The following is a 56,990-nucleotide window of genomic DNA, read 5'->3' as shown; positions in this document are numbered from 1 at the left end:
GCGGGGGAGATGACCGAGCGCACCGAGCTCGAGATGGTGCGCAGGCGCCCGCTGCCGTTCCCGCCCGAACCGGCCGCGGCGATCGGGATCAATGCGACGCGCTGGGCGCTGAACCGCGCCGATCACGATCGCGGGCGCCGCAACCTCCTGCTGCGCTCCCTCGACGCCCTCGGGCTCGGCTTCGACTCCTGACCTGATCTCTCCGCCATCCGATAAGGACCCTTCATGAATCTGATCCGTCATCACATCGCCGCGCAGCAGACCGCGATCGCGGAGCGAACCGGCACCGTCTTCGACCCGGCCACGGGCACGGCGCAGCACGAGGTGGCGTTCGCCACTCCCGCCGAGGTCGACGCCGCGGTCGCCGCGGCGAAGGCCACGCTGCCCGGCTGGCGCGCGACCGGACTCGTCCGCCGCGCGGACGTGTTCTTCCGGCTGCGCCAGCTGCTCGTGGAGCGCCAGGACGAGCTCGCCGCGATCATCACGAGCGAGCACGGCAAGGTGCTCTCTGACGCCAGGGGCGAGATCAGTCGCGGCATCGAGAACGTCGAGTTCGCGGCGGGGCTGCTGCACCTGCTGAAGGGCGAGCGCGCCGAGCAGGTCGCGCGCGGGGTGGACGTCCACTCCACGAAGCAGCCCGTCGGCGTCGTCGCGGCCATCACCCCCTTCAACTTCCCCGTCATGGTGCCGCTGTGGATGACGGCCTCGGCCATCGCATGCGGGAACACGGTGGTGCTCAAGCCGAGTGAGAAGGATCCGAGTGCGGCGCTGTTCCTCGCGGGCCTGTACGAGGAGGCGGGCCTCCCCGCGGGCGTGCTGAACGTCGTGCAGGGCGACCGCGTGGCCGTCGACGCCCTTCTCGACGCCCCCGATGTGCGGGCGATCAGCTTCGTCGGCTCGACGCCCATCGCGCGCTCGATCTACGAACGCGCCAGCGCCGCCGGCAAGCGCGTGCAGGCGCTGGGCGGTGCGAAGAACCACATGGTGGTGATGCCCGATGCCGACCTCGATGGCGCCGCCGACGCGGCCGTCTCCGCGGCCTACGGATCCGCAGGAGAGCGCTGCATGGCCGTGTCGGTGCTCGTCGCCGTAGGGGATCAGGTCGCGGACGCTCTCGTGTCGAGGATCGCGGCGCGCACGACCCGGCTGGTGATCGGTCCCGGCACTGATCCCGCCTCGGAGATGGGGCCGCTCATCTCCGCAGCGCACCGCGACAAGGTCGCCGCCTACGTCGCCGGCGCCGCGGCCGAAGGCGCGACGGTGGTCGTCGACGGCACGGCGCGCCGTTTCGATGGCGAGGGCTTCTTCACCGGCGTCAGCCTGATCGACCACGTTCACCCGGGGATGAAGGTCTACGACGAAGAGATCTTCGGGCCGGTGCTGGCCGTCGTCCGCGTTCAGAGCTATGACGAGGCCGTCGACCTGATCAACCGGAATCCGTTCGGAAACGGGACCGCCATCTTCACGCGCGACGGCGGGACGGCGCGATCGTTCGAGTACGACATCGAAATCGGCATGGTCGGCGTGAACGTGCCCATCCCGGTCCCGGTCGGGGCGTTTTCGTTCGGTGGATGGCGCGACTCCCTGTTCGGCGATGCGCACATCTACGGTCCGGAGTCCGTCCATTTCTATACGCGCTCGAAGGTGACCACGACGCGATGGCCTGACCACACCTCGAGCCAGGTCGATCTCGGGTTCCCGAGCAATCACTGATCCCGGAAGGACGACTCCCATGGCAGACACGACATCACGGCCGGGCACCGATCTCGACGCGGATACGAGGGTGCGCGCGGACGACCGCGCACACGTGTTTCACTCCTGGAGCGCGCAGGCGCTCATCGATCCGCTTCCGGTCGCGGGCGGCGAGGGAGCGACATTCTGGGACCACCGCGGCAATCGCTACCTCGACTTCTCCTCCCAGCTGGTGAACCTCAATCTCGGCCACCAGCATCCGGACCTCGTCGCCGCGATTCAGCGGCAGGCCGGGCAGCTTGCGACGATCCAGCCGTCGATGGCGAACGACGTCCGAGGTGAGCTCGCACGCCGCATCGCGGGCGTCGCGGGCTCCGGATTCTCGAAGGTGTTCTTCACCAACGGCGGTGCCGACGCGAACGAGAACGCCGTGAGGCTGGCACGGCTCGTCACGGGCAGGCGAAAGGTCCTGTCGATGTACCGCAGCTATCACGGCAGCACGTCGACGGCGATCTCCCTCACAGGGGATCCGCGGCGCTGGCCGAATGAGCCCGCAGACGGCTCCGTCGTGCACTTCTTCGGACCGTACCCGTACCGGTCGCCGTTTCACGCGTCGTCTCCCGATGAGGAGACGCGCCGCGCGCTCGAGCACCTGGAGCAGACGATCATCCTCGAGGGCGCGTCCACGATCGGCGCGATCATCATCGAGACGATCGTGGGGACCAACGGTGTGCTCGTGCCGCCGCCGGGATACCTCGCCGGCGTGCGCGCCCTCTGCGACACCCACGGCATCGTCTTCATCGCCGACGAGGTCATGGTCGGCTTCGGGCGCGTCGGCGAGTGGTTCGCCTTCCACGCCTTCGACGTCGAGCCCGACCTCATCACGTTCGCTAAGGGCGTGAACTCCGGCTACGTGCCGCTCGGCGGCGTCGTGATCTCCGAGCGCATCGCGGCGCATTTCGACACGATCCCGTTCCCCGGCGGTCTGACCTACTCGGGCCATCCGCTCGCGTGCGCCGCTGGTGTGGCGACCTTCGACGTGGTCGAACGAGACGGGATCCTCGCGCGCGTCCGCGACCTCGGGGAGCGGGTGGTCGAGCCGCGCCTGCACCGCATCGCGGATCGACACCCCAGCGTCGGTGACATCCGCGGGCGGGGCCTGTTCTGGGCCATCGAACTGGTGCGTGACCGTGAGACCCGCGATCCGCTGGTCCCGTTCGACGCGTCGGGCGACGCGGCAGCACCGGTCGCCGCCGTCGCGGCGGCCTGCCGAGAAGCCGGCCTCTGGCCGTTCACGCACGTCAACCGCATCCACGTGGCACCGCCCCTCGTCATCTCCGAGCAGGATCTCGACCGTGGTCTGGACATCATCGACGATGCGCTGTTCGCGGCCGATGCGCATCTCCCCGGGGTGCGATGAGCATGGATCCGAGCCGACCGCAGAACATCATCGGGGGACGTCCGGTCCACTCGGCGGGCGACACCATCGATCTCGTCGACCCGGTCACCGAGGAGGTGTACGGCCAGTCGCCGGTCTCGCCGGCGAGCGAGGTCGATGCCGCGTATCGGGCCGCCTCCGATGCATTCCGCGGATGGCGCACGTCCACGCCGGCGGCGCGCCAGCTCGCTCTGCTCCGCTTGGCGGACGCGCTCGAGGCGCACGCCGACGAGTTCGCCGATCTGGAGTCGCAGGACACGGGGAAGCCGCGAGCGACGCTCGTGACCGACGAGATCGCGCAGTCCGTCGATCAGCTGCGCTTCTTCGCGGGCGCCGCGCGTGAGCTCGACGGTCGAGCGGCAGCCGAGTACGCCGAAGGATTCACGTCGTTCGTGCGCCGGGAGCCGATCGGCGTCGTCGGGCAGATCACCCCGTGGAACTACCCGCTGAACATGGCGATCTGGAAGATCGCGCCCGCGATCGCGGCGGGCAACACGGTCGTGCTCAAGCCTGCGGAATCCACGCCGCTGACGACGGCGCGCCTCGGAGAGCTGGCCGCCGATCACCTGCCCGCAGGCGTGCTCAACATCGTCCTCGGGGACCGCTCGACGGGCGCCGCGTTGGTCGACCACGTCGCCCCGCAGCTCGTGGCGATCACCGGGTCCGTACGCGCCGGGATGGAGGTCGCAGGATCCGCCGCCGCTCAGCTCAAGCGGGTGCACCTCGAGCTCGGCGGCAAGGCGCCCGCTGTCGTGTTCAGCGACGCGGACCTGGACGCGGCCGCTGAGGGGATCGCCGCCGCTGCCTTCTTCAACGCCGGTCAGGACTGCACCGCCGCCACGCGCGTCATCGTGCACGACTCCGTGCACGACAACCTCCTCACTCGCCTCGTTGCCAGGGCGCGCGATCATGCCACGACGGGTCCCGGGCCCGACGCGTTCTACGGCCCGCTCAACAGCGCAGAGCAGCTCGCGCGCGTGCAGGGCTTCGTCGACCGCCTGCCCGCCCATGCGCGCGTCGAGACGGGCGGTTCGCGGGTCGGACAGCGTGGGTGGTACTACGCGCCGACGATCGTCTCGGGGGTGAGGCAAGAGGACGAGATCGTGCAGCAGGAGATCTTCGGCCCTGTGCTCACCGTGCAGCGGTTCTCTGCCGGGGAGGAGGCGCTCGCGCTCGCGAACGGCGTGCCATATGCGCTCGCTGCCTCGGTGTGGACGCGGGACCATCCTCGCGCCATGCGCTGGTCGCGCGACCTGGACTTCGGCTGCGTCTGGATCAACGCGCACCTCCCGTTCGTCTCGGATATGCCGCACGGCGGATTCAAGCACTCCGGGTACGGCAAGGACCTCTCGATCTACGGGTTCGAGGACTACACCCGCGTGAAGCACGTCATGACGTCGCTCGCGTGAGCCCCTCACCCGCGCCGCTGCGTGGATCCGCGCTCGACGAGCTCCGTCGGCATCACGATCGCCTCGCCGCCCGGATCGTTGCCGGCCGCGGCGCGCGCGAGGGTGCGCACGGCGGATGAGGCCATCTCGCGGATCGGCTGCCGGATCGTCGTGAGCGGCGGGTGCAGCCACCGCGCCCCGCGCACATCGTCGAAGCCGACGACGAGCACGTCGTGCGGGATCCGCAGACCGGCGTCCTGGATCGCGCGATACGCCCCGGCCGCCATCTCGTCGGAGCACGCGAACACGCCGACGGGCCCGTCCCCGCCGAGCTCCGCGAGCGCCCTGGCGCAGGCGCGGCGCGCGTCCCAGGCGTTCCACTCCGCGCGGGTGATCGCGCGCGGCGCGTCGGGCGCGGCCTCCTCGAGGGCCCGCGTGAAGCCCTCGACGCGCGCCCGCCCGTATCGATACGACGGCCAGCCGCCGATCACGACGAACCGGCCCGCCCCGCGCGCGATGAGGTGCCGCGCCGCGGCCGCACCGCCGTCGCTGTCGGTCGTCCGCACGCTCGGAAGCGGGACGATGCTCTCCGACGGCGGCTCCATGAGCACGATCGGGATCCCCGCCCGCTCCATCCGCGCGATCTGCGGGCTCGTCGGCATGATGAGGCCGAGCACGATGCCCGCCGAGCCGCGCGAGCGGATCCGCTCCGGCCAGTCGTCGGCCGGATCGTCGCGCTCCGACGTGAGCGTCACGTCGTAGCCGAGTTCCGACGCCGTCGTGCGCGCGCCGGCCACGATCTCGTCCGCGTAGGGGCCGTGGAAATGGCCGAGGACCAGATCGAAGATACGCGAGGTGCCGCCGCGCGGCCGACCCGGGTGCGCGCCCGTGGCCCGGTAGCCGAGCTCGGCGGCCGACCGCAGCACCCGTGCGCGGGTCTCGGCCCGCATCTCCCCGCGCGCACGCAGGGCGCGCGAGGCCGTCGCGACGCTCACGCCTGCGTGCGCGGCGACGGCTGTGAGGGTGATGCGCGGCGTCGACGTCATGGATCCATTTTGCGCAAAGTGTGCACCGAACGCGAGCGAGCGGTGGGAGGCTTCTGCGCGGTGGCCATGCCCGACGACGCGAAGGAGCAGGTCGATGACGACGGATCCGATGACCGAGCACGCAGGAGACCGAACATGAGTGCGCGCCGCGCCCTCGTCGTCCGGGGCGGCTGGGACGGCCACCACCCCGTCGAGGCCACCGAGCTGTTCCTCCCGTTCCTCGCCGCGCAGGGCTTCGAGGTGCGCGTCGAGGAGTCGAACGAGATCTACGCCGACGCCGGCGAGATGGCGCGCACCGATCTCATCCTGCAGAGCGTGACGATGTCCGAGATCTCGCGCGAGGCCGTGACCGGGCTGCGTGCCGCCGTCGAGGCGGGGACGGGGCTCGCGGGCTGGCACGGCGGCATCGCCGACTCGTACCGCGCGAACTCCGACTACCTGCAGCTCGTGGGCGGCCAGTTCGCGACGCACCCGTCGAAGCACCCCGACGAGCGCGCCGGCGGCGAGGCCGACAACTTCCTCCCGCACACGATCGACATCACCGAGCTCGGGCGCGGCCACGAGATCACCGCGGACATCGACGACTTCGCCCTCGACACCGAGCAGTACTGGGTGCTGACCGACGACCTCAACGACGTGCTCGCGACGACGACGCACCCCGTCCGGCCGTACCACCCGTGGCACCGGCCGATCACGTCCCCCGCCGTGTGGACCAGGAGCTGGGGCCGCGGTCGCGTGTTCGTCGCGACGCCGGGCCACGAGCCGGCCGTGCTGCGCGACGACAGCGTCCGCACGATCATCGAGAGGGGACTGCTGTGGGCGAGCCGCACGGAATCGGCATAGTCGGCCTCGGGGTCATCTCCGAGCAGTACCTCGGCACGCTCCAGACGCATCCGGCGGTGCGCATCGTCGCGGCCGCCGACCTCGATCACGCGCGCGCCGAGGCCGTCGCGGAGCGGATCCCCGGATGCCGGGCGCTGTCCGTCGACGAGCTCGTCGCGGATCCCGCCGTCGAGACCGTGATCAACCTCACGATCCCCGCGGCGCACGCCGAGATCGCTCTCGCGGCGCTCGCCGCGGGCCGCGACGTCTTCGGTGAGAAGCCGCTCGCGGCGACGATGCCGGACGCGCGGCGCGTGCTCGCGAAGGCCGGCGGACGCTGGGTCGGATCCGCCCCCGACACGGTCCTCGGGACGGGGGTGCAGACGGCGCGCGCCGTCGTCGAAGGCGGCGGGATCGGCCGCCCCGTCTCGGCCGTCGCCACGTGGGTCGCGCCGGGTCACGAGGCCTGGCACCCGCACCCCGACTTCTACTATCGCGAGGGCGGCGGGCCGCTGCTCGACATGGGGCCGTACTACCTGACGACCCTCGTGCACCTGCTCGGGCCCGTCGCGCGCGTGAGCGGCGCCTCGTCCAGGCCGCGCGCGACCCGCACCATCGGATCCGGCCCGCGTGCGGGCGAGACGATCCCGGTCGAGATCGACACGCACGTCACGGGAGTGCTCGAGCACGTCGGCGGCGCCGTGTCGACCGTCACCTTCAGCTTCGACGCGGCCGGCACGCAGGCGGCGCCGCTCGAGATCCACGGTGAGACGGGCACGCTGTCGGTGCCGGATCCCAACCGCTTCGACGGCGAGGTGCGCGTGCGCCCCCCCGGCGACCGCGAGTGGTCGCCCGTCGAGGAGCGCGCCGGCTACGAGGGCGCCGGCCGCGGCATCGGCGTGATCGACCACCTCCGCACGGGGTCCGGCCGCGCGAGCGGCGAGATCGCCCTGCACGTCCTCGAGATCATGACCGCTCTCGCCGAGTCCGCCCGCGGCGGCCGCCGCATCGACCTCACGACGGCGCCCGACCGGCCGTCCGTCGTCCCGTTCACTCCCCTCGGATCCTGGAGGACCGCATGACCGCCACGGCCCACGCCGTCGTCGACCTCGACATCACCGGCCACCGCATCAGCCGGCACATCTACGGGCACTTCGCCGAGCACCTCGGCCGGTGCATCTACGACGGGTTCTGGGTGGGGGAGGACTCGGAGATCCCGAACGTCCGCGGCATCCGCAGCGACATCGTCGAGGCCCTGCGCGCCCTGAACGTCCCGAACCTGCGCTGGCCCGGTGGATGCTTCGCCGACACCTACCACTGGCGCGACGGCGTCGGCCCGCGCGAGGAGCGCCCCCGCATCGCGAACACCAACTGGGGCGACGTCGTCGAGAACAACCACTTCGGCACGCACGAGTTCATGGACCTGTGCGAGATGCTCGGCGCCGATGCGTACGTCAACGGGAACGCCGGCAGCGGCACTGTGCGGGAGATGGCGGAGTGGGTCGAGTACCTCACGCGCGGCGACGACAGCCCGATGGCGCGCCTGCGTCGCGCGAACGGGCGCGACGAGCCCTGGGATGTGCCCTTCTGGGGCATCGGCAACGAGCCGTGGGGCTGCGGCGGCAACATGACGGCCGAGTACTATGCGAACGAGGCACGCCGCTACGGGCACTTCTCGCGCGGGCACGGCGAGAACAGGGTGACGCGGATCGCGGCCGGCGCCGCCGACGACGACCTCGATTGGACCCGCGCGCTCATGAGCGCCGCGGCCGACTGCGCGGGGTGCATGGCGGGCGGCGACCTGCCGTATGAGGCCGTGACGTTCCACTACTACACGCACTCCGGATCCGGCATCAACTCCGAAGACGCGACGCGGTTCACCGACGAGCAGCACTACGCGACGATGGCGCACGCGGCGGCGATCGACCGCGTCATCCGCGGCCACGTCGCGGTCATGGACTCCTACGATCCGCACGACCGCATGGGCCTCATCTGCGACGAGTGGGGCACCTGGTGGAACGTGGAGGAGGGGACGAACCCCGGCTTCCTCTTCCAGCAGAACACGGTGCGCGACGCGCTCGTTGCGGGGATCCACTTCGACATCTTCCACCGCCACGCGCGCCGCATCTCGATGGCGAACATCGCCCAGACGGTGAACGTGCTGCAGGCGATGGTGCTCACCGACGGCGAGAAGCTCGTGCTGACCCCGACGTATCACGTGTTCGAGATGAACAAGGGGCACCAGGACGCACTCCAGCTGACGACGCATCTCACCGAGACGCCGACGCGCACCGTCGGCAAGAAGGACCTCGACCTCGTGTCGATGTCGGCATCGGCCAAGGACGACACGGCCCTGGTCTCCCTGACGAACGTCGCCACCGACGAGGAGTGCACCGTCACGGTCGACCTGCGGGGCCGCGAGGCGCGGGTCGCCCGGGCGCGCGTGCTCACGGGCGACGGCGCCGACGCGTTCAACGACGCCGATGCGCCGGACCGCGTCGCCCCGCGCCCCCTCGACGCCGAGATCCGCGACGGGATCCTCATCGTGACGCTCCCGCCCCACGCCTTCGCGACGGTGGAGCTGGCGCTGGCCTGACCCGCGCGCGGCGCAACGACGCACCCCCGGGCAGGAGGTGAGGGAGGAGGTTCCGAATGCTGTCGACGAGACCACCGGCGCGGCGTCAGCGGCGTCGGTACTGCTGCCCCTGACTGCGGTCTCGGACCACGATGCCGAGTTCGCGCAGCGCGTCGCCCGCATCGGCGGCTGCTCCCGCGCGACCGTCGCTGAGCGCGCGATGGCGTGCGCGCATCAGGTCGTGTTCCCGCGCGGACAGATCGTCGCTGTGGTCCACCCACGGGGCGAAGTCAGCGTCATGCGGATCTGCTGCGCCGAGCCAGGGCCAGTCGCGGCCGGTGAAGGCCTCGCGGAGTCGGGAGTGCATCGTCTCGTCGGCCTTCACGCGCAGCAGCTCCTCGGTGTTCTCGCCCGTCAGGACGAGCTCCCCGCGATCCGTGTAGATCGCCGCGACCTCGTCGCGAGCGAGTCGGACGCTGGTCTTGCGGTGTGTCACGGTGGTCGTCTCGCGGTCGACGCGTACGCGGGCGCTGTCCTCGCGCCATGCCTCGGCGAGAAGGAACCCTGCAACGGCGCCCACCACCGTGAGGATCGGGATCGCGGCCCACAGCGGAAGCTCCGCGGCGAGACGCAGCACGCCCGGCGCGCTGTCGATCCGGCCGATGAGCCAGTCGACCAGCGGGCCGACGGCGAAGGCCGATCCGAAGCCGACCACCGTGAGGATCGCGACGAGGCCTCCACGCCATCGCGCGGGGACGGTGACGGTCACGGCTTCGTCATGCATCAGCGTTCCTGTTCCGTCGACGAGGGGCGAAGGTATGCCGACACCGTGCGGCGCACCTGTGCGCTCAGCAGCGGCTCAGGGATCGCGTGCAGGAACGCGGCGTCGACGATGGCCTGCATCCAACCCGCGGTGGCGGCAGGGTCCAGATCAGGTTCGATCGTTCCGTGCGCGATGCCACGTCGGATCAGGTCGGACAGGCCCTCTCGAACGACGGCATCCGTAGCGGCCACCGTCGAGGCGAGGGCCGGATCCTGATCGATGCGCCGGAGCAGCTCGACCATGATGCCGTGCGCCCCGGGAAGCGTCGACTCCGCCGCCATCGACGTGATGATGCCGAGGATCCCGTCGACGGGGTCGGTCGCGCCACGATGCTCGGCGATCAGGCGCTCCACGGCGGGGAGATCCGTCTCGAAGACGGCACGGAACACCGATGCCTTGTCAGGGAAGTAGTAGAAGACCGTCGCCGAGCTCACGCCGGCGCTCGCGGCGATCTGAGCCACGGTCGTGGCCTCGTATCCCCGCAGACCGATGAGCTCGCCGGCCGCTCGCGCGATGTCGGCGCGTCGCCGCGCCGACATCTCCGGATCGCGTCTTCGTGCCACGTCGCCCCATTCATTAACTGACTGATCAGTCAAAGTATACATCGGCGGCCGCGGCGGAGGGAGGGCGGGGCCCCGCACTTCGTCTGATAGGCGATACCCGGAAGGCTCCACGCAACGCGAAATCCCCGGTCAGAACCTCTGAAAAGAAGTTCTGACCGGGGATTCTCTGGCGGTGACGGCGGGATTTGAACCCGCGGTAGGGGGTTACCCTACACAACATTTCGAGTGTTGCACCTTCGGCCGCTCGGACACGTCACCGGGATCAAGTTTACGGATGGGCGACGCACCGGCCAAATCCGGGCGCTGGGGATCCGCTGGCAGGGTGCGACGGGTGCCGTGGTAGCCGCCGTTCTCCCGCTCGGCAGGAGAGACGATGCGGCCGCGGCGGCGCCCTCGCTAGCCTCCGGGCATGAGCACCGTCGCCGACCCTCCTATCCCGCAGCTCGAGCGCGCCTTCGAGGTCGACGCCGAGCTGGGCCCCCTCGAGGACCACGGCCGGACGGGTGTCGGGCATCGCCGCATCATCCCGGTCGTCGGCGGAACGATCACGGGGGAGTTCGAGGGCGAGCTGCTCGCGGGCGGCGCCGACTGGCAGGTCGTGCGCGCCGACGGATCCATCGCGCTCGACGCCCGGTACAGCGCCCGGAGCGCCGACGGCGAGCTGATCTGCATCACCGCGCGGGGTGTGCGCAGCGGGGACCCCGAGGTGCTCGAGGCGCTCCTGCGCGGCGAGGATGTGGATCCGTCGCTCTACTACTTCCGCACGGCGATCGCGATCGAGTCGTCGACGCGCCCCGAGCTCGAGCACGCGATCTTCGTCGGATCCTGCATCCGCGAGGCGAACCGCGTGCGCTACGTCGCCTTCCGCGTGACGTGAGCGCTCGTATGACGCGCACCGACCAGTTCTTCGCGCACAGTGGTCGGTGCGCGTCATGCGAATGAGGGTGTCAGCCCGCGTAGGTCTCGAACTCCGCGAGCTTCGGCGTGCCGCTCGATCCGGTGATCTCGAAGTCGATCTTGCTCAGCGTCGTCGTCGGGAGGTCGATGTCACCCGCTCCGCTTCCCGTCGCGAGGACCTCGCCCGTGTCATGATTCACGACGCGCCACGACGTGATGGCACCGACCGCGTCCGCGGCCTCGCGGATCGCGATCGCCGTCACCGTCCTGTCGGATCCCCACTTGACCGAGACACGGCCCGTCGAGCCGCTCGGCGACCATGACGTCGACATGTCGCCGTCGATGACGTTCCCGTAGCTCGAGCCGCTCGCCTTGCTCGATCCATCGGCCCCGGCGCCGAGAGACAGGTTGTCGCCCGTGGGCGGGTCGGTCGGATCCGTCGGCTCCGGATCCGGGGCCTCGACAGCGCAGGATCCGTCGGAGACCTGCAGGCCCGTGTTCGCGCCGGCCGCCGAGGCGAGCAGTGCGGGAACGCAATCGGCCGCGTCGAGCGCGTACGCGTACGGCACCGACATCGAGGTCGTCGACACGGGGTTCGGACCCGCCGGGTGGTTGCCGGATGCCTCCGCGCTCCAGGTGACGTCGTCCCAGATGTTCCCCGAGACCTCCCACGAGCCCATGTCGTCGGTGTAGAAGGTGCCGAGCGGGTCGCGCGAGCTCTCGAAGTAGTTGTTCTCGACGAGCACCTCGGCGCCGAGGCGCGAGTTGATGCCCGACTTGGCGAGCCCCGTGAAGTGGTTGTTGTACGTGTGCGCCGTGCCCGCCCGCAGGAGCGGCGTGCGCGAATCGATGTTCTCGTACACGTTGTGGTGGTACGTCACGGGGCCGTTGCCGGTGTCACCGTCGCTGGATCCGACGAGTCCTCCGCGCCCCGAGTTGCGCAGCACGCTGTACGACAGCGTCACGTACCGCGTGTCGCCCTTCATGTCGAAGAGCGCGTCGTAGCCCGCGGATTCGCCGCCGGACGCCTCGAGCGTCGCGTGGTCGACCCACACATTGCTCACATCGCGCTCCATGCCGATCGCGTCGCCGCCGTTCGAGGTCGGCGAGCCCGACTTCTTGACGTTCCGCACGTGCACGTTCTGGACGATGATGTTGCGGGACGAACGGATGTGGATCCCGAGTTCGTCGAAGAGCGCCCCGGATCCGACGCCGACGAGCGTGACGTTCGAGATCTCCTTCAGCTCGATCTTGTCCTCGGCCGTGTTGCAGCTCGCCCCCGACACCTTGGTCGTGTTGCCGTGGTGGATCCGCCCCTCCACCTCGATGACGATCGGGGTGTCGCTGCTCGCACGGGAGCAGAGGGCCTCATGGATCTGGGTGCCCGTCGTGGCGCGCACGGTCTGGCCGCCCGCGCCTCCCGTCGTGCCGCCGTTGACGGTGGCGAACCCCTCGGGCCCGCCCGACGCCGCGGACGCGGCCTGCGTGCCGAGGGCGGCGGCGCCCATCGTCGCGATGAGGGCCATCGCGGCCCCTGCTGCGGTGAATCGTGCTGCGGCTCTTCTCATCCTTGCCTCACTTCTTCGTTGAAAGGGCAGTGCGGTGCATCCACGGAACGACGAATCGGGTAACCGTTTTCCAACGCTAGAGACCGGTTTCTCATCGCGCAAGAGGCAATGTCCCGTTCGAGTCTGCTCGGGCATGATCGATCCTGTTCGATCTGATTGATCGCGATGTGCGTTCGCACGTTGACTGAGTGTCGCAACGACGCGAGAGCGTGCGGCTCTGCGGCGACGACGCCGCCGACACGAGAAGGATCCGACATGCCATCACCCGGCTACGCCCATTCGCCTTCGAGCGGCATCCGACGCGGGAGGGCGATCGCCACGACCGCCGCCGCGGCGATCGCCTGCTCCCTCCTGACGCCGGCCGCGGCCAGCGCCGCCCCGGCGGATCCCGTCTCGATCGTCGTCAGCGGGTCCGACGTCGCCGCGGCCGCCGAGAATCGCAACGGCCTCCCCTTCAAGGGCTTCGGAATGCTGTCGGCGAACTCGACGAGCGCGCTGCTCATGGACTACAAGGCCGCGCAGCCGGAGAGGTACTGGGAGCTGATCGAGACCCTGTACGGCGGTGAGCACCCCCTCATGAACACCGTCAAGATCGAGATGGGCAACGACCGCAACACCTCGACGGGGCCCAACGCGGCCACGATGCGCAGCCGCGACGAGTATCCGAACGTGCAGCGCGAGCCGGGCTTCCAGTTCGCGGCCGACGCGCAGAAGGTCGCGCAGGGTGACATCCACCTGAGCCTCCTGCGCTGGACCACGCCGACGTGGGTCGCCGACAAGGCCGACGAGTACGTCTGGTTCAAGAACACCGCCCTCGCCGCCTACCGCGAGTACGGCATCATGGTCGACTCCATCAACCCCGACTTCAACGAGACCCATGACCCCGACGAGGCCGTGATCATCGACTTCGCCGAGAAGCTCGCGGTGGACGACGCGGGCTACGAGGGCGCGACGGCGGACGATCCCAACAGCGGCTACGCGACGCCCGAGGAGAAGGAGCTGTTTCAGGCGATCCGCACGATCGCGGGCGACACCGTCGGCACCCCGCCGACGAGCTTCGGCGACCAGCTCACGGATCCGGACGACAGCTCGCTGCGAGACGCCACAGACATCGTCGGCTTCCACTACAGCAGCGCCGACGACGCGAACGGCAACATGACGAAGGCGGCGGAGGAGCTCGACCTCGAGGTCTGGAACTCCGAGGGCCAGGCGACCTTCTCGAACTCGGCCGACCGCCCGAACAACACGAACGACGACGGCGTGGGCGGAACGGGAACCGGAATCGGCGGCGCGAACGGGCCGCTCGAGATGGCGAACTGGATCACGACGGGCTTCGACGCCTCGCGGCGCACGATGACGATCTACCAGCCCGCGATCGGATCCTTCTATGACGGGTTCCAATACGCGTCGAAGGAGCTCGTCAGCGCGCGCGACCCCTGGTCGGGCTGGCTGCACTACGACGCGGGGCTCGCGATGCTGCAGCACTTCACGCAGTTCGCCACGCTCGGGTGGGAGAACCCCACGGGCGACGCCGACGCGAACGGCATCTGGCGCGCGATCCCGCAGGCGTCGGGGAGCACGCTCGGCCGGGGCAATCCGCCGAGCGGCGCCCGTGAGGGAGGCGACTCGTACACCACGCTCGCCGCGCCCGACGCCTCCGACTTCTCGACCGTCATCGTCAACGACAGCTCCTTCACCCGCACATACGAGGTCACGGCGAGCGAGCTGAACCTCGGCGACGATGCGGCGCTGGAGGTGTGGGAGACGCGCGCGGCCGACGACGGCGAGGCGTATGACGCGAACCACCTCTCGCCCGTCGAGGAGCTCCAGCCGAACGCCGACGGCACCTACACCGTGACGGTTCGCCCGTGGTCCGCGGTCACCGCGACGACGCTCGACCAGGCGACCGCGGCCGCCGACGGATCCCTGACCCCGCGCGAGGGCGCGGGCAGCAGGCTCCCGTCCTCACCCGAGTACACCGCCGACGACGATGGGCGCGACGTGCTCGACACGGACGAGGGCGGATCCGTCAACGGGGTGACCGACGACGGTGTGATGTACGCCGACGACTTCGACTACGCCGAGCAGGGCGGGATCCTCACCTACGACCCCGATACCGGGGAGCTCGCCGACTCCGGCGAGACCTACCTCGACTCGCGCGGCGCGAAGGTGGCGCCCGAGGGGACTCCGAACGTGCAGTCAGAGGATCGCGGCGCCACACCGCGATACACGAACGACACCAACGGGGCCTTCGAGTCCGTCGCGACAGACGACCCGGAGCGCGGCAGGGTGCTGCGCCAGCAGATCGGGCCGGACATGGCCGGAGGCGTCTGGAACGCCGGCGACCCGAAGACGACGATCGGCGACTTCCGCTGGGCGAACTACACGGTCTCGGTCGATGTGCTCTTCGAGCCGGGATCCGGCCGCTATGCCTCGGTCGGCGCCCGCGAGCAGGGCGGCACGTCGAACGGCCAGAATGTCTCGGCGGCTGAGCTGCGCATCGACCCGGACGGCGCCTGGTCGCTCGCGCGATACGGGGAGCAGGTCGCGAGCGGGCTCGCCTCGGACATCCCCGAGACGGCCTTCCAGACGGGGTCGGATGTGTGGAACACTCTCGCGGTGCGGGTCGCCGGCGACACCTCCACGGCCCTCATCAACGGCGTCGAGGTCGCCGAGTACGTCGACCCGTCGCCGCAGGCGGCCGGCCGGATCCAGCTCGGCTCGGCGTTCGCCTTCACGCAGTTCGACAACCTGCGGATCACCCCGGTGGACGGGTACACCCCGTACTACACCGACGTGATCGACGGGATGCACCAGACGAGCTGGGACGACGCGTCCCAGCCCGTGCTCTCCTTCGACGAGGGCTGGCGCCACCTCAACGGCCAGGGCATGTACGAGTGGGGCCGCACGCGCAGCCTCAGCACCGGCGCCGGCGCGACGATGAGCTACTCCTTCGCCGGCACGGGCCTCGACCTCATCGGCAGCAACAGCGGCGAGACGCTCCTGGACGTCACCGTCGACGGCGAACGCGTGCTCTCGGACGCGCCGACGATGCAGGCCGGATCCGAGAAGACGGCCCTCCAGCTGCGCGGCCTCTCGGACGGTGAGCACACGGTCGAGTTCCGGACGGCGAACGACGCCGAGTTCAACCTCGACGCCCTGGGCGTGGTGAAGAAGGCGGCCGACGCGTCCGCCGTCGACCTGACGGCTCTGAACGACGCGATCGCCGAGGGCGAGGCGCAGGGCCCCGAGGGGCACGACCCCGCCGAGTGGCAGCTCGTGCAGACGACGCTCGCCCACGCGAAGGCGGCCGCCGAGGACCCCACCGCGTACGGCCTCGACGCCGAGGGGGCGGTGGGCCTCGCCCAGCGCCTGGAGCGCGCCGTCGAGCAGCTCACGGCGGTCGACGTCGAGGACATCGGTCTCGCGGGCGCTGTCGCGATCGGGCAGGCGCTGCCCGAGACGGTCGTCGTCGACGGCACCGAGCGCGCCGTGACGTGGGATGACGAGTCGGAAGGCGCCGAGCGCACGCCGTACGAGACCCTCGCGGTGCGCGGCACGCTCGACGAGCAGACCGCCGTCGAGGCGGAGTACGAGGTCGTCCCGGACGGGATCCGATACTTCATCGACGCCGGCACCGGCGGGCAGGACTCACCGCAGTACCTGGCCGTCGACGGATCGTTCCCCGGGCTCCGCAACGACGCCGTGGATCGGGCCTCGACCGGCGCCGACGAGTGGGGTCACCTGCCCGACGGCATGAACCTCAAGGGCGGCACCGACCTCGCCGACAAGTACTCGACCGGGCTGTGGCAGGCCACGACGGATCTGCGCTACCGGTTGCCGCTCGAGGCGGGCACATACACCCTCACTGCCGGCTTCGCCGAGTGGTGGGGCGTCACCCGCCCGATGATCCAGTCGGCGTCGGTCGGCGGTGTCGAGCTCGCCTCCGGCGCGGTCGACCTCTCGGGGACGAACGACCGGGTCTCCGCCGACCTGACCTTCACCCTCGACGAGCCGGCGACGGTCGACTACCTCGTCACGAGCGAGGGGGCCGGCAGTGCGGACCCCGTCATCTCCTGGCTCGCGGTCGCGGGCGAGGAGGCGGACGGGCTGAGCCTCGACGCGAGCGTGACCACGCGCACGGCCGGGCAGAACGCGCTCCTGATGACGAAGGTCACCAACGCCGACGACACGGCCGCCGACATCACGGTGGAGACCGACTACGGGTCGAAGACGTTCCGCGACGTCGCCCCGGGCGACGCCGTGTCGGCCGTGTTCAACTCTCGGCAGGATCAGATCCCCGCGGGCGAGATCACGGTGACCGGCGCGGGAGCCGACGGCACGTCGCACTCGTCGACGGCACCGTACGACGCGGTGGAGTAGGGGTCGCCGCCATTCGCATGCCGCGAATCGACCGTCCCGAGCGGATATGGGTCGATTCGCGGCATGTGGCGGGGCCATCGCTGCTTGCGCAGACATGACCGGCCGGATCACGGCGATCCGGCCATCACGAAGGAGTGACGCATGAGAAGGATGACGACAGCGGTGGCCGGAGGGATCCTCGCCGCGGCGCTGGGGGCATCGGCCCTCGCGCCGGCGGCCGCGGACGTGCCGACGGGCGTGCCCGTCACATATGACGCGTTCCCCGCGATCCAGGATCCCGGCAGCGGGGCGAGCGACTACTTCCAGCCGCTCTGGCTCGACGACGCCGGGTCCCACATCCAGGCCCACGGCGGCCAGATCGTCGAGGCGGAGGAGGACGGGCAGACCGTCTACTACTGGTACGGCGAGGACCGCTCGAACGACTACTACGGCAGCCCTGGCGTGCACGTGTACCGGTCGACCGACGCGATGAACTGGACGGACGAGGGCGTCGCGCTGCGCTCCGTGCAGGACCCGGGCGAGCTCGAGTCGGAGTACTTCGACGCCCTCTACGACACCGTCGACGACGCGGGGCAGCCGCGCGCCGAGCGGATCGACGAGCTCAGCTACCACCTGAACACCAACCAGGACGCCGAGTACACGACGATCTTCGAGCGCCCCAAGGTGCTGTTCAACGAGCAGACCGGGAAATGGGTCATGTGGTGGCACTCCGACGGCCAGATCACGCCGGGCGGCAGCATGTACGCCCGGTCGATGGCGGGCGTCGCGGTCTCCGACAGCCCCACCGGTCCGTTCGAGATGACCGGCGTGTACCGCATGCCGAACCGCGCCGACTATCGCGCGTGCACGTCGTCGGCCGTGCCCGGCCAGGCGCGCGACATGACGGTGCACCAGGACGACGACGGATCCGCCTACATCGTCTACTCGTCGGAGGAGAACTACACCCTCTACATCGCCGCGCTCGACGAGACCTATACGAACGTCACGCACACGACCGACGTCGACATGGCCGACGCCGGCCAGTACTCGGCCGACGGCCGCTATCCCTACCTCTTCGCCGACGGCACCGCTGAGGCGCCCGTGCGCGGTGAGGACTTCCAGATCGTCAAGGAGTGCGGGCACCTCGAGGCGCCCGCCCTCTTCGAGCACGGCGGTCGCTACTACGCCCTCGCATCCGGGGCGACCGGATGGGCGCCGAACCCGCAGACGTACTACACCTCCGACGACCTGCTCGGATCCTGGATCCGCGGCGTCGAGGCCGGCGACGCATACGAGAACGTGCGGTACGACACGATCCCCGAGGGCGGCGACGGGCTGACCTCGATCGGCGACGCACGCCGCTCGACGTTCGGCTCGCAGTCGACGAACGTGCTCGATCTCGGCGGCGGCCGCTTCGTCTATATGGGCGATCGCTGGAACTCGGGCGCCGCCGACTCGACCTATGTCTGGCTGCCGATCACGATCGGCGAGAACGGCGCCGCGCAGCTGCGCAATCCGGCGGCCGAGGATCCGGACCGCTGGGGCGATGGCTGGGACGCGAGCTACTGGGACGGCACGGGCCTGGGCGACGGCATCTGGAGCGTCGTCGACGACCGGCTGCCGGATCAGGTCGCGACCGGCGAGGACTTCGGCGACCGCCTGCCCGCCACCGTCCCGGTGGACGTGAACGGCGAGGTGAGCGAGGTGGCCGTCGCGTGGAGCACGACGCGCCTCGACGCGATCGGGCCCCAGACGATCACGGGGACCCTCGCGGCAGACGACACCTTCAGCGAGGGGCGCATCTTCCTCCGCGAGATCGACGTGCAGCTCGCCGGCGGGGACCTGTGCCGCGCGGAGGGCACCACCGTCTCGGCATCGTTCCACCAGACCGACTGGGAGACGATGCCCGCGGAGTTCGCCTGCGACGGCGATGGATCGACCGCCTGGTCGACATGGGACGGCGATCAGGCGCAGGATCGGGCGACGTTCACGATCGAGCCCGCCGAGGCGCACACAGTCGACCGCGTGGCCTTCACGAACATCGAGGGCACGATCGAGTCCGTGAGCGTCGATTATCGCGACGCGTCCGGCGACTGGCACGCGACGACGGCGCAGGGTGTCGTTGCGAGTGAGAACGGTCAGCTCACGATGATCCCGTTCGACGCGGCCCCGGCGTCGGCCGTGCGGCTCACGTTCGAGACGCCGGGCTCGTATCTCAAGATCCCCGTGCTGGCGCTCGGCGGCGGCGGATCCGAGGGCTCGGTGACGGCGACGGCGGAGTCGCGATGCGTCGGCTCCCGCGCGCACGTCGTCGTGACCGCCGCGAACGCCGGAGACCAGGCGGTGGATCTCCTCGTCGAGACGGCCTACGGCTCGCGCACCCTGCGCGATGTCGCGCCGGGCGGCGCGTCCTCCGTGTCGTTCAATACCCGCGAGGCGCAGATCCCCGCGGGCGAGACGACCGTGAGCTCGTCGGACGAGTCGGCGAGCGCGGGCTACTCGGCGGCGAGCTGCGGCTGACGGGCTCGTCCCGCCCCGGCGACTCCGCACGCGCGAGCAGCGGAGCCGCCGGGGCAGGGGACGCCGCCGCGCGAGCGCTCACGCGAGCGCCGCGGCGGGGCGGCCGAGAAGGCGGATCTCAGACACGGCTGGGCGGGCGGACCTCACGCGCGGGGCGCGGCCCGGCGTCGTCGGCGCCGAACGCGCGCAGGAGCGTGCGGAACTTCGCGCCGGTCTCGGCGACCTCGCGGTCCGGATCCGAATCCGCGACGACGCCCGCGCCGGCGAACAGCCGCAGCGTGCGCCCCGCGAGCTCGGCGCTGCGGATCCCGAGAGCCCACTCGCCGTCACCCGATCGGTCGGTCCAGCCGACGGGCCCGGCGAACAGCCGGCGCGGACGCGGCTCGAGATCCCGGATCGCGTCGAGCGCGTCGGCCGTCGGCGCGCCGCCGACCGCGGGCGTCGGATGGATCGCGAGCACGAGGTCGGCCGCCGTCGTCCGCCGATCGGCGAGCGTGCCCTCGATCGTCGTGCCGAGGTGCCACATGGTCGGCGTCGCGACGACCTCGGGGTGGTCCGGAACGCGCAGCTCCGAGCAGAACGGGCGCAGCGCCCGCGCGATGCCGTCGACGACGAAACGGTGCTCGCCGAGATCCTTCGCCGACTCCGCGAGCGCGATCGCCCTCCGCCGGTCGACGTCGCGATCGGCGCTGCGGGGAAGCGAGCCCGCCAGCGGCACGCTGCGGATCGCGAGCCCCGTGCGCCGGATGAGCATCTCGGGGCTCGCCCCGAAGAACGCGTGCGGCGCGGCCTGGGATCCGAAATCGAACGCGAACGCGAACGCCGACGGGTTCGCGTCGAAGACCGGTCGCACGAGGTCGCGCAGGGAGGTGCCGCTCGGGACCTCCGCGACGAGCGAGCGCGACAGCACGACCTTCTCGAGGGATCCCGCCTCGATGCGGTCCACCGCGCGCGAGACGGCCTCCGCGAACGCCTCGGGAGACGGATCGGGGCGGAAGGCGAGCCCGAGGTCGCGCCGAGACCGGGCGGCGACCTCGGCGCGCTGTTCGACGCCGCGCCGCGCGGTGACGGCGCTGACGACGCGGTCCGGCACGACGAGCCGCGCATCGCGCGCCGGGTCGAAGCCGAGCGCGCCGAGCACGACGCCGGGGCCCTCGTCGAGGGCGTGGGCGAGCCGCTCCCCGATGTGCGCGCGCTGGTCGCGCTCCGGACGAAGCCCGTGCGCGACGACCGTGCGCCGCGAGCCATGGAACACGGCCGTCGCGCCGTCGGGCATCGTGTGCGCGGTGCTCATGCGCCGAGCCCCGCTCCGCCGTCGACCGTCACGGTCTGCATGGTGACGTGGCGCGCATCGTCCGAGACGAGGAACCGCACCGAGCGCGCGATGTCGGCGGGCTCCGCGATCCGGCCGAGCGGCACGCCGACACGGAACAGCTCCGGTTGGCCCGCCAGCACGGCCTCGTGGCCGCGGTCCGTCCCGATCCGGCCGGGCCCGTTCTCCCAGAAGTCGTGCTGCATCGGAGTGTCCGTCGAACCGGGGGCGACGACGTTGCAGCGCACGCCGGCACCCGCGACCTCGAGGCCGAGCGAGTGGACGAGGGCGTTCGCGGCGGCCTTCGACGCCGCGTAGGCGGCCATCCCGCTGCGGGGGATCGACGCGGCGTTCGACGTCACGGCGACGAACGCGCCGCCACCCGCGTCGATGAGGTGCGGCACGGCCGTGCGCGCGAGCGCGAGCACGCCGCCCGCGTTGACCCGCACGAGCTCGGCGAGGTCGTCGATGCTCGTCTCGAACACGGGTGCGGCGCGGAAGATGCCGGCGACGCTGACCGCGGCCGAGAGGGGGCCGAGCTCCTGGCGGGCGCGGTCCACCGCGCCCTCCAGGGCGTTCTCGTCCGACACATCGGCGACGAGCGGGAGCACCCCACCTGCCGCGTCGGGAAGGATCCGGTCGATCGCGGCGACCACGAGGCCCGCGGCCGCGAGCTCGGCGACGACGGCGCGGCCGATCCCTCCCGCGGCGCCCGTGACGACGACGGCGCTCATGAGGCCACCTCGTCGACGAGGAGCCGCTCGAAGGCGGCGGCCGAGCGGGTCGAGACGGCGTGCGCGATCTCGCCCGCCCGCGTCGCGCCCGCCGAGAGCAGCGAGGACGTCAGGCCGTGGGAGTGCTCGGTGCCGCCCTGCAGGTGGATCGCCGGGGCGAAGTCGTCGTCGGTGCGGATCGCGTAGTCGCGGTCGACGACGAGCACGCCGCGGTCGTCGCGCTGGAAGCGGTGCGCGAGGCCCGGGAGCAGCTCTTCGATCGGCTCGGGCTCGTAGCCCGTCGCGAACACGACGATGTCGACGTCGAGCTTCCGCGCGGATCCGCGGGTCTCGCTGCGCACCGTCAGGGTCACCCCGCGTGGCGATTCGACGGCGCGCTCCACGGCGCTGACGTTCTCGACGAACAGGCGGCGATCGCCGCGCACGCTCTCGTCGTACTCGCGGCGATACAGCTCCTCGATGAGGTCGAGGTCGACGACCGAGTAGTTGGTGCTCGCGTGCACCCGCAGCAGCCGCTCCCGGACGGCGGCGGGAGCGCCGTGGAACTCGTCGACCGTCGCGGGATCGAAGATCCGATTCGCATACGGGCTGTCGTCGGCGGGCGTGTAGCCGAAGCGCCCGAAGATCGCGTGCACCTCGGCGTCGGGGAACTCGCGATGCAGGAAGGCGGTCGCCTCGGCGGCGCTCTGCCCCGCGCCGACGACCGCGAAGCGGCGGTGGAAGCGGTAGGGCATGTCCTCGATCGAGCTGAGCAGCGTGTCGGAGTGCCAGACGCGCTGCGACGGCACGATGCCGCGCGGGAGCCGGGGGCGCAGCCCCGCGGCGACGACGAGGTGCGAGGTCTCGACCGTGCGCAGCTCGCCGCCCTGCTCGACGTCGACTTCGAGTGCGTCGATCCGGCCCTCCGCGCCGACGCCGCGGACGCCGACCACGCGGGATCCGTAGGAGCAGACATCGCCGAAGTCGGCGGCCGCCCACTCGAGGTAGTCGTGGTACTCGGCCCGCGTGGGGGTCTGCGTCTTCAGGTTGATGAAGTCGACGAGGCGCCCGCGCTCCTGCAGATAGTTCACGAAGGTGTAGCGACTGCGGGGGTTCCGCAGGGTCGCGAGGTCCTTGAGGTGGTTCACCTGCAGAGTCGCGCCGGGCAGCAGCATGTCGCGGTGCCATCCGAAGCCGTCCTGCGCCTCGAAGAAGCGCGCCCGGCAGGCGGGGGCCGTCTCGCGGAGGGCGATCGCGAGTGCGAGGTTCGACGGGCCGAAGCCGACACCCACGACATCGCAGCGCTCCGTCATCGGACGGCGCCTTCGTGCGCGGACGCGATCTCCGAGGAGACGGTCTCCGCTGCGACGACGACGCCGCAGCGCCGGGAGACATATCGCACGGCCATCTCGTGGTCCTCGCGCGAGAAGTCGGCGATCGCGTCGGCGACGAGGAACGCCTGCCTGCCGGACATGAACGCGCTCGCCGCGGTCATGAGGCAGCCGATGTGGCCGTACACGCCCGTGATGATGATCTGGTCGCGGCCGAGCTCGCGCAGCAGCTCGTCGAGGCCCGAGCGGACGAACGCGTCGTAGCGCCATTTCGTCAGCACGCGGTCGCGGAGCTGCGGGCAGAGCGCGTCGATGATCCGCTCACCCTCGCCCGCGGGGACGCCGGCTCCCCAGAGGTCGAGCTGCAGGCCGCGCTCCTCGTCGCTCTGCCCGCCCGGCTGCGCCGTGTAGACGACGGGCACACCCGCGGCGCGCGCCTCGTCGGCGAGCGCCGCGATCCGCGTGACGGCCGGGGCGAACGGCGCGGCGTTCCGGTCGAACGCCGAGGCGAAGTGCTCCTGCATGTCGTGCACGAGCAGCACGCTGCGGGCGGGATCGATGCGCCAGCCGAGCGGCTGCTCGGGGATGTCGGCCGGAACCTCGTAGGAGCGGATCTGCGGAAGCGCCATGGAAGCCTCTCTCGAATCGCGGACGTCGCCGGGCACGGCGAACCCCTGCAAGTAAAGTGAGGCTAACCTAACTTGTCAAGACGCGGGCCGCGGGCCGTCACACGTGGCCCTGGCGCGAGAACGCGCCGGGAGCGGCGCCCTGCGGCGCTGCTCCCGGCGCGTTCTCACCGGCGCGGGATCCGGGGGATCCGTGCTGTTCAGACGTCCTCGCCCTCGGCCTGCGAGGGGTGCTTCTCGAACCAGAGGGGGCGCCCGATGAACAGGTCGGCGTCGCTGTCGTAGATGAATTCGTTCATGATCTTCTCCTTCATTGGACGGTGTGGATCAGTACGCCTGGGCGCGCTGCTCCACGATCAGGTGGATGAGGGCGAAGCGGCCCCCGCGCGTGGCCTCGAGCGCGTCGGCGACGGCTCGCGGGATCTGGGCGTCGTCCTCGACGCGCACGCCGAAGCCGCCGAATGCGGCGGCCATGGCGGCGAAGTCGGGGTTGACGAGCTGCGTGCCCGAGACGCGCTCGGGGTGGTGCCGCTCCTGGTGCGTGCGGATCGTGCCGTATTCGGCGTTGTCCATGACGATCACGAGGGGCGTCGCACCGTACTGACGGGCGGTCGCGAGCTCCTGGCCGTTCATGAGGAACTCGCCGTCGCCGGCGATCGTCACGACCTGCCGCTCGGGGAAGTCGAGCGAGGCGGCCACGGCGGACGGGATCGAATAGCCCATGGATCCGTTGCCCGCGCTCACCATGGCGGGGTGCTGCCGGACGGGCATGTAGCGGTGCGCCCAGTTCGTGTGCTCGCCGGCGCCGAGGGTGACGATGGCGTCGCGATCGAGCAGCGGCACGAGGTGCGCCATGAGCGAGTCCATGCGCGCGGGGCCCGAGGTCCCCGGCGTCGGGAGCGCCGCGAAATCCTCCTGCTGGCGCCGCATCTTCGCCGTCCATACGCGCCAGGCGGGATCCGGCTCGATGTCGAGGGCGACGAGGTCGCGCACGAATGCGGGCGGCTTCGCGACGATCTGGTGCGATACCGCGCCCGAGCGGCCGCGCAGGAGGGCGTCCATCGAGACGATGAAGTTCCTGCTGTCCCATCCCTGGCGGGCGATGTAGCTCGTGAGCACGTCTCCCGGCAGGGTGCCGATGAAGACGACGAGGTCGGTCTCCGCGAAGAGGTCGTATGTCGGCTTCGGGCGACCGTAGCCGATCGGGCCGACGTAGGACGGCGAGTCGCTGCCGACCACGCCCTCCGTGCGCCACTCCGCGGCCGCGGCGATGCCGGTGTGCTCGAGCCACGCCGTCAGCTGGCGCGATGACTCGGCGGTCCAGTCGCTTCCGCCGGTCACGACGAGCGGCTTGCGCGCCGACGCGAGGGCGTCCGACAGGGCGACCTGGTCGCCGCGCGAGATGCCGCCCGTCGCGACGGGGATCGGCGGGTGCGGCGTGACGGGCACCTGCTCGCGGATGATGTCCTCCGGCAGCCCGACGACGACGGGGCCCGGGCGGCCGGACCGCGCGGCGAAGATCGCCTCGGCGGTGACCTCGCTCGCCCGCTCGGCCGAGTCGAGAACGAACACGCGCTTCGCGCCGCGCTCGAACCAGCCGTGGATGTCGAACTCCTGGAACGCCTCGCGCTGGCGGTGGTCTTTGGGGATGAGGCCGATGAACAGCACGAGGGGGGTCGAGTCCTGCCAGGCGGTGTGGATGCCGACGAGTGCGTTCGCGGCACCGGGGCCGCGCGTGACCATGACGACGCCGGGCAGGTCGGTGAGCTTGCCCTCCGCGTCTGCCATATAGGCCGCGCCGCCCTCCTGGCGGGTGATGATCGTCTCGATCGACGAGTCGTGCAGCCCGTCGAGCACCTCGAGGAAGCTCTCGCCGGGGACGACGTAGGCGCGCGGGATCCCATGCTCCTCGAGCGTGCGGACGATCGCGTGCCCCGCCGTCTCGGTCGCGCGGGCGGCCTCGGTGGCGGGAGGGGCGTCGAGCAGATCGGTCACGGTGACTCCGTCGTCCAGAAGCGGTGTTTCTCCGATCATGGCGCTCGGATTCCCGAACTTGTGGACGAATGGCGCGTTAAGTTTCCGAGTTCTTGAGCTTCTGTAAGGCCCGTGGTTCCGTCGTCGAACGTTCACCGCGCGTTCCTTCTTGATTCATAGATCACGGTCTATGCTTTATGGAAAGGAGGCCACCATGACCGACAAGCCCACAGTTCTCTTCGTCTGCGTGCACAACGCGGGCCGCTCCCAGATGGCCGCAGGATGGCTGCAGCACCTCGCGGGCGACCGCGTCGAGGTGCTCTCGGCCGGCAGTGCGCCGAAGGATCAGATCAACCCCATCGCCGTCGAGGCCATGGCCGAGGTCGGCGTCGACATCGCGGGGCGCACGCCCAAGGTCCTCACGACCGAGGCCGTCAAGGAGTCCGACGTCGTCATCACCATGGGCTGCGGCGACGCCTGCCCCATCTTCCCCGGCAAGCGCTACGAGGACTGGGAGCTGCAGGATCCGGCGGGCCAGGGCATCGACACCGTGCGCCCGATCCGCGACGAGATCCGCAAGCGGATCGAGCGGCTCGTCGACGAGATCGCGCCGGCGGCGTAGCGGAGGCGGACCCATGTCGACGTTCGAGCACGGCCTCGCCGATGTCACGCCCATCCTCACGCGGGCGTCGGAGCGCCTCGCGTCACGATTCGACGGCATCGTCAGCGCCGAGACGGTCGAGCGCGTCGTGTTCGAGTCGTACGCGACGCTGGCGCGCTCGGCGCGGATCACCGAGCACCTGCCCGCCCTCGCCGAGCACTTCGCGGGCGATCGCCTGACAGCGCTCGGCCAGTCGCGCGGCATGATCCCCAAGCCTCACCCGGAGATCCTCTTCGTCTGTGTGCAGAACTCGGGCCGCTCGCAGATGGCGGCGGCGATCACGACGCTCGTCGCCGGGGATCGTGTGAATGTGCGCTCCGCCGGATCGCAGCCCGGCGAGTTCATCCTTCCCGCCGTGCGCGAGGTGCTCTCCGAGCTGGATGTCGACCTCGCGCATCAGTACCCCAAGCCGCTCACGGACGACATCGTGCGCGCCGCCGACGTCGTCATCACGATGGGCTGCGGCGACGCGTGCCCGCTGTATCCGGGCAAGCGCTACGAGGACTGGGACCTCGAGGATCCCGCCGAACTCGATGTCGACGGGGTGCGCCGCGTGCGCGACGAGATCCGCGCGCGCGTCGAGCGGCTCACGGAGGAGCTCGCGCCCCGCAGCTGACGCGCGTTGCATAGAGTGAGATCTATGGATCGGGATCAGGCGCGCGCGGCGCTCGCGGATCCCACGCGCGCGCGGATCGTGCGCCTGATCCGCATCTCGGACGACGGGCGCGAGAGCGTCACGCCGCTCGCTGCCGCGCTCGGGCTGCGCCAGCCCACCGTGAGCCATCACCTGCGGGAGCTGCTCGAGGCGGGGATCGTCGAGAGGGCGAAGGACGGCCGCCGAGCCTGGTTCTCGGTCTCCGACGACGCCGTGCCTCTCGTCGACCGAACACTGGGGCACCGGACCCCGCACGAGCCCGACCTCGCACGGGTGCGGCGCGATCTCACGGAGCGCTATCGCGGGGCGCACGCGCCGGGCACCGTGGCGCACGTCGTCGACGAGAGCGCCGAGCTGCTGCGGGCCACCTCGGGGGAGGAGTCGCTGCTCGCCTCACGAGTGTCGGCCTTCGCGGCGCAGCGCCTCGACGCGCTGCGCGACGCCGGCGCCGCGATCCGGGTGCCGTCGGTGCTCTTCGTGTGCGTGAAGAACGCGGGGCGCTCGCAGATGGCGGCGGCGATCCTCCGCCACCTCGCCGGAGACGCCGTGGCGGTGCGCACGGCGGGGTCGGCGCCCGCGAGCGGCATCGCGCCGGCGATCGGGGAGGCGCTGGATGAGATCGGCGTGCCCCTCGGTGCGGAGTTCCCGAAGCCGCTGACGGACGAGTCGGTGCGCGCGTCCGACGTCGTCATCACGATGGGCTGCGGCGACGCGTGCCCCGTGTATCCGGGGATCCGCTACGAGGAGTGGGAGCTCGAGGATCCGGCGATGCTGCCGCTCGCGCGGGTGCGCGCGGTGCGCGACGACATCGACGCCCGCGTGCGCGCTCTCCTCGCCGACCTCCGCGGCTGACGTCAGCGGACCGGGCGACCGGGTGTGCTCCTGCACAACGACGCCGATTCTCGTCGCCGGCGGCCGGAACTCCGGCGTGTCGCGTGCTTCGGCGCAGAATCGGCGTCGTTGTGCATCGGCGGCCGGCGAACGGGGAGGATCAGACGCCCACGGGAACCGGATCCGAGGCCGGGCGCGGTGACCGGCGCCGTACGACGGGGATCAGCAGGCCCGAGCTCGCGAGCGTGCCGACGCCGAGGATGATGAACGCGACGCCGTAGCTCCCCGTCCACTCGGCGGTGAGCGCGCCGATCCAGGGTGCGACGGCGCCCGCGATCGCGACGGGCGTCGACAGATAGCCGGCCAGGACGGCGTAGTGGCGCGGCCCCCACAGCTCGCTGATGCCGCTCGCCATGATGAGCGTCGTGATGCCGCGCGCGGCGCCGATCAGCCCCGCGAGCAGCAGGAGGAGCCACGCGGGGCTCGGCAGCAGCGCGAGCCCCAGCACGGCGAGCCCCGAGAACAGCAGCGAGGCGAGCAGGCGGGGCATGACGGGGATCCGGGCGGCGATGATCGGGTACCCGATGCGCCCGAGGATCTGGCCGGCACCGCACACGCCGATGGCGAGGGCGCCGAGGGCGTGCGCGAGCCCGCGCTCCTGCGCGAACGGGATGAGGTTGAGGTTCGCGGCGGCGACGCCGAGCATCCCGAGCGAGACGGCGACAGTGAGGGCGATGAACGGCAGCGAGCGCAGCGTGCCGCGCACCTCGGCGCGATCCGCCGCTCGGGTGTCGGCCGTGCCTCCACGGGGCCGCGCGCGATGGGGGAGCAGCGCGAACACGTGCAGCGGCAGGACCGTGGCGGCCAGGACGCCGGCCAGCACCAGGTACATCGCGCGCCAGCCGAGCGGATCCGCCAGCGCGCTCACGATGGGCGCGAACACCGTGCTCGCGAGCGCGCCGAAGATCGTCACGGTCGTCAGCGCGCCGACGGGCTTCGGGGCGAACCACTCGGTCGCCGCCGTGAACGCGGCCTGGTAGAGCGTCATCGACATGGCGGCGCCGGCGACGAGCCACGACGCGAAGAACAGCGCGAACGTGGGCGATCCGGCCGCCGCGAGCAGTGCCGCGGCGGCGATCGCGGTGCCGGTCGACATCACGCGGCGCGCGCCCCAGCGGGACATCGCGTGGCCGACGGGCACGGCGACCGCCGCCTGCACGAGCATCGACGCCGTGAGGGTGCCCATGATGGCCGACGCGCTCCAGCCCTCCTCGCGCGTGATCGCCTCGGCGGCGACCGGGAGCGAGTAGTAGAGGATCCCCCAGCTGATCAGCTGCGACGCGCAGAGGGCACCGAGCGCGACGGCCCGTCTCACGTCAGCAGCACCCGCCAGCGGCGCTGCTGCCGCCGCCGCACGCGCCGGTTGCGGGGAGCACGAGCTCGACGCGGCTTGCCGCTTCGGCGTCGCCCGCGATCCACGCGACGACCGAGCGCACCTGCTCGTATCCCGTGCGCAGCAGGAATGTCGGGGCGCGGCCGTAGCTCTTCATCCCGACGATGAAGAACCCGGCCTCGGGGTGCGTCAGCTCGCGGTATCCGTGCGGCTCGACGGTGCCGCACGAGTGCACGTTCGGGTCGATCATCGGGGCGAGCCGCCGCGGGGCCTCGACGATGTCGTCCAGCTCGATCCGCAGCTCGCGCAGCATGTCGAGGTCGGGGCGGAAGCCCGTGCTCGCCACGACGATGTCGGTCTCGTGGGTGCGGCCGTCGGCCGCGCGCAGGACCACGCCGTCGCCCGCGGGCGCCAGCGCCGCGATCTCGAAGCGATCGACGACGTCGACGCGCTCCGAGGCGACGAGCCGCTCGACGCGTGAGCCGAGCGCCCCGCGCTCCGGCAGCTCATCGTCGGACGTCGTGACCCGCTTCGCGGACGGGTTGCGGATCAGCCAGGTCACACGCGTGCCCGGCGCGAGCTTCGCGAGGGTGGCGAGCGAGATGAGCGTGTTGGCGGCCGAGTGTCCGGCACCGACGACCGTCACGTGCCGGCCGGCGAACCGCTCCCGATCGCGCCCGAGCACATCGGGCAGGGCAGAGACCACACGGTCCGCCACGGCGTCGAGGCCCAGCGGGGCGATGCCGCTCGACCCGAGAGGGCTGGGCGTCGACCACGTGCCCGATGCGTCGATCACGGCGCGCGCCGCGACGTCCTGGGAGGATCCGTCTGCCAGGGTGACGCGCAGCGCGAACGGCACCTGGTTGCGGCCGGTCGTGCGCGTGCGGTCCATGCCCTCGCGCGAGACGGCGGCGACCCGGGTGTCGAGGCGGATGTGCGGCGCGATCGCGGGGTGCGCGGCGAGCGGCTCGAGGTATTCGTCGACGAGGGCGGTGCCCGTCGGGGCGACGGTCGCGGACGGCTCCTCCCAGTCGGTGTCGGCGAGGAGCTCCCGTGCGGCGTCGTCGATGAGGAACTCCCACCGCGAGAACAGACGCGTGTGGCCCCAGGCGCGCACGGCGTCGCCGACGACGGATCCCTTCTCGTAGATCATGAACGCGATGCCGCGCTTCACGAGCTGGGCGGCGGCGGCGAGGCCGACGGGGCCGGCGCCGACGATCGCGACGGGCAGGGTGTCGAGGCGGGACGATGCCTGCACGCGCGGAGTGAGGTCGAGCAGTGTCATGAGATCTCCTTCATCGAAGTCTGTCGATGCATCATCCTGCGCCGTCTATCGACGTTTGTCAATATCGACTATCATCGATGCATGCCCACCGATCTGACCGTGCTCAATCAACAGGCCGCCGCCTGCTGCGCGCCCCTTGTGCGCGAGCCGCTCGGCGCCGACGACGCCGCGAGCCTCGCGATCCGCATGAAGGCGCTCGCGGATCCGACGCGCCTGCGCCTGCTGTCGATCGTGTCGGCCTCGGACGGGCACGAGGCCTGCGTCTGCGACCTGACGGATCCTGTCGGCCTCAGCCAGCCGACCGTGTCGCACCACCTCAAGATCCTCACGGACGCGGGCTTCCTGTCGCGCACGAAGCGCGGCACGTGGGCCTACTACGCGCTCGTGCCGGGCGCGCTCGAGGCCGTCGCCGACGTGCTCGCGCCGTGACCCCGACCCGCCCGACCCCAGGAGACCCCGCGTGACCGACACGATTCCCGCCTCCGCGCCCGCGCCCGCGACCCTGCCCGACCGGATGAGCCTCCCGCGCGAACTGACCGCCGAGTTCGTCGGATCCGCCCTGCTCGCCCTGGTCGTCATCGGGTCCGGCATCATGGCGCAGCGGCTGTCGGAGGATGTCGGGCTGCAGCTGCTCGAGAACGCGATCGCGACCGCCTTCGGGCTCGGCGTGCTCATCGCGATGTTCGCCCCCATCTCGGGCGCGCACTTCAACCCCGTCGTGACGCTCGCCGACACGATCACGGGCGGGAAGACCTGGCGCCAGGCGCTCGCCTATATGCCGACGCAGGTCGTCGGCTGCATCGCCGGCGCCCTGCTCGCGAACCTCGTGTTCGGGGAGGCGGCCGTGAGCTGGTCGACGAACGAGCGCGCCGTCCCGTCCAACCTGCTCAGCGAGGTCGTCGCGACGGCCGGGCTCGTCGCCGTCATCTTCCTCCTCGTCCGCACGGGCCGGGGATCCCTCGCGGCGCCCGCCGTCGGCGCCTACATCGGCGGCGCCTACTGGTTCACGGCGTCGACCAGCTTCGCGAACCCCGCCATCACGGTCGGCCGCATGTTCAGCGACAGCTTCGCGGGCATCGCCCCGACCTCGGCGCTGCCGTTCATCGGCGCACAGCTCGTCGGCGGCGCGCTCGGCCTCGCGCTCGCAGTATGGCTGACGCCGCGGCGGGTGAGCTGACGCGTCGTCGGCGGCCACGTCGTCGGCAGACTCTCCAACACGACGCAGTCGATCCGTCGCCGGACGGGCCGGAACGCCCCGATGCGGCCGGAAGAGCGCGGGATCGACTGCGTTGTGTTGGGGGTGGGGCGGAGAAAGGGCCGCCCCGCGCGATGCGGGGCGGCCCTCTCGGTGCGCGGAGACTCAGCTCAGGTCGAAGCGATCGTTCTCCATGACCTGCACCCAGGCGGCGACGAAGTCGTTCACGAACTTCTCCTTCGCGTCGGCCGAGGCGTAGACCTCGGCGATCGCGCGCAGCTCGCTGTTCGAGCCGAACACGAGGTCGACGCGGGATCCCGTGAGGCCGGAATCGCTCGTGAACGTCTTCTCGTCGGCGTCGGGCGTCCAGGAGACTCCGTTGACGAGCAGGTTCACGAAGAAGTCGTTCGTGAGCGCGCCCGGCGTCTCGGTGAACACGCCGAGGTCCGATCCGTCCCAGTTGTTCCCGAGCACGCGCAGGCCGCCGACGAGCGCCGTCATCTGCGGGGCGCTGACCCCGAGGTGGTTGGCGCGGTCGATCAGCAGGTACTCGCTGGGCAGGTCGATGAAGCCGCTGTCGTAGTTGCGGAATCCATCGGCGACCGGCTCGAGCCAGCCGAACTGCTCCAGCTCGGTCTGCTCCTGCGTCGCGTCGACGCGACCCGGCGTGAACGGCATCTGCACGTCGAATCCGGCCGCCTGGGCGCCCTGCTCGACGCCCACACCGCCCGCGAGGACGACGACGTCGGCGAAGGACACGCCCGACGCCTCCGCGATCTCCTCGAGCTTCGCGATGACGGGCTTCAGCTGCTCGGGCTGGTTGACCTTCCAGCTGATCTGCGGCTCGAGGCGGATGCGGCCGCCGTTGGGGCCGCCGCGCTTGTCCGAGCTGCGGAACGTCGCCGCGGCCTTCCACGCCGTCGACACGAGCTGCGACACCGTGAGCCCCGACTCGGCGATGAGCTGCTTCGCGTGGGCGATCGCCGCGTCGTCGGTCGCCGCTGTCTGGGCGGGCAGCGGATCCTGCCAGGCGAGGTCCTCGGCGGGCACCTCGGGGCCGAGGTAGCGCGCCTTCGGTCCCATGTCGCGGTGCGTCAGCTTGAACCAGGCGCGGGCGAACGCGTCGGTGAACGCCTTCTGGTCCTCGCGGAAACGGCGCGAGATCTCGTCGAAGCCGGGATCCATGCGCAGCGAGAGGTCGGTCGTGAGCATGCGCGGCTCGCGGTGGCCCTCGCCGTGCGCCATGGGCGTCAGGTCGGCGCCGCCGCCGTCCTTCGGGCGCCACTGCTTCGCGCCGGCGGGCGACTCGAAGAGCTCCCACTCGTACGCGTAGAGGATGTGGAAGAACTCGTTGTCCCAGCGGGCCGGGTGGTAGGTCCACGTGACCTCGAGGCCGGATCCGACGGTGTCGTTCCCGCCGCGGCCGTCGCCGTAGCCCTGCTTCCAGCCGAGGCCCTGCTGCTCGAGCGGGGCGGCCTCCGGGTCGGGGCCCTGCTTGTCGTCGGGGTGCGCGCCGTGCGTCTTGCCGAAGGTGTGGCCGCCCGCGATCAGCGCGACGGTCTCCTCGTCGTCCATGCCCATGCGGCCGAACGTGTCGCGGATGTCCTTTGCCGCGAGAAGCGGATCCGGGTTGCCCTCGGGGCCCTCCGGGTTGACGTAGATGAGGCCCATCTGCGTCGCCGCGAACGGCGCGTCGAGCTCGCGGTCGCCCTTGTAGCGCTCGGCGTCGAGCCACACCTTCTCGGGGCCCCAGTACACGTCGTCGTCGGCCTCCCACACATCGGGGCGGCCGCCGGCGAATCCGAAGGTCGGGAAGCCCATGGTCTCGAGCGCGACGTTGCCGGCGAGGATCATGAGGTCGGCCCAGGAGATCGACTGGCCGTACTTCTGCTTGACGGGCCACAGCAGGCGGCGCGCGCGATCGAGCAGCACATTGTCGGGCCACGAGTTCAGCGGGGCGAAGCGCTGCATGCCGGATCCGCCGCCGCCGCGACCGTCGTGCGAGCGGTACGTTCCGGCCGAGTGCCACGCCATGCGGATCATGAACGGGCCGTAGTGGCCGAAGTCGGCGGGCCACCAGTCCTGCGAGGTCGTGATCGCCTCGGCGAGGTCGGCCTTGACGGCCGCGAGGTCGAGGGCCTCGAAGGCCTTCTTGTAGTCGAAGTCGGCGCCGAGCGGGTTCGAGATCGCCGGGTTCTTCGCGAGGATCCGCAGGTTGAGCTGGTTGGGCCACCACTGACGGTTCGCGCTGCCCTGCGTCGGGTGCACTCGGCGGGCCTCGTCGGTGGGGGCCGCGTCACCGTCGTGCGTGTGGTCGCCCGCGACAGTGGGGCTCTCCTGGGCGTCGGGGTCGCCGGATCCGTATCCGAACGGACAGGTGCCGTTGCTCTCGGTCATGATCGCCTTTCGAAGGGGTCGGAAGCGGTGTGCTGAATCGTTCGACGCGACGGATCGTCCCGCGAAGATCTGAATGACTCAAATGTAGCGTAGGAGGAAGTCGATTGCGACAGTCCGAGCGTCCCCATCAGGTTTCCGCGCGTGTCGCACAGGAGCGGCCGGCGCGCGCGTCGCGGATAACGTGTACCCCATGAGTGTGAACCCTCCGTATCGCGCCGACATCGTCGGATCCTTCCTCCGTCCCGCCGAGCTCAAGGCCGCCCGTGCGCAGGCCGCGGAGGGCGGCATCGACGCCGCCGAGCTGCGCGCCGTCGAGGACGAGCAGATCGCCGCTCTCGTGACGAGCCAGGCCAGCGCCGGCCTGCCGGTCGCGACCGACGGCGAGTTTCGCCGCGCGTGGTGGCACTTCGACTTCTTCGGCGGCCTCGACGGCGTGGACATCGTCGAGACCGACCACGGGCTGCCGTTCCAGGGCGCCCAGACGAAGCAGCTCGCCGTGCAGGTGAACGGACGCATCGGCTTCGGCGATCACCCGATGCTCGAGCACTGGCGCGCCCTCAAGCCGCTCGCCGAGGCCGCGGGTGTCACGCCCAAGCAGTCGATCCCCGCCCCGACGGTGCTCGACTTCCGCGTCGAGCCCGCCAACCTCGTCGCCGCCGAGTACGCCTCGCGCGACGACTACATCGACGACCTCGTGCAGGCGTACCGCGACGCCATCGCCGCCTTCTACGCCGAGGGGTGCCGGTACCTCCAGTTCGACGACACCGCCTGGGCCTACCTCTGCAGCGAGACCGAGCTGCAGCGCGCACGGACCGAGCGCGGCATCGAGACCGATGGGCTGGGGGAGCGCTACCGCGACATGCTCAACCGGGTGCTCGCGGACAAGCCGGACGATCTCGTCGTCACGACCCACATCTGCCGCGGCAACTTCCGCTCGACGTGGATCTCGTCGGGCGGCTACGAGCCGATCGCCGAGCACCTGTTCGCGACGGACTACGACGGCTTCTTCCTCGAGTACGACAGCGACCGCGCCGGCGGCTTCGAGCCGCTGCGCTTCCTGAAGCCCGGCGAGCAGACGGTCGTGCTGGGGCTCGTCACGACGAAGTCGGGCGAGCTCGAGGAGGCGGCGGAGATCGAGAAGCGGATCCGGGAGGCGGCCGAGCACGCGCCCCTCGCGCAGCTCGCGCTGTCGCCGCAGTGCGGCTTCGCCTCGACCGAGGAGGGCAACGTCCTCACGGAGGACGAGCAGTGGGCGAAGATCCGTCACGTCACAGACATCGCGGACCGCGTCTGGGGCTGAGGCGCGCCCGGCACCTCCTTCAGGCCGGCTTCGGCAGCACAACGCAGTCGATGCGAGCCGAATCGACGCCCGTGCCGGCGTGTCGGCGCGGACGGCGGTGGATCTGACTGCGTCGTGTTGAGGCTCCGTACGCTGGAGGCATGGACGACCCGGCCGCGCTGTTCGACGACGCCCGTGCTCGGCTCGTCGGCGTGCCGCGCGTGCGCCTCGGCGCCGTGCGTGAGGCGCGGGGGATCCTGCGCCTGTTCGGCGGTGGGCCCGCGATCGCGCCGGTCGCCGAGGCCTGGCACCTCGGGGTGCTGCTGGTGGGCGACGATGCGGTCTGGGCGACAGGTGACGTGCTGCGCGCGGCCGCCGAGGTGCGGCGCGGATTCACCGCGGAGGCCCAGCGGATCCGTGCGGCGCGCGCCGCGATGGCGTTCCGCGGCGGCTTCGCCGAGGGCGAGACATGTCACGTGGGGTGGGATCCGGTCGACGTCGCGGCCGCCGCATCGGGCCCGCTCGTGCGACAGGGCGACCGCGCGATGGTGCGCTGGTCGCCCGCGGGCTTCCTCGCACCGCTCGACGAGTACCTGGAGGAGCGGATCCGCCTCGCGCGCGACGGGGCTGGTTGAGCACACTGCGCACGTGGGGCCGCGACGCGCGCGATCGGCCGGGCATCTGTTGGGATGTCGGAGGTTCGTCGTACCCTTTCTGACACGGCGCCGGCGACGGGGTCACCCCTGACGCCGCCAGGAATCCCAAGGAGCGCAATGTCGCGATCACAGCAAACGAACAGCACAGCCGTCCCCGAACGCGAGCAATGGACAGGCCAGGTCGGCTTCATCCTGTCCGCCATCGGATCCGCCGTCGGGCTCGGCAACATCTGGCGCTTCCCCGGAGTCGCGTACGAATCGGGTGGCGGCGCCTTCCTCATCCCGTATCTCGTGGCCCTCATCACGGCGGGCATCCCGATCCTCTTCCTCGACTACGCGATCGGCCACCGGTTCCGCGGATCCGCGCCGCTCGCCCTCCGACGCCTCGGCGGGAAGCTCGGCGAGAGCGTCGGCTGGTTCCAGGTCGCGATCGCCGCGCTCATCGCGATCTACTACACCGGCGTGCTCGCGTGGGCGGCGAGCTACTTCGTGTTCGCCTTCGACGAGCGCTGGGGCTCCGACACGACGACCTTCTTCGTCGCCGACTACCTGCAGGTGTCGGGCGAGCCCGCGACGTTCGACTTCGTGCCGGGCGTGCTCATCCCGCTCGTGCTCATGTGGATCATCACGCTCGTCATCCTCGGCGCGGGCGTCGTCAAGGGCGTGCAGCGGGCGAACGTCATCATCATCCCGCTGCTCGTCGTCACCTTCCTCGTGCTCGTGATCCGCGCCCTGTTCCTGCCGGGCGCGCTCGAGGGCCTCAACGAGTTCTTCACGCCCGACTTCGCCGCCCTCGCGAACCCGGGTGTGTGGATCGCGGCATACGGACAGGTGTTCTTCTCGCTGTCGATCGCGTTCGGCATCATGATCACCTACGCCTCGTACCGCCGGCGCCGGTCGAATATGACCAGCGCGGGCCTCGTGGTCGCGTTCGGAAACTCGTCCTTCGAGATCCTCGCCGGCATCGGCGTGTTCTCGACGCTCGGCTTCTTCGCCTTCCAGCAGGGCGTCGAGGTGGGAGACCTCGAGGGGCTCGCGGGCGTCGGGCTCGCGTTCATGACGTTCCCCGCGATCGTCAGCGAGATCCCGGGCGGCGCATGGGTCGGCGTGCTGTTCTTCGGCACGCTCACCCTTGCGGGGCTCACCTCCCTGATCTCGATCCTCGAGGTCGTCATCGCGGCGATCCGAGACAAGTTCGGCCTCACCCGTGGCCAGGCGGTCGGCGGCATCGCGATCCTCGCGATCATCTCGATCGTCCTGCTCGGCACGACCTCGGGCCTCACGGCGCTCGACACGATCGACCAATGGACCAACAACATCGGCATCGTGGCGTCGGCCATCGTCATGACGATCATCGTGATCTGGGTCAAGGGGCGCGGCGGCGAGCTGTCGGGGCACCTCAACGCGGTGTCGACGTTCCGCGTCGGCAAACTGTGGATCTTCTTCACGGGGCTCCTCGCCCCTGCAGTGCTGGCCTACATCCTGGTCGCGAAGATCGTCGACCTCGTGGCGAACGGCTACGAGGGGTACGCCACCTGGTACCTCGGCGTCGCCGGCTGGGGCAGCATCGTCGTCGCCGTGGCGGCCGCCATCATCCTGCCGCTCGTGACATGGCGCCATGACCCCGACAAGTTCGAGGTCTGGCCCACGAACGAGCAGCTCCGCGTGAAGGGAGGCGCCCGATGAGCGCCATCGCCATCCTGTTCCTCGTCATCGCGGCCGTGCTCGTGTGGGGCGGCCTGATCGGGAGCATCGGCTTCCTCTCGGCCCGTCCCGAAGTGCCCTCGTACCCCGACGGCGGCGAGGACGGCCCGGCCTGATCCGCGGCGCGCTCGTCGGGCTCAGCGCGACGAGCGCGCCGTGCGGCCGCGCGTGATCCCCGCGAGCGCCTGGACGTCCTCGCCATCGCGATCGCGGAGCCACGCGAGCACGACGGCGGATCCCGGCGCCCCGACGAGCGGGCGGAAGGTCGCGTCGCGCCGGTGGTGCAGACGGGCGAGCGACATCGGCACGACGACGACGCCGACTCCCGTGGCCGCGGTCGCGATCGCGTCCTCCGTCGTCTCGAGAGGCGCGAACGCGGGCGGCACCGTCGGCAGGTCGAGACCGCCGAGCACGTCGTCGCGGGGCGTCAGCAGCACCTCGCCCTCGAGATCCTGCGGTTCGAGCTCATCCGCTGCCGTGAGGTGCGAGTCGGCGGCCATCACGACGACCGTGGTCTCGTCGTACAGGGCGACGACGTGCAGGTCATCGCCGTCGAGCGGGCGGCGGCAGATCGCGGCGTCGACGAGGCCGTCGCGGAGCGCGCGCGCCTGATCCGCGAATTCGACGGGCACGAGCTCGATCCGCTGGTGCGGGCGCTGAGTGCGCCAGCGCGCGATCCACTTGCCGGGCGTCGTGCCCGGCAAGGCCCCGAGGCGGAACGTCGGCAGCGGCGCGGGGCGCTCGGCGGATGCGGTGGGGGCCTTCGCGCGCGGCGCGGCGATCTTCGCGCGGCTGGCGGGCGACTTCCCGCGCGGCGCGGATCCCTTCGCGCCTCCCGCGCGCGGCCGTCCGCCGCGGGGTGCTCTCTTCTGCGCCATGCGCACAGCCTATTCGGCGCACCCCGCGCGTTCGCGTGACGTGCACGGGAACGCAGGGTCATCCGCGCGCCGCCGGCTCCGCGCACCCGCTACGCTCACCGTGACGAGAGGATCTCCATGCCGCATTTCGACCTCCCGCTCGCCGACCTGCGCGAGCGCCGCTCCGATGTCACGGTGCCCGACGACTTCGACGAGTTCTGGGCGAGCACCCTCGAGGGCAGCCGCGCCGCGCACGGCGAGACCTATGCGCGCGATGTCGACAACGGGCTCGCGCTCGTCGCGACGAGCGATGTGACGTTCTCGGGCTTCGCGGGCGACCCGATCGCGGCCTGGTATCACCGGCCGGCGAACGCCGAGCCGACCACGATCGTCGTCGAGTTCATCGGATACTCGGGAGGCCGCGGCTTCGCGCACCAGCAGTCCGAATGGGCGCTCGCCGGGTGCGGGCATCTCAAGGTCGACACGCGCGGCCAGGGATACGGCCAGTGGTCGCCCGGCGACACGGCAGATCCGCACGGATCCGAGCCCGCAGCGCCCGGCAGCATGACGCGCGGCATCCGCGCGCCCGAGACGTACTTCTACCGGCGCGTGTTCACCGACGCGGCGCTCGCCGTCGACGTCGCGCGCGAGCTCGCCCCCGGCGCGCGCGTGTTCGTCGCGGGCGGCAGCCAGGGCGGCGGCATCGCGATCGCGGCTGCGGCGCTCGGCACCGATGTCGCGGGCGCGCTCATCGATGTGCCGTTCCTGTGCGACTTCCCTCGTGCGACGTCGATCACCGACCGGGCGCCGTTCTCCGAGATCGTCGCCTACCTCACGGCGCACCGGGATCGGGTGGACGAGACGTTCCGCACGCTGCGCTACTTCGACGGCGTGAACCTCGCGACGCGCGCGACGGCGCCCGCCATCTTCTCGGTCGCCCTGATGGATCCGATCTGCCCGCCGTCGACCGTGTTCGGCGCCTTCAACGCGTGGGGATCCGACGACCGCCGGATCGAGGTGTACCCGTACAACGGGCACGAGGGCGGCGGCGGCATGCACCGGCGGATCCAGCTCGACTGGCTGCGCGAGCGCGTCTGACGCGCCGCGCCCTCTCCCACCCACACAACGCAGTCGATTCGTGGCCGCGGGGCGTGCGGTGCCGGTGCCCCGGAGCGTTCCCGCCGGAATCGACTGCGTTGTGTTCGGCGCACACGCGACAGGGCCGCTCTTTCCGATGGAATGAGCGGCCCTGTTCTCACGGGGATCGCGGCATCACGCCGCGAGGTGGAAACCCCGGCGGTCTGTGGCGACCTTCGCGCCGTCGCCGATCGTCTCGTCGTCGCCGATGAGCGCTCCGCTGGCGACCTGCGCGCCCCGGCCGATCTGGCTGCGCACGCCGATCTTCGCCTTCGCGCCGACCGCGGCTTCTGGGCCGATGTGCGCGTTCGCGTCGATCACGGCTCCCGGGCCGATCACGGCTCCCGGTTCGATCCATGCGCCCGCTGCGATCTGCGCCCCTTCGAGGACGCGAGCGCGCGGTTCGACGTACGCGCCGGCCTCGATTCGGGCCGTCGCGGCGACCTTCGCGCCGTGCGCGACGAGCCCACGGCCATTGGCGTGCTTGCGGTAGCGCAGGACGCCACCCTGGTCGTCTTCGATGTCTACGTAGTTCTTGCCCACAGTGTCCTTCCGCTGGTTGACGGTACTGGTCGGACAATCGGGATAACGACCGTCGTGGGGGCGTTATTCCCGCGTTGGATAGGGCCATCGTGCGCCTCGCCGTCATGCGGGCGCTGGAGGCCTCCTATGCGTCGCCTGTGAGTCGAGGATCCGCGTCTTTTCGGCGCCGTACGTCCGCGGACCCGAATGTCACACGTCCCCGATAGCCTCGTGCGCATGGCGAGGACGACACTTTCGCAGGCGGAGGCGCGGCGCACGGCGCTCGCGGCACAGGGGCTCGGCGGGGCGCGGTCCGGGGCGACGGGCGGGCGGTCGCTGTCGGCGGCGATCGCCCGCATGGGGGTGCTGCAGATCGACTCCGTGAACGTGTTCGCGAGATCCCACTACATGCCGTTGTTCTCGCGCGTCGGCTCGTATGATCCGGCCCGTCTCGATCGCCTCGTCTTCCGAAAGGGGCGGGCATCGCGCCCCGCGCCCTATGTGGAATACATCGCGCACGAGGCGGCATTCATGCCTGTTGAGGACTGGCCGCTGTGGGCATTCCGGCGCGCGGATGTCACGGCGCGATCCGGGCGGTGGGGAGCATGGGCGGCGGCGCCCGACAACGCCGACGTCATCGCGCGCGTGCGGGCCGAGCTCGCCGACCGCGGTCCGCTGCGCCCCGCCGACATCGAATCGGTGGTGCGCACGGCACGTGGCGGCCCCTGGTGGGACTGGGATCATGCGAAGCGCGCGCTCGAGTATCTGTGGGCGGGCGGCGAGGTCGCGATCGCGGGGCGCGAGGGCTTCGAGCGCGTGTACGGGCTCGCGGAGCACATCGTGCCGCCGCACCTGCTCGGCGTCGACGTCGCGCGGCCCGACGCCGTGCGCGAGCTCGTGCGCCGCGCCGCGAAGGCGTACGGCGTCGCGACGCTGTCGGATCTGAACGACTACTATCGCCTGCGCGATCAGCGCGCCGTGCAGGCGGCGGTCGACGACCTCGTCGATGCGGGCGAGCTCTCGCCTGTCCGCGTCGAGGGGTGGACGAACGCCGCCGGCCGGCCGCTTCCCGCGTGGATCCACCGCGATGCCCGCGTGCCGCGCCGCATCGAGCAGGCGACGCTGCTCACGCCCTTCGATCCCGTCGTGTGGTTCCGAGATCGGGCCGAGCGGCTCTTCGACTTCCACTACCGCATCGAGATCTACGTGCCCCAGCCGAAGCGGCGCTACGGCTACTATTCGCTGCCCGTGCTCGTCGACGATCGGGTCGCGGGGCGCATCGACCTCAAGGCCGAGAGGAAGGCGTCCGCCCTGCGAGTGCAGTCGGCCTGGTGGGAGGAGCACGCATCGGCCGGGCATGCGGCCGAGCGCATCGCGGCCGAGGTTGCCCGCGCCGCGGCGTGGCAGGGGCTCGAGCGCGTCACCGTCTCGCGGTGGGGCGACGCGAGCGACCACCTCGCGGCGGCGCTCGACGCCGAGCGCCACGAGCACGCGAACGCGAAGGGGATGTGATGGACGTGCGGATTCTGCCGCTCGCCGAGGTTCGTGAGCGAGCGCGGGACATCTGGGATGTCTACGATGAGGTGTTCGGCGATCAGCCGTCGTACGATGTCTGGCTTGATCAGATGCTGCTACGACACGCAGCGCGCGACCGATTCCGGCTGGCCGCCGCGTTCGACAGCGACCAGATGATCGGCTTCGCCTACGGATACGTCGGTGCGTCGGGGCAGTACTACACGGACAGCGTGCGCGAGTCCCTCGGCGCAGTGCTGGCGGCGCGATGGCTCCCCGCGTTCGAGTTCGTCGAGTTCGGAGTGCTCGCCTCGCACAGGCGCGGCGGTGTCGGGCGGCGTCTGTACGAACTCGTGATAGACGGAATCGACGGGCCTGCCCTGCTCAGTACCGGGGATGATGACGACGACCCGGCGGTGCGCTTCTATCGTGGGGAGGGGTGGTCTCGTCTCGGCGAGCACCCGAGCGCAGACGGGGCGCGAACGATGCAGATCATGGGGCTGCGACGATGACCGGCGCGGTGCGGATCCCGAGCGATCTCGCGCACGTGCCGACGAGCGTCGAGACGCCCGCGCTCGTGGCGGCGCTGCCGGGCGGCGACCGCGCCGAGGCCGTGTGGCGCAACGGCGACGGCGGCGTCACGTTCCGACTGCCCGCGAGCGGCACGGATCCCGCGCGAATCGCGTTCTCCCGCGCGCTGTGGAACGTGGGGTGATCAGCGCACGACGCCCGTGAGGGGGTCGATGGGGCCACGCGTCTCGCCGTCGTCGGTCACCACGGGGTAGCCCTCGCGCGCCCAGTACTCGAAGCCGCCGAGCATGAGCTTCACCTGGTAGCCGCGCTCCGCGAAGGCGAGCGCGGCCTTGTCGCCGCCATTGCAGCCGGGGCTCCAGCAGTAGACGACCACATGCGTGCCGGCCGGGATCTCGTCGGCGGCGCGATCCGCGATCTCGCGCGTGGGGATGTGGACCGCGCCCTTCGCGCGTCCCTGCGCCCACGCCTCGGAGGAGCGCGTGTCGACGAGCACGAACTCCTCGCCCGCCTTCTGGGCCGTATAGACGTCGGAGGGGTCTGTCTCGAGCTCGAGCTTGGCGCGGAAGTGGGCGATGGCATCGGTCATGGTGCCGAGGGTACGGCCGTCGGGCCACTGCCTCCGGCGGCGACGGCGACGTCGGCAGGATCCGTGCGGAGGCTGGCAGGGAAGCGACGGACGTTCGAATGTCTGTGGTCCGGAGCAGGCTGAGCTGGAACAGGAGGGCGGTGCCCTCGAACTTCGCGGGGCGCTCCAACGTGCCGAGCAGCGGCGGGCGTTCCCCGAGGAGCAGAAGCTCATCGACGCGTTCGCGTCCGGCCTCATCGACGAGACGGAAGGATCAGGCGGCACTAGTCGACAAGTCGCCTATCAAGCGTGGCGGTGGTCGCGTGATCCTCGCACGCATCATCCTCGGCTTCCTCGCCGACCGCCTCATGACGGGGTGCGACCTCATGCGCGCGTTCTCGGGATCCGCCGCCCACTTCTGGAGCGCGGACAAGGCGCAGATCTAACGCACGTTCGCGCGCCTGGCCGCCGACGGGTACGCGCGCGCCGAGACCGTCGCGGGACCGGGCGCGCCGGATCGCGTCGTCCATCACCTCACGGAAGAGGGGCGGGCCGCGCTCGACGCCTGGCTCGCATCGGATCCTGATCGGCAGCCCTCCGTCAGCGGCGGCGCGCGGCCGTCTCGGGGCGCAGGTCGAGCCGGCGGAGCGTCTGGGCGTTGAGCGCGACGACGATGGTGGAGAGTGACATGAGGATCGCGCCCACCGACATGGGCAGGACGAATCCGATCGGCGCGAGCACGCCCGCCGCCAGAGGGACCGACACGACGTTGTAGCCGGCGGCCCACCAGAGGTTCTGCCGCATCTTCCGATAGCTCGCGCGCGACAGGTCGATGATCGAGAGCACCGAGCGGGGATCGTCGCTCGCGAGCACCACGCCCGCCGACGCGATCGCCACATCCGTCCCCGCGCCGATCGCGACGCCGACATCGGCCTGGGCGAGCGCGGGCGCGTCGTTGACGCCGTCGCCGACCATCGCGACCCGTCGCCCCTCGGCCTGCAGCTCGCGCACGCGCGCGGCCTTGTCCTCGGGACGCACTCCGGCGAAGAAGCGGTCGATGCCGAGTTCCGCGGCGACGGACGCGGCGACGGCCTCGGCGTCGCCCGTGATCATCACGACCTGCGCGCCGCGCGCGTGGAGTGCGTCGACGGCCTCGCGCGACTCGGGGCGGACCTCATCCGTGAGGCGCAGCGCGCCGGCGACGGATCCGTCGACGAGCACGTGCAGGATGATCGCCCCCTCGCGGCGCCACTCGTCCGCGACGGCCAGTTCGGCCGCGCCCTCCTGCGCGAGCAGGTGCGGGCCGCCGACCTGCACGATCCGCCCGTCGACGATGGCGCGCACGCCGACCGCGGGGGAGGAGGCGAAGTCGCCCGCGGCGGGAACCCGGATCCCGCGCTCGGCCGCGGCGGCCACGATCGCACGGGCGAGAGGATGCTCCGAGTCGGCCTCCGCGGCGGCGGCCAGCGCGAGGACCTCATCCTCGTCGGCGTCGTCCGCCGGCCGGATGGCCGTCACCGCCGGCGCCCCCTTCGTGAGCGTGCCGGTCTTGTCGAACAGCACGGTGTCGACGGTGCGCATGCTCTCGAGCGCGAGGCGGTCCGTGACGAGCACGCCGCCGCGCGCGGCGCGTTCGGTCGAGATCGACACGACGAGCGGGATCGCGAGCCCGAGCGCGTGGGGGCAGGCGATGACCAGCACCGTGATGGTGCGGATCACCGCCTGATCGGGGAGGCCGATCGCCGTCCACACGATCGCCGTCAGGACCCCCGCCGCGAGCGCGAACCAGAACAGCAGCGCGGCGGCGCGATCGGCGAGGCGCTGCGCGCGCGATGACGACGCCTGCGCATCGGCGACGAGGCGCTGGATCCCCGCGAGCGTCGTGTTCGCGCCGATCGCCGTGACCTCGGCTCGGATCCCCGAATCGGTCGCGACCGTGCCGGCGACGACCTCGTCGCCGACCCCGCGCCGCACGGGGCGCGACTCGCCCGTGATCATCGACTCGTCCACGTGCGCGGATCCCTGCACGATGCGACCGTCGGCGGGGATGCGTCCGCCGGGCCGGATCACGACGACGTCGCCGACCGCCAGCTCGGCGGGGGACACCGCGACGACGGCGCCGCCCTCGACGCGCTCGGCCTCGTCGGGCAGGAGCGCTGCGAGCGAGTCGAGCGCCGACGTCGTCTGGGCGATCGAACGCATCTCGATCCAGTGGCCCAGGAGCATGATGACGATCAGGAGCGCCAGCTCCCACCAGAAGTCGAGCTCGTGGTGCAGGATCCCGATGCTCGAGCCCCACGAGGCGAGGAACGCGACCGTGATCGCGAGACCGATGAGGAGCATCATGCCGGGGCGCCGCGACCGCAGCTCGCTCGCCGCGCCCGCCAGGAACGGCGCGCCGCCCCACACGTACATGACGGATCCGAGGATCGGCGAGACCCACCCGATCCACCCCGCGCCGGGCAGTCGGTACCCGACGAGCGACGCGAACATCGGGGACAAGGTGACGACGGGCACCGCCGCGACGAGCATGATCCAGAACAGGCGTCGGAATCGCGCGACGTGATCGCCGTGACCCGCGTGGGATCCGTGGTCCACGTGACCCGCGTCGGATCCGCGGTCGTCGTCGGCGGCGCCGTGGTGCTCGTGGTGGGCGGGGTGTGCCACGGCGTGATCGTGATGACCGTGGTGCGCGTGCGGTTCGTTCGGGGTCATGACGCCTCCTCGGCTGCGCGTCTCCTGATCGGGATCGCATTGCCGAGTGTATACCCCCGGGGGGTATAAGGGAAGAGGATGATCGTCGACGCCCCGGCGCCTGCGAGACTGATCGACATGCGCGCGCCGGTGGACTTCCTCGATAGGCACCAGACCGCGCTCTGCCTCCTGGCGCTCGTCGTCGGCGCCGCCGTCGGGATCCTGACGCCATCGGCAGCCCACCCGCTCGAGCTCGCGGTGGAGCCCGTCCTCGGCCTGCTGCTCTACGCCACTTTCCTCGGCGTGCCGTTCTCCCAGATCCGGCGGGCGATGCGTGACGGGCGCTTCGTCGCGACGATCCTCGTCCTGAACTTCGTCGTCGTGCCGGTCGTCGTCCTCGCTCTCGCGCGGATCGTCGCGCACGACAGGGCACTCCTCGTCGGCGTGCTGTTCGTGCTGCTCGCGCCGTGCGTCGACTACGTGATCGCCTTCACCGGCATGGCGGGCGGCGCACAGGATCGCCTGCTCGCGGCCATGCCGATCCTGCTCATCGGGCAGATGATCGTCCTGCCGCTCGCCCTCTGGGCCATGACGGGGCGGGAGGTCGTCGCGGCGATCGAGCCCGCGCCCTTCCTCCGGGCGCTCCTGCTGCTCATCGTGATCCCGCTCGCGGCCGCGGCCCTGACCCAGGCCGCCTCTCGCACGCGCGCGGGTCGCCGGCTGCGCGACGCCGTCACGGCGGCGATGGTGCCGCTCATGATGCTGACGCTCGCGCTCGTCGTCGCCTCGCAGATCCACGGCATCGGTGCGCACCTCGGCGCGCTCGCGCTCGCGATCCTCGTGCACGTGCTGTTCGCCGCCGTGATGGTCCCGCTCGGGATCCTGGCGGGACGCGTCGCACGCATCGACGTGGCGGGGCGGCGCGCGCTCGTCTTCAGCGGCGTGACGCGGAACTCACTGGTCGTGCTGCCCCTCGCCCTCGCCCTGCCGGAGGCCCTCGCCCTCGTGCCGCTCGTGATCGTCAGCCAGACCCTCGTCGAGCTCGTGACGATGGTGATCCTCGTGCGGATCGTGCCGAGGGTCGTGCGCCATCACGCCTGACAGCGCGGGCACCGGAACACGCGGCGCTCCTCGCCGGGCTTCGCGCCGAGCGCGTCCTCTTCGATGAGGGCGCCGCAGCGGCGGCACGGCAGCCCGGCGCGGCCGTAGACCCAGTGATCGTGCCCGCGCCGGGTGTCGCCCGTGAAGGTGCGGACGGCGCGCGCGAGGTTGCTGCGGATCGCCCGCACGCCGAGCGCGACGAGGGGTGCGACGGCGACGTCGACCATGGGCGTGCGCGGAGCGATGCCGCGGAGGTAGAGCAGCTCGTTGGCATACTCGTTGCCGAACCCCGCGACGTTCCGCTGGTCGAGCAGCGCGATATGGGCGGGGCGCGTGTCGAGCGCGAGACGTCGGACGGCCTCGTCTTCGCTCCACTCGGGGCCGAGCGGATCCGGGCCGAGGTGTGCGATCACACCGGCCTCGCGCTCGCGTGGCAGCAGCTCGACGACGGCGAGGTCGAAGCCGACGGTTGTCCAGCCGGAGGCATCCAGGATCGCGCGCGCCTGGAATGTGGGCCGGCGCCACCGGTCGTCGACGCGGTATGTGTGCCACTCGCCCTCCATGGCGAGGTGCGTGTGCAGCGTGACATCGGCGATGCGATGCAGCAGGTGCTTGCCGACCGCGCGCACGCTCTCGACGCGCTCACCGGTGAGATCCGCGGTGGCGGCGTGAGGCACGCGCAGGTCGAAGCGGGTGAGGATCTCGCCCGCGAGCACCTCGTGCAGGCGCCGCGCCGTGCGGTGGACGGTGTCTCCCTCGGGCATCTCAGCGACCCCCGCCTGGGTGGTGCATCTCGCGGCGCAGCGAGAGCCCCTTCGTCGCCTCGACGAAGCCGGCGGCGCGCAGGTGGCGCGCGAGCGGCGCGCGGAACACGACGGCGCCGTTGACCTTCTCGACCGTGAGGGTCTCGAGGCCGCGGGTGCGGGCCTCGCCGGCGAGCCCGCGGGTCGCCGCGGCCAGGACGTCGTCCTCGTCGGAGAACGCGAGGGCCGTGCGTCCGCCCCGCTCGAGGTACAGGACGAGGTCGCCGTCGACGAGCACGACGATCGCCCCGGCCTTTCGCCCGGGCCGGTGGGTGACGTCGTCGAGCGCGGGCCAGGCGAGTGCCGCGCCGTATGGGTTCGCGGGATCGGTCGCCGCGAGGATCCGCGGCGCCAGCGGGGCCGGATCCGGCACGGCGCCGAACGCGCGCAGCCGATCGATCGTCGGTGACGCGGCGAACTGCGCCGCGCCGAGCTTCTCGATGAGGTAGCCCCGGCGGCAGTGCCCCGCCTCCTCGAACGTCGCGAGCGTGCGGTACACCTGCGCGAAGCCGCCCGGTGCGCCCTCGCTCTGCACGGATCCGCGGGTGACGACGCCGTATCGGTCGAGGAGGAGCGAGGCGTGCGCTGCGGCGCGCACCGTCTCGTCGGGCTCGGGAGCGGGCAGGAGCGACCACCTGCCTCCCGCCGTCGGATTGCGCGCGGGGGCGGCGGGGCGCGCGAAGGAGACGCCCCGGAAGGTGCGGGTGCGCGGCGCGCGGCGCGCCGTCTTGTGGCTCTGGGATCCGCCCGAGAGCAGGCTGCGCACGGGGGCGAAGGTGTCGTTCGTCGCGCGACCCGCCCACACGAGCCGCCAGAGCGCCTCGGTCACGGCCGTCTCGGACACCGCCGCCGCCTCGTCCGCGGTGAGCCGCGACCGCACCATATCGGCGACCTGCGCGGCGAAGAACGCGCCGCCCGGGGCGAGCACATCGGCGACGCGCGCATCGAGCGGATCGCCCGTGGCGGCATCGTCGACGGAGAGCGTGAGGGGGACGGCGTCGGCGGGATGCAGAGCGATCCAGCCGTCGCGGCCCGCGATCGCCCCATGCCCCGACCAGACGACCTCGCCGGTGGCCGTCAGCTCGTCGAGCAGGGCCGGCGCGTATTCGCGCACGCGGCTCGGCAGCACGAGCGACTCCCACGCGCTCGCCGGGATCGGCACCCCGGCGAGCTGCTCGACGACCTGCAGCACGCCGTCGACGCCCTCGAGCGGGCGGTCGAGGTGATGCCAGGCGGGCAGAAAGCGCGCGTACGCCGTCGGCGCGACGGGCTCGATGGATCCGCGCAGCGCGGCGAGGGAGCGCATGCGGATGCGCCGGAGCGCCTCGGCGTCGCACCACTCGGGTTCGTCTGCGAGCGAGGCCGACGCCTCGGGAAGGAAGAACCCGCTGACGACGCGCCCCTGCGCCTCGAGGCGCTGCAGCGCGTGCCGGGCGACGGCGGGGCCGACGCCGAGCCGGGTGGCCAGCGCCGCGACCGTGAAGGGTCCGTGTGAGCGGGCATAGCGGCTGACGAGGTCGCCGAGCGGGTCGGCGAGCGGTTCCGTGAACGCCGTCGGCACGCCGGTCGGCAGCGCCGTGCCGAGGGCGTCGCGCAGGCGGCCGGCGTCCTCGATCGTGGCGACGCGCTCGGCCCCCGCGACGGTGACATGGATCGCGCGTCGCGAGCGGACGAGCTGGTCGAGGAGCGCCGCGGCCTCGTCGGGGGACGCATGGACGGGCTCTGCCGGCGAGGCATCATCAGGGTCGCTAGGAAGTGCGGGTTCCTCGATGCTCGTATTGGCGCTTTCCGGCGACCCATCGGGGGAGCGGGCGTCCTCGTCCCGGCTGGAGTCCGGCCTCGGACGAGGGTCGCCAGGATATGCGGGTGCTTCCGGCGCTGCGCTGGTGCTTTCCGGCGACCCTCGCTGGAGGCGTTCGGCGACCTCACGGACGGTGAGCGGGCCGAGCAGGCGCAGCAGGTCGGCGACGCCCTCGACGCCGCGCACCCGCCGGTCGGGGGCGAGCCGCTGCGCCTCGAACTCGTAGCGCGCGACGACGTCCGGATCGAGCAGCTCCCGCATCTCGACGCGCCCCAGCAGCTCGCCGAGCAGGGCGGGATCGACTGACAGGGCAGCCGCCTTCCGCTCGCCGAGCGGCGAGTCGCCCTCGTACATGAAAGCGCCGACATACCCGAACAGGAGGTCGCGCGCGAACGGCGACGGCTGCGAGGGATCGGACTCGACGAGGCGGATCCGGCGTTCGCCGATGCCGCGCGCGATCCGCACGAGCGCGGGCAGGTCGTAGACGTCCTGCAGCACCTCGCGCAGCGTCTCGAGGATGACCGGGAACGTGGGGTGTCCGCGCGCCACCTCGAGCAGCGCGGCCGAGCGCTGCCGCTGCTGCCAGAGGGGCATGCGCTTGCCGGGTTGGAGCCGCGGTATGAGCAGTGCCCGCGCCGCGCACTCGCGGAATCGCGACGCGAACAGCGCGGATCCGCCCACCTCGTCGGTCACGATCTGCTCGAGTTCGTCGGGCTCGAACACGAACAGCTCGGCGCCAGGCGGCCCGGCCTCGGCATCGGGGATCCGGGCGATGATCCCGTCGTCGCTCGCGACCGCGGATCCGTCGACGCCGAGCCGTTCACGGATGCGCGCGCTCACCGCGAGCGCCCACGGCGCATGAACATGCATGCCGTATGGGGAATGCAGCACGATGCGCCAGTCGCCGACCTCATCGCGGCCGCGCTCGACCGTCAGCGTGCGGTCGGTGGGGAGGGATCCGGTCGCCTCGCGCTGCTCGGCGAGGTGCGCGAGGAGGTTCGCGCGCGCGTTGTCGTCGAGGCCGGCATCGCGCAGGCGCGCGTGAGCCGTCTCCGGTGCCGCGGCGTCGAGCTCGCGCGTGAACCCGCCGAGTGCCTCGCCGAGCTCGGCCGGCCGGCCGAGGCCGTCGCCCGTCCAGAACGGCACCCGCCCCGGCTGGCCGTACGCGGGCAGGACGTTGACGCGATCGTGTGTGATCTCGACGATGCGCCAGCTGGTCGTGCCCAGCGTGAAGACATCGTTCACGCGCGACTCGTAGACCATCTCCTCGTCGAGCTCTCCGACGCGCGCGCCGCGCGTCTCGCCGGCGATGAAGACCCCGAAGAGCCCGCGATCGGGGATCGTGCCGCCGCTCGTCACCGCGAGCCGCTGGGCTCCGGGGCGCCCCTCGAAGGCTCCGCGATCGCGATCCCAGATGATGCGCGGGCGCAGCTCGGCGAACTCGTCGGACGGGTATCGGCCGGCGAGCAGGTCGAGAGTCGCCTCGAACGCGCTGCGCGGCAGGGAACGGAACGGGGCGCTGCGGCGCACCGTCTCGAACCAGGCCTCGACGTCGACGGAGTCGAGCGCGGACGCCGCCACGGTCTGCTGGGCGAGGATGTCGAGCGGGTTCTGCGGCACTGCGATCGCCTCGATCGCGCCCGCGAGCATGCGCTCCGTGACGACGGCCGTGTGCAGCACGTCGCCGCGGTGCTTGGGGAAGAGATCGGCGCGGCTGATCTCGCCGACCTGGTGTCCGGCACGGCCGACGCGCTGCAGCCCGCTCGCGGCGCTCGGCGGAGACTCGACCTGGATCACGAGATCGACCGCGCCCATGTCGATGCCGAGTTCGAGGCTGCTCGTCGCGACGACGCAGCGCAGGGCCCCCGATTTCAGCTCCTCCTCGACGATCGCCCGCTGATCCTTCGACACGGATCCGTGGTGCGCCTTCGCGAGCACGGGCGCGACACCGGAGACCTGCTCGGACTGCGCCATCATCTGCGCCGGGACAGTGGGCTTCGGCACCTCGAGCCCGAGTCGCTCGGCATGGATCTCGTTGAGCCTGCCGGTGAGCCGCTCGGCCAGGCGACGCGAGTTGGCGAACACGATCGTCGAGCTGTTCTCGAGGATCCGGTCGACGATCGCCTCCTCGACGTGAGGCCAGATGGATCCCGTCACCTCGACGTTCGACGTCGCGAACCAGTCGTCATCGGCATCGGTGGGGTCAGGTGCATGGCTCGCATCGTCGCCGGAGCCGGAGCCGGAGCCGGCGATCGGATCGTCGCCATCGGGGCCGGGGCCGCCACCCGCCGGCGTCCCCTCCCAGAACCGGTCGTCGGCGGGCGCCATCGGCACGCCGGATCGGGCGCCCGCGAGATCGGCGCGATGCGACGCCTCGCGCGGCGCGGCGGGCGGAGGGTTCGTCATGTCGTCGATCGGCACGCGCACCGCGAGCTCGAATGTCTTCGACGCCTTCGGCGCCACGATGTCGACGGGCGCCGCGCCGCCGAGGAAGCGCGCGACCTCGTCGATCGGCCGCACCGTCGCCGAGAGGCCGATGCGCTGCGCGGGCGCGTCGAGCAGGTCGTCGAGGCGCTCGAGCGACACGGCGAGGTGCGCCCCGCGCTTCGACGCGGCGACGGCGTGCACCTCGTCGACGATGACCGTGTGCACCTCGCGGAGCGTGTCGCGCGCGTTCGACGTGAGCATGAGATACAGCGACTCGGGCGTCGTGATGAGCACGTCCGGCGGGTTGCGCACCATCTTCTGCCGGTCGCTCGACGGGGTGTCGCCGGAGCGCACGCCGACCGTCACCGTCGGCGGATCCACCCCCAGGCGCCGAGCGGCCTGGGTGATGCCGACGAGCGGCGACTGGAGGTTGCGCTCGACGTCGACGCCGAGCGCTTTGAGGGGCGAGACGTACAGGATCTTCGTGCGCCGTTTGCCGTCGCGCGGCTTCGCGCGCGCTTCGAACCCCGGCAGCGGGCCGCCGGTGACGCCCTCGCGGAAGACCCGGTCGATCGCCCAGAGGAACGCCGAGAGCGTCTTGCCGGAGCCGGTCGGCGCGACGACGAGGGCATGGCGCCCCTGCGAGATCGCCTTCCACGCGCCGATCTGCGCGTCGGTCGGCCGCGCGAACGCCGCGCGGAACCACTCCGCCGTCGGTGCGCTGAAGCTCTCGAGGATGTCCACGCCTCCATCCTGCCGCCGACGACCGACATCCATACGGCCCCCGACAACACAATGCAGTCGATCTGCTCGGGTTGGGGGCCGAAACCGCACGATTCGGGCGTTCTCGTCTCAGATCGACTGCATTGTGTTGGCGTGCCCGTCTCGTCTGACCGCCGCACACGCCGTGGGGCGTCGCCGCCGCCGAGCGCGCCGGGACGGCGAAGTAGTCTGATGCGCATGGGTTCCCGGTTCGCGACGCGGCGCGGATCCGGGCCGCACGCCCGAATCCAGGTCCTGCTTCCCGCCGCCCTCATCGCGGCGGTGACCGCGGGGCTGCTCGCGATGCATGTGCTCGCGCCGCACGTCATGCCGAGCGGTGATTCCGGGGCGCATGCGGCGGTGGCCGAACACGGCGGCGCGCACCTCGTCGGGGCTCTCGATGAGGGAGTGGTGTCCGCATCGCCGGTTGCATCCGTTGCGCCGGACGCCCCGATGCGCGTCGCGGACATGTGCGCGAGCTGCGGCGGAGATGAGGCCGGGATGGCACTCGCCTGCGTCTTCGTGCTCCTCATCGCGCTGCTTCTGCGCGCGCCGCGGCGACCCTTCCTGGGGCGCGCGGCATCGCCGTCCGCGTCGATTCTCGCGTGGGCGGCACATCGGACGGCGCCGTTCCGCGCCCCGGCACGCCACGCCCTCTGCGTCATGCGCACGTGATTCCGGATCGCCCGGGCTCCCGCCCGGATCCGATCCCGCGCGCCGCTCACCCCGGCGCGCCATCCACGTGACACACGACCACGGAGAGACACATGAACAACCGCATCGCGGCCACGGCCGCACTGACCTTGACCCTGACACCTGCGCTGCTCCTCGCGAGCTGCGCGGCACCCGACGAGGCGCCGCGCGCCGACGAGCCGAGCATCGAGAGCGGCGCCGGGAGCGAGCTGCTCCAGACGTGGGAGCTCGACGGCCTGGACGCATCGCAGATCATCACGCGGCTGGACGAGATGCCCGTCGCGGAGCGCCCCGAAGCGCTCATCGCGTCGATCCAGCCCGACGAGATCATCATCTCCGACGACAGCGGCGCCGAGGCCCGCGTCGCTATGCCGGAAGACGAGACGTACCTCGCGATCGCCCCCTTCCGTGAGCACACACACGAGTGCTACTTCCACAGCCTCACGACGTGCCTCGGTGAGCTCGGCGACTCCGAGGTGCAGGTGACCCTCGAGACCGACGAGGGGGAGGTGCTCGTCGACGAGACGCGCGTCACCTACGACAACGGGTTCGTCGGGCTGTGGGTCCCGCGCGGCATCGAGGGCACCCTCACGATCGAGCAGGGCGGTGACGCCGGCAGGGTCGAGATCGCGACGACCGGCGACGACGACCCCACCTGCATCACCGGCCTGCAGCTGAGCTGACGCCGCCGTGTCCCGGGTTCGGCCGGCCCGGGACACGGTGCCCCTCAACACAACGCCCCTCAACACAATGCAGTCAATCCGCGCCCGAACGTCCCGATCCGGCCGGGTCATGCCGTTCCGCGCCCGGATCGACTGCGTCGTGTTGTGTGAGGCGGCCATTCTCGAGCCCGAGCACGAGGTTCGGCTCCAGCCGGCGCAGGAATGCGTCGTCGTGGCTCACGATCAGCACGGCACCGCGGTAGGCGCGCAGGGCCTCGAGCAGCTGTTCGGCCGTGTCGATGTCGAGGTTGTTCGTCGGTTCGTCGAGCACGAGCAGCTGCGGCGGCGGATCCGCGAGCAGCAGCCGAGCGATCGCGACGCGGAAGCGCTCGCCGCCCGAGAGGGATCCGATCGGGCGATGCACCGCGTCGCCGCGCAGCAGGAACCGCGCGAGCCGGTTGCGCAGCTCGCGGTCGGGAACGCCGGGCGCCGCCCGCCGCACCTCGTCGATCGCCGACGCCGACTCGTCGAGGCCGTCGATCCGCTGCGGCAGGTACGCGACCCGGTCGGTGTGCAGCTCGCCAGATGCAGGACGACGTCGATCCTCTGCAGGATCGGCCGCATTCGTATCTTCATGCACGACGTCCCCGTCAACACGACGCAGTCGATTCGGCGGCAGATCGGGCGAATCGGGCCCGTGCGCGTCGCTGTCGCCCGGATCGACTGCGTTGTGTTGAAGCGGCCCGCTCCGAGGCAGCCCATCGTCGAGCAGCCCCCGCAGCAGCGTCGTCTTCCCGGAGCCGTTCAGCCCGACGAGCGCCACACGCTCCGGCCCCTGCACGATCCACTCCCTCTCGCCGTCGCCGAGCGTGAGGATCCGCCGTCCCGCCGCAACGGACGGATCGGGCAGATCGAACACGACCGCATCGTCGTCGCGGATGCGGTGGCCCGCTGCGTCGAGCGCGGCGCGCGCCTCGTCCTCCTTCTCGCGTGCCTCGACGCGCTGCCTGCCCGCCGTCTCCTCGGCGGACTTCCTCAGCGCGTTCGCGAGGATCTTCGGCATCGACTCCGCCGCCTTCCGCCCGGCCTTCGCGCGCCGGGCGATCTTCGTCTCGGCCTCGATCCTCTGCCGCTTCTCGCGCTGCAGCGCCTTCTTCGCGTCGACCGCGGCCTGGCGTGCGGCGACCTGCTCGGCGTCGACGTGCGCGCGCCACTGCGAGTACGGCCCGCCGAACGCCGAGAGGGCGTGGCCCCGCAGCTCGACGGTGTCGTCCATGAGTTCGAGCAGGTCGAGGTCGTGCGAGACGACGATCAGCGCGCCGCGCCACGCCCTGATCATGTCGTGCACGCGGTGCCGTGCGTCGCGGTCGAGGTTGTTCGTCGGCTCATCGAGCAGGGTGACGTCGGCGCGGCGCAGACGGATCCCCGTGAGGGCGGCGAGCATCGCCTCGCCGCCGGACAGCTCGCCGACGCGGGCGTCGAGCGTCGCGGGCGCGAGCCCGGCCTCCGCGAGCGCGGCGTGGGCGCGCGCCTCGACGTCCCAGCCCCCACCGTCTCTCCACCCGCCGCTTCGCGACGGGTCGATCCTCGCGCCGGCGTGGCCCCAGTCGGCGACCTCGTCGAAGCGCGCGGGATCCACGTCGCCGTTCGCGATCGCGCGCACGGCGTCGAGCGGGCCGTCGACGCCGAGGAGACCAGCGACCCCCATCGAGACGTCGAGCGTGAGCCTCTGCGGCAGGTAGGCGAGGCGCTCGTCGCCTGGCGCGGGCGGCGAGCCATCGACGCTGATCCGCCCCGCGGTGGGGACGAGTTCGCCGGCGGCGAGCCGGAGGAGGGTGGACTTGCCGGATCCGTTGCGTCCGACGAGGCCCGTCCGGCCCGTGCCGAACGCGCCGGTGACGTCGTCGAGCGCGACGGATCCGTCGGGCCAGGAATACGAAAGATGGTCGAGTGTCAGTGCGGGCATGGTGCCTCCCAGGGTCAGTGCAGGGATGCGCCGATCGGCAGGCGGGTCCGCAGAAGGGACCGTTGCGGTGGGCCCGCCCCTCGTGAGGGGAGGAACGAAGCGGGAGCATCGCAGATCAGCGCGAGAAGGGCGCTGGCGATGCCTCGAAAGGGAGGTCGGTCAGCGCGGGTTACGCGGCCGCGAGGGTCCTCACCGGTTCGTTCCGTTCGTCGGGGACACAGACACGCCGATGATACACGCGTCTCGTGCCCTAGATTTGTCGCCATGGGCAACGAACCGATCCTCCCCGGCTTCTTCCCGGATCCGTCGATCTGCCGCGTCGGCGACGAGTTCTTCGTCGCGAACTCGACGTTCGAGTACGTGCCGGGGATTCCGATCCACTCCTCGCGCGACCTGCTCACGTGGGAGCTCGTGGGGCACGCCGTGACGGACCCGACCGAGGTCGCCGCGCCCGAGGGCGCCGCGGGCGCGAGCGCGGGCCTGTTCGCCCCGACGCTGCGGTATCACGACGGCGTCTTCTGGCTGACGACCACGACGATCGGCCGCATCGGGGAGGGGCAGCTGATCACTCACGCGAGTGATCCGGCGGGCCCCTGGTCGACGCCCGTCCGCGTGCCCGACACGGTCGGGATCGACCCCGACCTCGCGTGGGACGACGACGGCCGTTGCCTGCTCACCTGGCGCAGCATGTCGCCTCCCGGGATCATGCAGATCGAGATCGACCCCGCCACGGGCGAGCGGTTCGGCGAGCCGCGCACGCTCTGGGCGGGCGGAGACCTCGCCGACACGGAGGGCCCGCACGTGATCCGCCGCGGCGCGTGGTGGTATCTCGTCGTCGCCGAGGGCGGCACCCACACGGGCCACGGGGTGTCGGTCGCGCGTTCCCGCGATCCGCGCGGCCCGTTCGAGCAGCACCCGCACAACCCGATCTTCTCCCACCGCAGCACGGGCCATCCCGTGCAGGCGACGGGCCACGCCGACCTCGTCGAGTGCGCCGACGGATCCTGGGCGGTCGTCTTCCTCGGCATCCGCCAGAACGGCTCCTTCCCTGCCTTCCATGTCAACGGGCGCGAGACCTTCCTCGCGGGCGTCGACTGGGTGGGCGACTGGCCGGTCGTCGTCGAGGAACGGTTCGCGCAACCCGCGGATCCGGCCGGGTTCGCCGACCGCTTCGACGGCCTGGATCCGCGGTGGGTCTCGCCCTCGGTCGCGCCGGAGACGTTCGCGCGGGCCGACGGATCCCTCGCG

General features: G+C 71.5%; 47 protein-coding genes and 1 tRNA gene (2 of these 48 cut by a window edge). 28 read left to right on the top strand and 20 right to left on the bottom strand.

All coding sequences use genetic code 11. The annotated features are described in order from the left end of the window. The 4 genes in view from GB932_RS02175 to GB932_RS02160 are tightly spaced (at most 33 nt apart) and all read left to right on the top strand, a layout consistent with a single transcriptional unit that may run on beyond the window. Positions 1-192, top strand: the final stretch of a protein-coding gene (locus GB932_RS02175; protein WP_156759081.1) for an NAD(P)/FAD-dependent oxidoreductase. The gene continues 1,212 nt to the left of window position 1, outside the view; only the last 192 of its 1,404 coding nucleotides appear in the window; the start codon falls outside the window, past its left edge; it ends in the stop codon at positions 190-192. A gap of 33 nt (positions 193-225) precedes the next feature. Further along, positions 226-1,713 (top strand): CoA-acylating methylmalonate-semialdehyde dehydrogenase, encoded by a 1,488-nt coding sequence (locus GB932_RS02170; RefSeq protein WP_156759080.1) that lies wholly within the window; start codon positions 226-228, stop codon positions 1,711-1,713. Positions 1,714-1,732: 19 nt separating this feature from the next. Then, on the top strand, positions 1,733-3,112 hold the full coding sequence (locus GB932_RS02165; protein WP_156759079.1) for an aspartate aminotransferase family protein: 1,380 nt from the start codon (positions 1,733-1,735) through the stop codon (positions 3,110-3,112). A gap of 2 nt (positions 3,113-3,114) precedes the next feature. Continuing rightward, positions 3,115-4,539, top strand: a complete 1,425-nt coding sequence (locus tag GB932_RS02160) for an aminobutyraldehyde dehydrogenase (RefSeq protein WP_438616691.1) — start codon at positions 3,115-3,117, stop codon at positions 4,537-4,539. Between the two features lie 5 nt (positions 4,540-4,544). Here the strand turns inward: GB932_RS02160 and GB932_RS02155 are convergent, their stop codons facing one another. Continuing rightward, positions 4,545-5,564 (bottom strand): LacI family DNA-binding transcriptional regulator, encoded by a 1,020-nt coding sequence (locus tag GB932_RS02155; protein WP_156759077.1) that lies wholly within the window; start codon positions 5,562-5,564, stop codon positions 4,545-4,547. A 135-nt stretch (positions 5,565-5,699) separates the two neighbouring features. On the opposite strand from GB932_RS02155, the gene GB932_RS02150 reads away from it, so the two are divergent. Genes GB932_RS02150 through GB932_RS02140 form a run of 3 tightly spaced genes read left to right on the top strand, consistent with a single transcriptional unit; the run spans position 5,700 to position 8,982 of the window. Further along, positions 5,700-6,407: a ThuA domain-containing protein gene (locus tag GB932_RS02150; protein ID WP_156759250.1), complete on the top strand. Its 708-nt coding sequence runs from the start codon at positions 5,700-5,702 to the stop codon at positions 6,405-6,407. Beyond that, entirely contained in the window at positions 6,380-7,468 is a 1,089-nt protein-coding gene (locus tag GB932_RS02145; RefSeq protein WP_156759076.1) for a Gfo/Idh/MocA family protein, read from the top strand. Before GB932_RS02150 ends, GB932_RS02145 begins: the two co-directional genes overlap by 28 nt. Continuing rightward, positions 7,465-8,982 carry an alpha-N-arabinofuranosidase gene (locus GB932_RS02140; protein ID WP_156759075.1) on the top strand — a complete coding sequence of 506 codons (1,518 nt, stop codon included), beginning with the start codon at positions 7,465-7,467 and terminating at the stop codon, positions 8,980-8,982. The genes GB932_RS02145 and GB932_RS02140 overlap by 4 nt, the downstream gene beginning before the upstream one ends. Before the next feature lie 85 nt (positions 8,983-9,067). Here GB932_RS02140 and GB932_RS02135 read toward each other — a convergent pair whose 3' ends face one another. From GB932_RS02135 to GB932_RS02125, 3 genes are all read right to left on the bottom strand, one after another. Continuing rightward, the gene (locus tag GB932_RS02135; RefSeq protein WP_156759074.1) at positions 9,068-9,745 is read right to left on the bottom strand and encodes a YqeB family protein; all 678 of its coding nucleotides are present in this window, start codon (positions 9,743-9,745) and stop codon (positions 9,068-9,070) included. Then, positions 9,745-10,347, bottom strand: coding sequence for a TetR/AcrR family transcriptional regulator (locus tag GB932_RS02130; RefSeq protein ID WP_156759073.1), 603 nt, complete (start codon positions 10,345-10,347; stop codon positions 9,745-9,747). Before GB932_RS02130 ends, GB932_RS02135 begins: the two co-directional genes overlap by 1 nt. Before the next feature lie 167 nt (positions 10,348-10,514). After that, positions 10,515-10,605: transfer RNA gene (locus GB932_RS02125), tRNA-Ser, on the bottom strand. A gap of 151 nt (positions 10,606-10,756) precedes the next feature. Here GB932_RS02125 and GB932_RS02120 point away from each other — a divergent pair. Next, positions 10,757-11,224, top strand: a complete 468-nt coding sequence (locus GB932_RS02120) for a DUF3237 family protein (protein WP_156759072.1) — start codon at positions 10,757-10,759, stop codon at positions 11,222-11,224. A gap of 70 nt (positions 11,225-11,294) precedes the next feature. On the opposite strand, the gene GB932_RS02115 is transcribed toward GB932_RS02120, so the two are convergent. Next, on the bottom strand, positions 11,295-12,770 hold the full coding sequence (locus tag GB932_RS02115; protein WP_231915961.1) for a pectate lyase family protein: 1,476 nt from the start codon (positions 12,768-12,770) through the stop codon (positions 11,295-11,297). 297 nt (positions 12,771-13,067) lie between these two features. Between GB932_RS02115 and GB932_RS02110 the strand changes: the two genes are divergently transcribed. Next, complete coding sequence (locus tag GB932_RS02110; protein ID WP_156759070.1) at positions 13,068-17,195, top strand: 3-keto-alpha-glucoside-1,2-lyase-like domain-containing protein; 4,128 nt, start codon at positions 13,068-13,070, stop codon at positions 17,193-17,195. Positions 17,196-17,336: 141 nt separating this feature from the next. Continuing rightward, positions 17,337-19,694 carry a family 43 glycosylhydrolase gene (locus GB932_RS02105; protein WP_231915960.1) on the top strand — a complete coding sequence of 786 codons (2,358 nt, stop codon included), beginning with the start codon at positions 17,337-17,339 and terminating at the stop codon, positions 19,692-19,694. A 118-nt stretch (positions 19,695-19,812) separates the two neighbouring features. On the opposite strand, the gene GB932_RS02100 is transcribed toward GB932_RS02105, so the two are convergent. From GB932_RS02100 to GB932_RS02080, 5 genes are all read right to left on the bottom strand, one after another. Continuing rightward, positions 19,813-20,988, bottom strand: a complete 1,176-nt coding sequence (locus GB932_RS02100) for an isochorismate synthase (protein ID WP_197517251.1) — start codon at positions 20,986-20,988, stop codon at positions 19,813-19,815. Next, positions 20,985-21,740 (bottom strand): SDR family oxidoreductase, encoded by a 756-nt coding sequence (locus GB932_RS02095; protein WP_156759069.1) that lies wholly within the window; start codon positions 21,738-21,740, stop codon positions 20,985-20,987. Before GB932_RS02095 ends, GB932_RS02100 begins: the two co-directional genes overlap by 4 nt. Next, positions 21,737-23,032, bottom strand: coding sequence for a lysine N(6)-hydroxylase/L-ornithine N(5)-oxygenase family protein (locus tag GB932_RS02090; RefSeq protein WP_156759068.1), 1,296 nt, complete (start codon positions 23,030-23,032; stop codon positions 21,737-21,739). The genes GB932_RS02095 and GB932_RS02090 overlap by 4 nt, the downstream gene beginning before the upstream one ends. Then, positions 23,029-23,679 carry an isochorismatase family protein gene (locus GB932_RS02085; protein WP_156759067.1) on the bottom strand — a complete coding sequence of 217 codons (651 nt, stop codon included), beginning with the start codon at positions 23,677-23,679 and terminating at the stop codon, positions 23,029-23,031. Before GB932_RS02085 ends, GB932_RS02090 begins: the two co-directional genes overlap by 4 nt. A gap of 324 nt (positions 23,680-24,003) precedes the next feature. Then, positions 24,004-25,710, bottom strand: coding sequence for a thiamine pyrophosphate-dependent enzyme (locus tag GB932_RS02080; RefSeq protein ID WP_156759066.1), 1,707 nt, complete (start codon positions 25,708-25,710; stop codon positions 24,004-24,006). A gap of 154 nt (positions 25,711-25,864) precedes the next feature. Here GB932_RS02080 and GB932_RS02075 point away from each other — a divergent pair, with 154 nt between their 5' ends. Genes GB932_RS02075 through GB932_RS02065 form a run of 3 tightly spaced genes read left to right on the top strand, consistent with a single transcriptional unit; the run spans position 25,865 to position 27,818 of the window. Further along, on the top strand, positions 25,865-26,272 hold the full coding sequence (locus GB932_RS02075) for an arsenate reductase ArsC (protein ID WP_156759065.1): 408 nt from the start codon (positions 25,865-25,867) through the stop codon (positions 26,270-26,272). 13 nt (positions 26,273-26,285) lie between these two features. Next, positions 26,286-26,927: an arsenate reductase ArsC gene (locus tag GB932_RS02070; protein ID WP_156759064.1), complete on the top strand. Its 642-nt coding sequence runs from the start codon at positions 26,286-26,288 to the stop codon at positions 26,925-26,927. 24 nt (positions 26,928-26,951) lie between these two features. Next, complete coding sequence (locus tag GB932_RS02065; RefSeq protein ID WP_156759063.1) at positions 26,952-27,818, top strand: metalloregulator ArsR/SmtB family transcription factor; 867 nt, start codon at positions 26,952-26,954, stop codon at positions 27,816-27,818. A 139-nt stretch (positions 27,819-27,957) separates the two neighbouring features. On the opposite strand, the gene GB932_RS02060 is transcribed toward GB932_RS02065, so the two are convergent. Beyond that, positions 27,958-29,172, bottom strand: coding sequence for an MFS transporter (locus tag GB932_RS02060; protein ID WP_197517250.1), 1,215 nt, complete (start codon positions 29,170-29,172; stop codon positions 27,958-27,960). Between the two features lies 1 nt (position 29,173). Continuing rightward, positions 29,174-30,475: an NAD(P)-binding domain-containing protein gene (locus GB932_RS02055; RefSeq protein WP_156759061.1), complete on the bottom strand. Its 1,302-nt coding sequence runs from the start codon at positions 30,473-30,475 to the stop codon at positions 29,174-29,176. A gap of 81 nt (positions 30,476-30,556) precedes the next feature. Here GB932_RS02055 and GB932_RS02050 point away from each other — a divergent pair, with 81 nt between their 5' ends. Both GB932_RS02050 and GB932_RS02045 read left to right on the top strand, forming a co-directional pair. Beyond that, entirely contained in the window at positions 30,557-30,904 is a 348-nt protein-coding gene (locus GB932_RS02050; RefSeq protein ID WP_156759060.1) for an ArsR/SmtB family transcription factor, read from the top strand. Between the two features lie 85 nt (positions 30,905-30,989). Next, positions 30,990-31,652 carry an MIP/aquaporin family protein gene (locus GB932_RS02045; RefSeq protein ID WP_156759247.1) on the top strand — a complete coding sequence of 221 codons (663 nt, stop codon included), beginning with the start codon at positions 30,990-30,992 and terminating at the stop codon, positions 31,650-31,652. Between the two features lie 183 nt (positions 31,653-31,835). On the opposite strand, the gene katG is transcribed toward GB932_RS02045, so the two are convergent. Continuing rightward, a complete protein-coding gene (katG, locus tag GB932_RS02040) occupies positions 31,836-34,067 on the bottom strand; it encodes a catalase/peroxidase HPI (RefSeq protein WP_156759059.1) in 2,232 nt (743 codons plus the stop codon). Between the two features lie 190 nt (positions 34,068-34,257). Between katG and GB932_RS02035 the strand changes: the two genes are divergently transcribed. The 4 genes from GB932_RS02035 (at position 34,258) to GB932_RS02020 (ending at position 37,822) form a co-directional block, all read left to right on the top strand. Beyond that, a complete protein-coding gene (locus GB932_RS02035) occupies positions 34,258-35,367 on the top strand; it encodes a 5-methyltetrahydropteroyltriglutamate--homocysteine S-methyltransferase (protein WP_156759058.1) in 1,110 nt (369 codons plus the stop codon). A gap of 140 nt (positions 35,368-35,507) precedes the next feature. Beyond that, the gene (locus tag GB932_RS02030; protein WP_156759057.1) at positions 35,508-35,981 is read left to right on the top strand and encodes a glutaminase; all 474 of its coding nucleotides are present in this window, start codon (positions 35,508-35,510) and stop codon (positions 35,979-35,981) included. A gap of 138 nt (positions 35,982-36,119) precedes the next feature. Continuing rightward, a complete protein-coding gene (locus GB932_RS02025) occupies positions 36,120-37,688 on the top strand; it encodes a sodium-dependent transporter (RefSeq protein ID WP_156759056.1) in 1,569 nt (522 codons plus the stop codon). Continuing rightward, positions 37,685-37,822: a MetS family NSS transporter small subunit gene (locus GB932_RS02020; protein ID WP_156759055.1), complete on the top strand. Its 138-nt coding sequence runs from the start codon at positions 37,685-37,687 to the stop codon at positions 37,820-37,822. The genes GB932_RS02025 and GB932_RS02020 overlap by 4 nt, the downstream gene beginning before the upstream one ends. A gap of 21 nt (positions 37,823-37,843) precedes the next feature. Here GB932_RS02020 and GB932_RS02015 read toward each other — a convergent pair whose 3' ends face one another. Further along, positions 37,844-38,584, bottom strand: coding sequence for a substrate-binding domain-containing protein (locus GB932_RS02015; protein WP_156759054.1), 741 nt, complete (start codon positions 38,582-38,584; stop codon positions 37,844-37,846). Between the two features lie 117 nt (positions 38,585-38,701). On the opposite strand from GB932_RS02015, the gene GB932_RS02010 reads away from it, so the two are divergent. Next, complete coding sequence (locus GB932_RS02010) at positions 38,702-39,661, top strand: acetylxylan esterase (protein ID WP_156759053.1); 960 nt, start codon at positions 38,702-38,704, stop codon at positions 39,659-39,661. Positions 39,662-39,835: 174 nt separating this feature from the next. On the opposite strand, the gene GB932_RS02005 is transcribed toward GB932_RS02010, so the two are convergent. Then, positions 39,836-40,243 carry a transferase gene (locus GB932_RS02005; RefSeq protein WP_156759052.1) on the bottom strand — a complete coding sequence of 136 codons (408 nt, stop codon included), beginning with the start codon at positions 40,241-40,243 and terminating at the stop codon, positions 39,836-39,838. Positions 40,244-40,459: 216 nt separating this feature from the next. On the opposite strand from GB932_RS02005, the gene GB932_RS02000 reads away from it, so the two are divergent. The 3 genes from GB932_RS02000 to GB932_RS01990 are packed head-to-tail and all read left to right on the top strand — an operon-like array spanning position 40,460 to position 42,449. Continuing rightward, positions 40,460-41,734 carry a winged helix-turn-helix domain-containing protein gene (locus GB932_RS02000; protein WP_156759051.1) on the top strand — a complete coding sequence of 425 codons (1,275 nt, stop codon included), beginning with the start codon at positions 40,460-40,462 and terminating at the stop codon, positions 41,732-41,734. Beyond that, complete coding sequence (locus GB932_RS01995) at positions 41,734-42,246, top strand: GNAT family N-acetyltransferase (RefSeq protein WP_156759050.1); 513 nt, start codon at positions 41,734-41,736, stop codon at positions 42,244-42,246. Before GB932_RS02000 ends, GB932_RS01995 begins: the two co-directional genes overlap by 1 nt. Continuing rightward, positions 42,243-42,449 (top strand): hypothetical protein, encoded by a 207-nt coding sequence (locus GB932_RS01990; protein WP_156759049.1) that lies wholly within the window; start codon positions 42,243-42,245, stop codon positions 42,447-42,449. Before GB932_RS01995 ends, GB932_RS01990 begins: the two co-directional genes overlap by 4 nt. Here the strand turns inward: GB932_RS01990 and GB932_RS01985 are convergent, their stop codons facing one another. Further along, positions 42,450-42,854 (bottom strand): rhodanese-like domain-containing protein, encoded by a 405-nt coding sequence (locus GB932_RS01985; protein WP_156759048.1) that lies wholly within the window; start codon positions 42,852-42,854, stop codon positions 42,450-42,452. Positions 42,855-43,156: 302 nt separating this feature from the next. On the opposite strand from GB932_RS01985, the gene GB932_RS19555 reads away from it, so the two are divergent. After that, on the top strand, positions 43,157-43,279 hold the full coding sequence (locus tag GB932_RS19555) for a hypothetical protein (protein ID WP_306769925.1): 123 nt from the start codon (positions 43,157-43,159) through the stop codon (positions 43,277-43,279). Positions 43,280-43,433: 154 nt separating this feature from the next. Here the strand turns inward: GB932_RS19555 and GB932_RS01980 are convergent, their stop codons facing one another. Beyond that, a complete protein-coding gene (locus GB932_RS01980; RefSeq protein WP_156759047.1) occupies positions 43,434-45,548 on the bottom strand; it encodes a heavy metal translocating P-type ATPase in 2,115 nt (704 codons plus the stop codon). Positions 45,549-45,665: 117 nt separating this feature from the next. Between GB932_RS01980 and GB932_RS01975 the strand changes: the two genes are divergently transcribed. Continuing rightward, a complete protein-coding gene (locus GB932_RS01975) occupies positions 45,666-46,628 on the top strand; it encodes an arsenic resistance protein (protein ID WP_156759046.1) in 963 nt (320 codons plus the stop codon). Here GB932_RS01975 and GB932_RS01970 read toward each other — a convergent pair. Together GB932_RS01970 and GB932_RS01965 are read right to left on the bottom strand one after the other, a co-directional pair. After that, on the bottom strand, positions 46,619-47,392 hold the full coding sequence (locus GB932_RS01970; protein ID WP_156759045.1) for a DNA-formamidopyrimidine glycosylase family protein: 774 nt from the start codon (positions 47,390-47,392) through the stop codon (positions 46,619-46,621). The genes GB932_RS01975 and GB932_RS01970 overlap by 10 nt on opposite strands. Before the next feature lies 1 nt (position 47,393). Then, positions 47,394-52,403 (bottom strand): Lhr family ATP-dependent helicase, encoded by a 5,010-nt coding sequence (locus tag GB932_RS01965; protein ID WP_231915958.1) that lies wholly within the window; start codon positions 52,401-52,403, stop codon positions 47,394-47,396. A gap of 216 nt (positions 52,404-52,619) precedes the next feature. Here GB932_RS01965 and GB932_RS01960 point away from each other — a divergent pair, with 216 nt between their 5' ends. Next, positions 52,620-53,096 carry a hypothetical protein gene (locus GB932_RS01960; RefSeq protein ID WP_156759043.1) on the top strand — a complete coding sequence of 159 codons (477 nt, stop codon included), beginning with the start codon at positions 52,620-52,622 and terminating at the stop codon, positions 53,094-53,096. Positions 53,097-53,188: 92 nt separating this feature from the next. After that, positions 53,189-53,797 (top strand): CueP family metal-binding protein, encoded by a 609-nt coding sequence (locus tag GB932_RS01955; protein ID WP_156759042.1) that lies wholly within the window; start codon positions 53,189-53,191, stop codon positions 53,795-53,797. Positions 53,798-53,870: 73 nt separating this feature from the next. On the opposite strand, the gene GB932_RS01950 is transcribed toward GB932_RS01955, so the two are convergent. Next, the gene (locus GB932_RS01950; protein ID WP_156759041.1) at positions 53,871-55,742 is read right to left on the bottom strand and encodes an ATP-binding cassette domain-containing protein; all 1,872 of its coding nucleotides are present in this window, start codon (positions 55,740-55,742) and stop codon (positions 53,871-53,873) included. 264 nt (positions 55,743-56,006) lie between these two features. Here GB932_RS01950 and GB932_RS01945 point away from each other — a divergent pair, with 264 nt between their 5' ends. Then, on the top strand, positions 56,007-56,990 hold the 5' portion of the coding sequence (locus GB932_RS01945) for a glycoside hydrolase family 43 protein (protein ID WP_156759040.1). The gene runs 468 nt beyond the window's last position; 984 of the gene's 1,452 nt are visible here — the first part of the coding sequence; it begins with the start codon at positions 56,007-56,009; its stop codon lies off the right edge, out of view.

This window comes from Microbacterium karelineae (assembly GCF_009745985.1).
Lineage (GTDB): Bacteria > Actinomycetota > Actinomycetes > Actinomycetales > Microbacteriaceae > Microbacterium > Microbacterium karelineae.
The sequence above is the reverse complement of the archived record's forward strand: the minus strand, read 5'-3'. Positions and strand labels throughout refer to the sequence as shown.

What these genes read in the sequence shown, in the direction of transcription:
- GB932_RS02170 (WP_156759080.1), top strand. Translation starts at nt 226, where the DNA reads ATGAATCTGATCCGTCATCACATCGCCGCGCAGCAGACCGCGATCGCG.
- GB932_RS02165 (WP_156759079.1), top strand. Translation starts at nt 1,733, where the DNA reads ATGGCAGACACGACATCACGGCCGGGCACCGATCTCGACGCGGATACG.
- GB932_RS02160 (WP_438616691.1), top strand. Translation starts at nt 3,115, where the DNA reads ATGGATCCGAGCCGACCGCAGAACATCATCGGGGGACGTCCGGTCCAC.
- GB932_RS02155 (WP_156759077.1), bottom strand. Translation starts at nt 5,564, where the DNA reads ATGACGTCGACGCCGCGCATCACCCTCACAGCCGTCGCCGCGCACGCA.
- GB932_RS02150 (WP_156759250.1), top strand. Translation starts at nt 5,700, where the DNA reads ATGAGTGCGCGCCGCGCCCTCGTCGTCCGGGGCGGCTGGGACGGCCAC.
- GB932_RS02140 (WP_156759075.1), top strand. Translation starts at nt 7,465, where the DNA reads ATGACCGCCACGGCCCACGCCGTCGTCGACCTCGACATCACCGGCCAC.
- GB932_RS02135 (WP_156759074.1), bottom strand. Translation starts at nt 9,745, where the DNA reads ATGCATGACGAAGCCGTGACCGTCACCGTCCCCGCGCGATGGCGTGGA.
- GB932_RS02120 (WP_156759072.1), top strand. Translation starts at nt 10,757, where the DNA reads ATGAGCACCGTCGCCGACCCTCCTATCCCGCAGCTCGAGCGCGCCTTC.
- GB932_RS02115 (WP_231915961.1), bottom strand. Translation starts at nt 12,770, where the DNA reads ATGGCCCTCATCGCGACGATGGGCGCCGCCGCCCTCGGCACGCAGGCC.
- GB932_RS02110 (WP_156759070.1), top strand. Translation starts at nt 13,068, where the DNA reads ATGCCATCACCCGGCTACGCCCATTCGCCTTCGAGCGGCATCCGACGC.
- GB932_RS02105 (WP_231915960.1), top strand. Translation starts at nt 17,337, where the DNA reads ATGAGAAGGATGACGACAGCGGTGGCCGGAGGGATCCTCGCCGCGGCG.
- GB932_RS02100 (WP_197517251.1), bottom strand. Translation starts at nt 20,988, where the DNA reads ATGAGCACCGCGCACACGATGCCCGACGGCGCGACGGCCGTGTTCCAT.
- GB932_RS02095 (WP_156759069.1), bottom strand. Translation starts at nt 21,740, where the DNA reads ATGAGCGCCGTCGTCGTCACGGGCGCCGCGGGAGGGATCGGCCGCGCC.
- GB932_RS02090 (WP_156759068.1), bottom strand. Translation starts at nt 23,032, where the DNA reads ATGACGGAGCGCTGCGATGTCGTGGGTGTCGGCTTCGGCCCGTCGAAC.
- GB932_RS02085 (WP_156759067.1), bottom strand. Translation starts at nt 23,679, where the DNA reads ATGGCGCTTCCGCAGATCCGCTCCTACGAGGTTCCGGCCGACATCCCC.
- GB932_RS02080 (WP_156759066.1), bottom strand. Translation starts at nt 25,710, where the DNA reads ATGATCGGAGAAACACCGCTTCTGGACGACGGAGTCACCGTGACCGAT.
- GB932_RS02075 (WP_156759065.1), top strand. Translation starts at nt 25,865, where the DNA reads ATGACCGACAAGCCCACAGTTCTCTTCGTCTGCGTGCACAACGCGGGC.
- GB932_RS02070 (WP_156759064.1), top strand. Translation starts at nt 26,286, where the DNA reads ATGTCGACGTTCGAGCACGGCCTCGCCGATGTCACGCCCATCCTCACG.
- GB932_RS02065 (WP_156759063.1), top strand. Translation starts at nt 26,952, where the DNA reads ATGGATCGGGATCAGGCGCGCGCGGCGCTCGCGGATCCCACGCGCGCG.
- GB932_RS02055 (WP_156759061.1), bottom strand. Translation starts at nt 30,475, where the DNA reads ATGACACTGCTCGACCTCACTCCGCGCGTGCAGGCATCGTCCCGCCTC.
- GB932_RS02050 (WP_156759060.1), top strand. Translation starts at nt 30,557, where the DNA reads ATGCCCACCGATCTGACCGTGCTCAATCAACAGGCCGCCGCCTGCTGC.
- GB932_RS02045 (WP_156759247.1), top strand. Translation starts at nt 30,990, where the DNA reads ATGAGCCTCCCGCGCGAACTGACCGCCGAGTTCGTCGGATCCGCCCTG.
- katG (WP_156759059.1), bottom strand. Translation starts at nt 34,067, where the DNA reads ATGACCGAGAGCAACGGCACCTGTCCGTTCGGATACGGATCCGGCGAC.
- GB932_RS02035 (WP_156759058.1), top strand. Translation starts at nt 34,258, where the DNA reads ATGAGTGTGAACCCTCCGTATCGCGCCGACATCGTCGGATCCTTCCTC.
- GB932_RS02030 (WP_156759057.1), top strand. Translation starts at nt 35,508, where the DNA reads ATGGACGACCCGGCCGCGCTGTTCGACGACGCCCGTGCTCGGCTCGTC.
- GB932_RS02025 (WP_156759056.1), top strand. Translation starts at nt 36,120, where the DNA reads ATGTCGCGATCACAGCAAACGAACAGCACAGCCGTCCCCGAACGCGAG.
- GB932_RS02020 (WP_156759055.1), top strand. Translation starts at nt 37,685, where the DNA reads ATGAGCGCCATCGCCATCCTGTTCCTCGTCATCGCGGCCGTGCTCGTG.
- GB932_RS02015 (WP_156759054.1), bottom strand. Translation starts at nt 38,584, where the DNA reads ATGGCGCAGAAGAGAGCACCCCGCGGCGGACGGCCGCGCGCGGGAGGC.
- GB932_RS02010 (WP_156759053.1), top strand. Translation starts at nt 38,702, where the DNA reads ATGCCGCATTTCGACCTCCCGCTCGCCGACCTGCGCGAGCGCCGCTCC.
- GB932_RS02000 (WP_156759051.1), top strand. Translation starts at nt 40,460, where the DNA reads ATGGCGAGGACGACACTTTCGCAGGCGGAGGCGCGGCGCACGGCGCTC.
- GB932_RS01995 (WP_156759050.1), top strand. Translation starts at nt 41,734, where the DNA reads ATGGACGTGCGGATTCTGCCGCTCGCCGAGGTTCGTGAGCGAGCGCGG.
- GB932_RS01990 (WP_156759049.1), top strand. Translation starts at nt 42,243, where the DNA reads ATGACCGGCGCGGTGCGGATCCCGAGCGATCTCGCGCACGTGCCGACG.
- GB932_RS01985 (WP_156759048.1), bottom strand. Translation starts at nt 42,854, where the DNA reads ATGACCGATGCCATCGCCCACTTCCGCGCCAAGCTCGAGCTCGAGACA.
- GB932_RS01980 (WP_156759047.1), bottom strand. Translation starts at nt 45,548, where the DNA reads ATGACCCCGAACGAACCGCACGCGCACCACGGTCATCACGATCACGCC.
- GB932_RS01975 (WP_156759046.1), top strand. Translation starts at nt 45,666, where the DNA reads ATGCGCGCGCCGGTGGACTTCCTCGATAGGCACCAGACCGCGCTCTGC.
- GB932_RS01970 (WP_156759045.1), bottom strand. Translation starts at nt 47,392, where the DNA reads ATGCCCGAGGGAGACACCGTCCACCGCACGGCGCGGCGCCTGCACGAG.
- GB932_RS01960 (WP_156759043.1), top strand. Translation starts at nt 52,620, where the DNA reads ATGGGTTCCCGGTTCGCGACGCGGCGCGGATCCGGGCCGCACGCCCGA.
- GB932_RS01955 (WP_156759042.1), top strand. Translation starts at nt 53,189, where the DNA reads ATGAACAACCGCATCGCGGCCACGGCCGCACTGACCTTGACCCTGACA.
- GB932_RS01950 (WP_156759041.1), bottom strand. Translation starts at nt 55,742, where the DNA reads ATGCCCGCACTGACACTCGACCATCTTTCGTATTCCTGGCCCGACGGA.